At 71.8% G+C, this 56,042-nt stretch carries 53 protein-coding genes; 26 read left to right on the top strand and 27 right to left on the bottom strand.

Annotation, left to right across the window (positions count from 1 at the left end):
• Positions 1–37: 37 nt before the first annotated feature.
• Positions 38–1,060, bottom strand: coding sequence for a sugar ABC transporter substrate-binding protein (locus AB0898_RS21285; protein ID WP_366804511.1), 1,023 nt, complete (start codon positions 1,058–1,060; stop codon positions 38–40).
• Between the two features lie 531 nt (positions 1,061–1,591).
• Between AB0898_RS21285 and AB0898_RS21280 the strand changes: the two genes are divergently transcribed.
• Positions 1,592–2,539, top strand: coding sequence for a DUF1731 domain-containing protein (locus AB0898_RS21280; RefSeq protein ID WP_366804601.1), 948 nt, complete (start codon positions 1,592–1,594; stop codon positions 2,537–2,539).
• Here AB0898_RS21280 and AB0898_RS21275 read toward each other — a convergent pair.
• Positions 2,526–3,986, bottom strand: a complete 1,461-nt coding sequence (locus AB0898_RS21275) for a membrane-associated oxidoreductase (RefSeq protein WP_366804600.1) — start codon at positions 3,984–3,986, stop codon at positions 2,526–2,528. The genes AB0898_RS21280 and AB0898_RS21275 overlap by 14 nt on opposite strands.
• 81 nt (positions 3,987–4,067) lie before the next feature.
• Positions 4,068–4,442 carry an ArsR family transcriptional regulator gene (locus tag AB0898_RS21270; protein WP_366804510.1) on the bottom strand — a complete coding sequence of 125 codons (375 nt, stop codon included), beginning with the start codon at positions 4,440–4,442 and terminating at the stop codon, positions 4,068–4,070.
• Between the two features lie 125 nt (positions 4,443–4,567).
• On the opposite strand from AB0898_RS21270, the gene AB0898_RS21265 reads away from it, so the two are divergent.
• A complete protein-coding gene (locus AB0898_RS21265; protein ID WP_366804509.1) occupies positions 4,568–5,812 on the top strand; it encodes an MFS transporter in 1,245 nt (414 codons plus the stop codon).
• 4 nt (positions 5,813–5,816) lie between these two features.
• On the opposite strand, the gene AB0898_RS21260 is transcribed toward AB0898_RS21265, so the two are convergent.
• Together AB0898_RS21260 and AB0898_RS21255 are read right to left on the bottom strand one after the other, a co-directional pair.
• Complete coding sequence (locus AB0898_RS21260) at positions 5,817–6,302, bottom strand: GNAT family N-acetyltransferase (protein WP_366804508.1); 486 nt, start codon at positions 6,300–6,302, stop codon at positions 5,817–5,819.
• Positions 6,303–6,425: 123 nt separating this feature from the next.
• The gene (locus AB0898_RS21255) at positions 6,426–6,875 is read right to left on the bottom strand and encodes a hypothetical protein (RefSeq protein WP_366804507.1); all 450 of its coding nucleotides are present in this window, start codon (positions 6,873–6,875) and stop codon (positions 6,426–6,428) included.
• Positions 6,876–7,078: 203 nt separating this feature from the next.
• Between AB0898_RS21255 and AB0898_RS21250 the strand changes: the two genes are divergently transcribed.
• From AB0898_RS21250 to AB0898_RS21225, 6 genes are all read left to right on the top strand, one after another.
• Positions 7,079–8,065 carry a DUF4129 domain-containing protein gene (locus AB0898_RS21250; RefSeq protein WP_366804506.1) on the top strand — a complete coding sequence of 329 codons (987 nt, stop codon included), beginning with the start codon at positions 7,079–7,081 and terminating at the stop codon, positions 8,063–8,065.
• Positions 8,062–8,601 (top strand): hypothetical protein, encoded by a 540-nt coding sequence (locus tag AB0898_RS21245; protein WP_366804505.1) that lies wholly within the window; start codon positions 8,062–8,064, stop codon positions 8,599–8,601. Before AB0898_RS21250 ends, AB0898_RS21245 begins: the two co-directional genes overlap by 4 nt.
• 312 nt (positions 8,602–8,913) lie before the next feature.
• Positions 8,914–9,921, top strand: a complete 1,008-nt coding sequence (locus AB0898_RS21240) for a MoxR family ATPase (RefSeq protein ID WP_366804504.1) — start codon at positions 8,914–8,916, stop codon at positions 9,919–9,921.
• Positions 9,918–11,264 carry a DUF58 domain-containing protein gene (locus AB0898_RS21235; RefSeq protein ID WP_366804503.1) on the top strand — a complete coding sequence of 449 codons (1,347 nt, stop codon included), beginning with the start codon at positions 9,918–9,920 and terminating at the stop codon, positions 11,262–11,264. Before AB0898_RS21240 ends, AB0898_RS21235 begins: the two co-directional genes overlap by 4 nt.
• Complete coding sequence (locus AB0898_RS21230) at positions 11,261–11,863, top strand: hypothetical protein (RefSeq protein WP_366804502.1); 603 nt, start codon at positions 11,261–11,263, stop codon at positions 11,861–11,863. The genes AB0898_RS21235 and AB0898_RS21230 overlap by 4 nt, the downstream gene beginning before the upstream one ends.
• Positions 11,864–12,057: 194 nt before the next feature.
• On the top strand, positions 12,058–12,636 hold the full coding sequence (locus AB0898_RS21225; protein ID WP_366804501.1) for a hypothetical protein: 579 nt from the start codon (positions 12,058–12,060) through the stop codon (positions 12,634–12,636).
• 8 nt (positions 12,637–12,644) lie between these two features.
• Here AB0898_RS21225 and AB0898_RS21220 read toward each other — a convergent pair whose 3' ends face one another.
• The gene (locus AB0898_RS21220) at positions 12,645–13,427 is read right to left on the bottom strand and encodes an amidohydrolase family protein (RefSeq protein WP_366804500.1); all 783 of its coding nucleotides are present in this window, start codon (positions 13,425–13,427) and stop codon (positions 12,645–12,647) included.
• 93 nt (positions 13,428–13,520) lie between these two features.
• On the opposite strand from AB0898_RS21220, the gene AB0898_RS21215 reads away from it, so the two are divergent.
• A complete protein-coding gene (locus tag AB0898_RS21215) occupies positions 13,521–13,871 on the top strand; it encodes a MerR family transcriptional regulator (protein ID WP_366804499.1) in 351 nt (116 codons plus the stop codon).
• 93 nt (positions 13,872–13,964) lie between these two features.
• On the opposite strand, the gene AB0898_RS21210 is transcribed toward AB0898_RS21215, so the two are convergent.
• Positions 13,965–14,276 (bottom strand): SDR family NAD(P)-dependent oxidoreductase, encoded by a 312-nt coding sequence (locus tag AB0898_RS21210; RefSeq protein ID WP_366804498.1) that lies wholly within the window; start codon positions 14,274–14,276, stop codon positions 13,965–13,967.
• Between the two features lie 244 nt (positions 14,277–14,520).
• The gene (locus AB0898_RS21205) at positions 14,521–14,997 is read right to left on the bottom strand and encodes a nuclear transport factor 2 family protein (RefSeq protein ID WP_366804497.1); all 477 of its coding nucleotides are present in this window, start codon (positions 14,995–14,997) and stop codon (positions 14,521–14,523) included.
• Positions 14,998–15,730: 733 nt separating this feature from the next.
• Between AB0898_RS21205 and AB0898_RS21200 the strand changes: the two genes are divergently transcribed.
• The gene (locus AB0898_RS21200) at positions 15,731–16,780 is read left to right on the top strand and encodes an FAD-dependent monooxygenase (protein WP_366804496.1); all 1,050 of its coding nucleotides are present in this window, start codon (positions 15,731–15,733) and stop codon (positions 16,778–16,780) included.
• A 167-nt stretch (positions 16,781–16,947) separates the two neighbouring features.
• Here the strand turns inward: AB0898_RS21200 and AB0898_RS21195 are convergent, their stop codons facing one another.
• A complete protein-coding gene (locus AB0898_RS21195; RefSeq protein WP_366804495.1) occupies positions 16,948–17,421 on the bottom strand; it encodes a rhodanese-like domain-containing protein in 474 nt (157 codons plus the stop codon).
• Between the two features lie 93 nt (positions 17,422–17,514).
• On the opposite strand from AB0898_RS21195, the gene AB0898_RS21190 reads away from it, so the two are divergent.
• The 3 genes from AB0898_RS21190 (at position 17,515) to AB0898_RS21180 (ending at position 20,985) form a co-directional block, all read left to right on the top strand.
• The gene (locus tag AB0898_RS21190; protein ID WP_366804494.1) at positions 17,515–17,970 is read left to right on the top strand and encodes an Lrp/AsnC family transcriptional regulator; all 456 of its coding nucleotides are present in this window, start codon (positions 17,515–17,517) and stop codon (positions 17,968–17,970) included.
• Positions 17,971–18,375: 405 nt separating this feature from the next.
• Positions 18,376–19,656 carry a ricin-type beta-trefoil lectin domain protein gene (locus AB0898_RS21185; protein ID WP_366804493.1) on the top strand — a complete coding sequence of 427 codons (1,281 nt, stop codon included), beginning with the start codon at positions 18,376–18,378 and terminating at the stop codon, positions 19,654–19,656.
• Between the two features lie 132 nt (positions 19,657–19,788).
• Entirely contained in the window at positions 19,789–20,985 is a 1,197-nt protein-coding gene (locus AB0898_RS21180) for a beta-1,3-glucanase family protein (RefSeq protein ID WP_366804492.1), read from the top strand.
• A 63-nt stretch (positions 20,986–21,048) separates the two neighbouring features.
• Here the strand turns inward: AB0898_RS21180 and AB0898_RS21175 are convergent, their stop codons facing one another.
• A complete protein-coding gene (locus AB0898_RS21175; protein ID WP_366804491.1) occupies positions 21,049–21,651 on the bottom strand; it encodes a transcriptional regulator in 603 nt (200 codons plus the stop codon).
• A gap of 220 nt (positions 21,652–21,871) precedes the next feature.
• Here AB0898_RS21175 and AB0898_RS21170 point away from each other — a divergent pair, with 220 nt between their 5' ends.
• From AB0898_RS21170 to AB0898_RS21160, 3 genes are read left to right on the top strand one after another with little or no spacing between them, the layout of a single operon-like run.
• Positions 21,872–22,237: a helix-turn-helix transcriptional regulator gene (locus AB0898_RS21170; protein WP_366804490.1), complete on the top strand. Its 366-nt coding sequence runs from the start codon at positions 21,872–21,874 to the stop codon at positions 22,235–22,237.
• Positions 22,152–22,754 (top strand): sigma-70 family RNA polymerase sigma factor, encoded by a 603-nt coding sequence (locus AB0898_RS21165; RefSeq protein WP_366804489.1) that lies wholly within the window; start codon positions 22,152–22,154, stop codon positions 22,752–22,754. Before AB0898_RS21170 ends, AB0898_RS21165 begins: the two co-directional genes overlap by 86 nt.
• Positions 22,751–23,923, top strand: a complete 1,173-nt coding sequence (locus AB0898_RS21160) for a BN159_2729 family protein (RefSeq protein WP_366804488.1) — start codon at positions 22,751–22,753, stop codon at positions 23,921–23,923. Before AB0898_RS21165 ends, AB0898_RS21160 begins: the two co-directional genes overlap by 4 nt.
• A gap of 106 nt (positions 23,924–24,029) precedes the next feature.
• On the opposite strand, the gene AB0898_RS21155 is transcribed toward AB0898_RS21160, so the two are convergent.
• A complete protein-coding gene (locus AB0898_RS21155) occupies positions 24,030–24,545 on the bottom strand; it encodes a MarR family transcriptional regulator (RefSeq protein ID WP_366804487.1) in 516 nt (171 codons plus the stop codon).
• Positions 24,546–24,675: 130 nt separating this feature from the next.
• Here AB0898_RS21155 and AB0898_RS21150 point away from each other — a divergent pair, with 130 nt between their 5' ends.
• Together AB0898_RS21150 and AB0898_RS21145 are read left to right on the top strand one after the other, a co-directional pair.
• Entirely contained in the window at positions 24,676–25,872 is a 1,197-nt protein-coding gene (locus AB0898_RS21150) for an FAD-dependent monooxygenase (protein WP_366804486.1), read from the top strand.
• 104 nt (positions 25,873–25,976) lie between these two features.
• Entirely contained in the window at positions 25,977–26,945 is a 969-nt protein-coding gene (locus AB0898_RS21145) for an oxygenase MpaB family protein (protein WP_366804485.1), read from the top strand.
• Positions 26,946–27,007: 62 nt separating this feature from the next.
• On the opposite strand, the gene AB0898_RS21140 is transcribed toward AB0898_RS21145, so the two are convergent.
• Together AB0898_RS21140 and AB0898_RS21135 are read right to left on the bottom strand one after the other, a co-directional pair.
• Positions 27,008–27,457 (bottom strand): spore-associated protein, encoded by a 450-nt coding sequence (locus tag AB0898_RS21140; RefSeq protein WP_366804484.1) that lies wholly within the window; start codon positions 27,455–27,457, stop codon positions 27,008–27,010.
• A gap of 104 nt (positions 27,458–27,561) precedes the next feature.
• Entirely contained in the window at positions 27,562–28,464 is a 903-nt protein-coding gene (locus AB0898_RS21135; protein ID WP_366804483.1) for an NAD(P)-binding domain-containing protein, read from the bottom strand.
• 58 nt (positions 28,465–28,522) lie between these two features.
• On the opposite strand from AB0898_RS21135, the gene AB0898_RS21130 reads away from it, so the two are divergent.
• A complete protein-coding gene (locus AB0898_RS21130) occupies positions 28,523–28,897 on the top strand; it encodes a MerR family transcriptional regulator (protein ID WP_366804482.1) in 375 nt (124 codons plus the stop codon).
• Between the two features lie 73 nt (positions 28,898–28,970).
• On the opposite strand, the gene AB0898_RS21125 is transcribed toward AB0898_RS21130, so the two are convergent.
• Positions 28,971–30,881 carry a PE-PGRS family protein gene (locus AB0898_RS21125; protein ID WP_366804481.1) on the bottom strand — a complete coding sequence of 637 codons (1,911 nt, stop codon included), beginning with the start codon at positions 30,879–30,881 and terminating at the stop codon, positions 28,971–28,973.
• A 77-nt stretch (positions 30,882–30,958) separates the two neighbouring features.
• On the bottom strand, positions 30,959–31,549 hold the full coding sequence (locus tag AB0898_RS21120; RefSeq protein WP_366804480.1) for a hypothetical protein: 591 nt from the start codon (positions 31,547–31,549) through the stop codon (positions 30,959–30,961).
• Between the two features lie 341 nt (positions 31,550–31,890).
• Here AB0898_RS21120 and tap point away from each other — a divergent pair, with 341 nt between their 5' ends.
• Positions 31,891–34,113: a telomere-associated protein Tap gene (gene tap / locus AB0898_RS21115; protein ID WP_366804479.1), complete on the top strand. Its 2,223-nt coding sequence runs from the start codon at positions 31,891–31,893 to the stop codon at positions 34,111–34,113.
• Between the two features lie 12 nt (positions 34,114–34,125).
• Positions 34,126–34,683 (top strand): telomere-protecting terminal protein Tpg, encoded by a 558-nt coding sequence (gene tpg / locus AB0898_RS21110; protein WP_366804478.1) that lies wholly within the window; start codon positions 34,126–34,128, stop codon positions 34,681–34,683.
• 69 nt (positions 34,684–34,752) lie between these two features.
• On the opposite strand, the gene AB0898_RS21105 is transcribed toward tpg, so the two are convergent.
• Positions 34,753–35,619 carry a hypothetical protein gene (locus AB0898_RS21105; protein WP_366804477.1) on the bottom strand — a complete coding sequence of 289 codons (867 nt, stop codon included), beginning with the start codon at positions 35,617–35,619 and terminating at the stop codon, positions 34,753–34,755.
• Between the two features lie 714 nt (positions 35,620–36,333).
• On the opposite strand from AB0898_RS21105, the gene AB0898_RS21100 reads away from it, so the two are divergent.
• Entirely contained in the window at positions 36,334–37,059 is a 726-nt protein-coding gene (locus AB0898_RS21100; RefSeq protein WP_366804476.1) for a hypothetical protein, read from the top strand.
• 199 nt (positions 37,060–37,258) lie between these two features.
• Here the strand turns inward: AB0898_RS21100 and AB0898_RS21095 are convergent, their stop codons facing one another.
• The 4 genes from AB0898_RS21095 to AB0898_RS21080 form a co-directional block, all read right to left on the bottom strand.
• Positions 37,259–39,805: an FtsX-like permease family protein gene (locus AB0898_RS21095; protein WP_366804475.1), complete on the bottom strand. Its 2,547-nt coding sequence runs from the start codon at positions 39,803–39,805 to the stop codon at positions 37,259–37,261.
• Positions 39,802–40,575 (bottom strand): ABC transporter ATP-binding protein, encoded by a 774-nt coding sequence (locus AB0898_RS21090; RefSeq protein WP_366804474.1) that lies wholly within the window; start codon positions 40,573–40,575, stop codon positions 39,802–39,804. Before AB0898_RS21090 ends, AB0898_RS21095 begins: the two co-directional genes overlap by 4 nt.
• A gap of 2 nt (positions 40,576–40,577) precedes the next feature.
• Positions 40,578–41,243, bottom strand: coding sequence for a helix-turn-helix domain-containing protein (locus AB0898_RS21085; RefSeq protein ID WP_366804473.1), 666 nt, complete (start codon positions 41,241–41,243; stop codon positions 40,578–40,580).
• A gap of 1,033 nt (positions 41,244–42,276) precedes the next feature.
• Positions 42,277–43,134, bottom strand: coding sequence for an alpha/beta hydrolase (locus AB0898_RS21080; RefSeq protein ID WP_366804472.1), 858 nt, complete (start codon positions 43,132–43,134; stop codon positions 42,277–42,279).
• 61 nt (positions 43,135–43,195) lie between these two features.
• On the opposite strand from AB0898_RS21080, the gene AB0898_RS21075 reads away from it, so the two are divergent.
• Positions 43,196–43,786: a TetR/AcrR family transcriptional regulator gene (locus tag AB0898_RS21075; protein WP_366804471.1), complete on the top strand. Its 591-nt coding sequence runs from the start codon at positions 43,196–43,198 to the stop codon at positions 43,784–43,786.
• Between the two features lie 144 nt (positions 43,787–43,930).
• Here the strand turns inward: AB0898_RS21075 and AB0898_RS21070 are convergent, their stop codons facing one another.
• Positions 43,931–44,743, bottom strand: a complete 813-nt coding sequence (locus AB0898_RS21070) for a hypothetical protein (RefSeq protein ID WP_366804470.1) — start codon at positions 44,741–44,743, stop codon at positions 43,931–43,933.
• A gap of 361 nt (positions 44,744–45,104) precedes the next feature.
• Between AB0898_RS21070 and AB0898_RS21065 the strand changes: the two genes are divergently transcribed.
• The 3 genes from AB0898_RS21065 (at position 45,105) to AB0898_RS21055 (ending at position 50,341) form a co-directional block, all read left to right on the top strand.
• Entirely contained in the window at positions 45,105–45,551 is a 447-nt protein-coding gene (locus AB0898_RS21065; RefSeq protein WP_366804469.1) for a hypothetical protein, read from the top strand.
• A 183-nt stretch (positions 45,552–45,734) separates the two neighbouring features.
• Positions 45,735–48,983 carry a hypothetical protein gene (locus AB0898_RS21060; protein WP_366804468.1) on the top strand — a complete coding sequence of 1,083 codons (3,249 nt, stop codon included), beginning with the start codon at positions 45,735–45,737 and terminating at the stop codon, positions 48,981–48,983.
• 134 nt (positions 48,984–49,117) lie between these two features.
• Positions 49,118–50,341 carry a cytochrome P450 gene (locus AB0898_RS21055; RefSeq protein ID WP_366804467.1) on the top strand — a complete coding sequence of 408 codons (1,224 nt, stop codon included), beginning with the start codon at positions 49,118–49,120 and terminating at the stop codon, positions 50,339–50,341.
• 47 nt (positions 50,342–50,388) lie between these two features.
• Here AB0898_RS21055 and AB0898_RS21050 read toward each other — a convergent pair whose 3' ends face one another.
• From AB0898_RS21050 to AB0898_RS21025, 6 genes are all read right to left on the bottom strand, one after another.
• Positions 50,389–51,654, bottom strand: coding sequence for a cytochrome P450 (locus AB0898_RS21050; RefSeq protein WP_366804466.1), 1,266 nt, complete (start codon positions 51,652–51,654; stop codon positions 50,389–50,391).
• Positions 51,651–52,265, bottom strand: a complete 615-nt coding sequence (locus AB0898_RS21045; protein ID WP_366804465.1) for an ATP/GTP-binding protein — start codon at positions 52,263–52,265, stop codon at positions 51,651–51,653. The genes AB0898_RS21050 and AB0898_RS21045 overlap by 4 nt, the downstream gene beginning before the upstream one ends.
• Positions 52,246–52,593 (bottom strand): DUF742 domain-containing protein, encoded by a 348-nt coding sequence (locus tag AB0898_RS21040; protein WP_366804464.1) that lies wholly within the window; start codon positions 52,591–52,593, stop codon positions 52,246–52,248. The genes AB0898_RS21045 and AB0898_RS21040 overlap by 20 nt, the downstream gene beginning before the upstream one ends.
• Positions 52,590–53,009 (bottom strand): roadblock/LC7 domain-containing protein, encoded by a 420-nt coding sequence (locus AB0898_RS21035; RefSeq protein WP_366804463.1) that lies wholly within the window; start codon positions 53,007–53,009, stop codon positions 52,590–52,592. The genes AB0898_RS21040 and AB0898_RS21035 overlap by 4 nt, the downstream gene beginning before the upstream one ends.
• Positions 53,010–53,127: 118 nt before the next feature.
• A complete protein-coding gene (locus AB0898_RS21030) occupies positions 53,128–54,816 on the bottom strand; it encodes an ATP-binding protein (protein ID WP_366804462.1) in 1,689 nt (562 codons plus the stop codon).
• 387 nt (positions 54,817–55,203) lie between these two features.
• Positions 55,204–55,770: a hypothetical protein gene (locus AB0898_RS21025; RefSeq protein WP_366804461.1), complete on the bottom strand. Its 567-nt coding sequence runs from the start codon at positions 55,768–55,770 to the stop codon at positions 55,204–55,206.
• Positions 55,771–56,042: the final 272 nt, after the last annotated feature.

Below are 56,042 nucleotides of genomic sequence, written 5' to 3'. Positions count from 1 at the left end.
GGCCGCCCCGGTCGGTGGCGTACGGCCTCGGGGCGGCTCAGCCCCAGCAGTTGTCCAGGCCGTACGCGGTGTCCTTCGAAGTGACCCCGGACTGCGGCTTGTCGGTGATCAGGTTGACGCCGGTGTCGGTGTAACCGGACGCCTTCTTACCGCCCTTGGCGTACGAGACCACGGCCTTGACGCCCTCCGCCGCCATCTTCAGCGGGTACTGCTGCGCGGTGGCCGCGATCTGGCCGCTCTTGACGGCCTTGGTGCCGGTGCAGCCGCCGTCGACGGAGACGATCAGTACGTCCTTCTCGCGGCCCTTGGCCTTCAGCGCGGTGTAAGCACCCAGCGCGGCAGGCTCGTTGATGGTGTAGACGAGGTTGATGCCGGGCTCCTTCTGGAGGCAGTTCTCCATCGCGGTCTGCCCCTTGGCCTGGTCGCCCGCGGTGTCCTGGGAGCAGACCACCGACGGGTCCTTGGCGCCGACGCCGAAGCCCTTGAGGAAACCGTCGTGCCGCTGGACGCCGACCGAGACACCCGGCGCGAGGTCGAGCGTGGCGATCTTCGCCTTCTTGCCCTTCATCGCGGCCTTGGCGTACTGGCCGATCAGCTCGCCGGCCTTGAGGTTGTCGGTCGCGAACAGCGCGTCGACCGCGCTCTGCGGCTCGGTCGGCGTGTCCAGCGCGATGACCAGGACACCCTTGGCCTGGGCCTTCTGGATCGCGGGCACGATCGCCTTGGAGTCGCTCGGCGTGATCAGGATGCCCTTCACCCCGGAGGCCACCATGTTCTCGATGGCGGTGACCTGCCCGGCGTTGTCCCCGTCGAACTTGCCCGCGGCGGTGAGCAGTTTGGCGTGGTTCTGCTTGGCGGCCCGCTCCGCGCCCTCCTTCATCTTCACGAAGAACGGGTTGGTGTCGGTCTTGGTGATCAGACCCACCTTGACCCCACCCGAGCCGGAGCCCGAGGACCCCGAACCGGAGCCGGAACCACAGGCGGTGAGGGTGAGCGCCGCGACACCCAGACACGCGGCGGCTCTGAGGACGGTCGGACGCTGGCGGGTGATGCGAGACATGAACGACTCCTGCGGGATTGCGAGCGGCGCGGCCGGCATCGGTGCATGCCGTCCCGAGGTGTCATCGTTGACTTATGTCATCGTTGACACGGCATGGCGAGGATGATGGACGCCGTTTCCCGGCAACGTCAATGGCTTGTACTTGTCACAAATCGGCAACGCACCGGTTCGCCGTCACCCCGGCCGCATCCGCTCCCCGCGCCTCAAGAACCAGTCCCCGCCGAACCGTTGACGCCCCCGGGCCGGTGACGCATCATCGGTGCACCTGCCGCCCCCGGCGAGGCACCGACGCATGCCGCTGACGCATGTTGCCGACGCCGGGCCGCGTTCCGCCTGCCGTGCCGCCGACCGGCCGGAAGGGCGACGACGCCACCCGCCGCGCGGGCCCTCTCCCGACCCCACGGCTTCCCGTGCCTCCGACGCGATCCCCGAGCCCTTCATCGCGGCGCCCTGCCGCACATCCGCCTCCCGAGTTGAACGCGTTCAAAAATACGGGCTACGCTGATGCCGAGCGACACCGAGGGGGACGCGATGAAGGTAGTGCTGCCCGGGGGAACCGGACAGGTGGGCGCGATTCTCGACCGCGCGCTGACTGCGGCCGGCCACGAGGTCACGGTACTGACCCGGCGCCCCACCCGGGCGCACGAGATCGGCTGGGACGGCGCCACCCTCGGCCCCTGGGCGGCGGCGATCGACGGCTGCGACGTCGTGATCAACCTGGCCGGACGCAGCGTCTCCTGCCGCTACACCCCCGAGAACCTGCGCGCCATGATGGACTCCCGGGTGGACTCGGCCCGGGTGGTCGGCGAGGCGATCGCCGCCGCAGCACGGCCGCCGCGCGTCTGGCTGCAGATGAGCACGGCGACGGTCTACGCCCACCGCTTCGACGCGGCGAACGACGAGGCAACCGGAGTGATCGGCGGCGCCGAGCACGGCGTACCGGACTACTGGGCCTACAGCGTCGAGATCGCGAAGAACTGGGAGCGCGCCCAGGCCGAGGCGCCGACTCCCGCCACCCGCAAGGTCGCGCTGCGCTCGGCGATGGTCATGAGCCCGGACCGGGGCGGTGTGTTCGACGTCCTGTCACGACTGGTCCGGCTGGGACTGGGCGGCCCGGTGGCCGGCGGAGCGCAGTACGTCTCCTGGATCCAGGACGAGGACTTCGTACGAGCGGTGGAGTTCCTGATCGCCCGCGACGACCTCGACGGGCCGGTGAACCTCGCCTCGCCCGCCCCCCTTCCGCACCGCGACTTCATGCGAGCCCTGCGCACGGCCTGGGGTGTCCCGCTGGGGCTGCCCGCGACGCGCTGGATGGCCGAACTGGGCGCGTTCGCCCTGCGCTCGGACACGGAACTGCTGTTCAAGAGCCGGCGGGTGGTGCCGGGGCGGCTGAGCGCGGCGGGGTTCACCTTCGACCGGCCCGAGTGGGAGGGGGCGGCCGCTTCCCTCGTACGGCGGGCCAGGGCTACTGACGGCTGACTGTACGGGTCACGCCCGTGACGATCGTCGTCGCCAGGATCCAGCCGGTGATGATCAGGGCGTACGACAGCCACTGGTACCAGCCCCGAGGGGCGAACGCCGACTCCTGGCCGAAGTCGATGACCGGCAGGAGCAGATCGAGGGTGTAGAAGACCGGGTTGAAGTCGGGGGCCTCGCCCGCCTTGACGGGGTGCGGGTGGTGCAGGCCGTACGCGATCGAGCCCACCGCCAGGACGGACAGCAGCCACACGGCCGCGCGCAACGGACGGAAGCCGTAGCCGACGGTGGCATCCTGGACGTGCCCCCACAGCCGTCCGTACCAGACGAGCGTGGTGCGCCGGCGGCGCAGCTTGGCGAGCTGCACGAGGCGGGCCGCGTCGTCGTCGCCGACGTGGCGGTACGCCGCGATCAACTGCTCGTAGGAATGGGGTTCGTACGGGCCCTCGTCGTGCTCCAGCATCGGGAGGCGGCGCTCGGCGGGCTCGTGCGGAGCGAGGACCGTGTACCGGAGGTTGCTGAGCAGTACCCGCTCGGGCAGCATCTCGGGTTCGAGGGTCAGGATCTCGATGTGGGAGCGGCGCAGGTTCAGGGCGCCCTCGATGCGGTGACTGCCCCGTAGCCACAGCTCGCCGATGACGCAACTGCTCGCCCGCAGGGCCGTGTCGCCCGGATGCGACAGGCGGGCGTGGTGCAGATCGAGTTGGCCCGCTATGCGTGCGCCCCGTAACTCGACCCGCCCTCGGGCACGGAGGCACCGCGCCTGTATGTGCGCCTCCGCGGTGAGGTTCTGCATGTCCAGCGCGACGCCGCCCGGGTTGTCGAACTCGGCGTCCTGAATATTGATTCGCCCCGTGATGGAGGCTCCGGTGAGCCGTACTTGTCCGTGCGCGCGCATTTCCGGCGCCCACAGATCGTCCCCGATCGTTGCCTGGTTGAGCCACAGCACTGGCCCGGAGCCCTCCGCCGCCGTGAACTCCGCTCGTTCCATGACCAGCGCCCCGGAGATCCGTGCCCCGGCGAGCCGTACCGGCCCTCGCATGCGGCAGTCCGCCATCCGCAGCACTCCGTCAACCCGCAAGGTCCCGGCGTCCAGGCCCGGCAGAACGGAGTTGCTCAGATTGAGCTGGCGCAGCTGGGCGCCGTAAAGCTTGGGAACGCTGTCGAACCGGCAGTGGCTCAGCCGGATGGCGGCGTCGATCGAGGAGTACTTCAGATCCAGTACGCCGGTGATCCGCGCGCCGGTGATTTTGAGCGCGGCGATCTCGCCCTCTTCCTGCGCGGTCTTGAGCAACAGCGCCCGCAGCACACTCGCTCGTACGGTCCGCTCGGCGGCGTCTGTACCGTCGGGTGCCGTCTCCTCGTCCCCGGTGCGGAAATCCACGGACTCGCCTCGCGGAAAGGCCTGCCACACACGCGTCTCGGCCGGTGTCAGCTCGCTGGTGTCGATCACGCCGGGACTCTGTCGGGCCACTTCGAAGCTGTCAACTGCGGTGAGCCGGGCTCCACTTGTGGATGCATCGGCTCCGTGTCACGCCTGGGGTCGCCAAGCCGCCACCAGGTCCAGCAGGCCCGGGAAGCGGGAGTTGAGATCGTCGACGCGGACATGGCTGCGCCGTTCCAGCCCGTACTGCCGCTGCCGCGTGACGCCCGCCTCGCGCAGGGCCTTGAAGTGGTGCGTGAGCGACGACTTGGGCCGGTCGAGGCCGAACCATCCGCAGGGGTGGTCGAACTGCTCGGATTCCAGGAGCAGTTTGCGCACGATCGTCAGCCGCAGCGGATCGCTGAGCGCGGCGAGCACGGTCTCCAGGCGGAGGTCCTCCACCGAGGGCTCGGGCAGCGGCGCGGGCAGGCCGGGCGGCTCCGGCAGCGGGGGAGTGGCTGCGGTTCCTGCGGCGACGGACATGCGCGGCTCCTCGTGACGCGATGCGACCCGGCTTCCTCGGCCGGACCGAACTCCCTGTACGAGTTCCATCGTACTACCTGCTAAGTTCGACTCGACTCGTACAACGGATGTCGGGAGGACCAGTCATGCCCGGACAGCGAACGGCGCAGGTCAGCGCGGTTTCGAGCGAGAGGAGGCGGGGTGATGCGGTCCCGCTGTGGTGGGTGTGGCCGGCCGCGTGGCCGGTCACGGCCGTGTTCGTGCTCTCGAACGCGGCGACCCCGCTCTATGTGCTCTGGCAGCACGACATCGGCTTCTCCAAGGGCACGCTGACCGTGGTCTTCGCCTTCTACATCGTCGGACTGCTCGGCTCGCTCCTGGTGTGCGGCGTCGTCTCCGACCGGCTCGGCCGCAAACCCGTCCTGCTCCCCGCGCTGGCGCTCGCCCTCGCCGCGTGCCTGATCTTCGCCACCGCGACGAGCGTCGCCGCGCTGATCGTGGCCCGGCTGTTCACCGGCATCGCCGTGGGCGCCGTCGTCTCGGCCGGGATGGCCGCGGTGAGCGACATCGCCGGACCCGCCCGGAAGCGGACCGGCGCCCTGCTCGCCTCCTGCGCGATGGTCTTCGGCGCCGGTCTCGGCCCGCTGCTCGCCGGTGTCCTCTCCGAGACCCTGCCCGCGCCGACGGTGACCGTCTTCGCCGTGGAGGCCGCCCTCCTGCTCACCGCGGTGCTCGCCGTACTGCGCATGCCGCTGGCCCGCCCCACGTCACCCGCCCGGGGCGCCTGGATCCGGGTACCCGCCGTGCCGACGGGAAGCGGTCGTCAACTCGCCCGAGGAATCGCCGTGTTCGCCCCCGGCATCACCGCCACCTCGTTCGTGCTGTCCCTCGGCCCCTCACTCCTGACCGGCCTGCTCGACACCACCAGCCGTGTCGTCGCGGGCGCGCTGGCCTTCGTCATGTTCCTCGCCGCGACCGGTGTGCAGTTCGCGGTCCGGCGCCTGGAGCGGCGCACTGTACTGCTGTCGGGTGCCACGGCGACCGCGCTCGCGATGGCGGCGCTGATCACGGCCGTCGCCACGGCTTCGGTATCCGCGCTCGTCCTCGCGGCGCTGCTCGCGGGCGCGGGCCAGGGCCTGGGCCAGCTCGGCGGCCTCTCCCTGCTCAACTCCACCGTCCCGCCGGCCCGCCTGGCCGAGGCCAACGCCGCGCTGAACGTGGGCGGTTACCTCATGGCGGGCACCCTTCCGGTCCTGGCCGGCTATCTGAGCGACGCGGTCGGCCTGACGACGGGGACGACGGTGTTCGGCGCGGTCCTGCTCGGGCTGGCGGTCGTGGGCGGCGGGGTGGTCCTGGTGGCCGGAGACCCGGCGAGGAAGCCGGTCAACTGACCTGTCACTCAATCTGCTTGGCCAGGTACATCGACGACACGTGGTAGCCGTTGCGCTGATACAGGGCGATGGCTGCCTCGTTGTCCCCGACGACGTTCAGATGGAGCGACTTCTTCCCCTCGCGGGCGACGAGTTCCTCGGCGGCGACGAGGACGGCCGAGCCGTATCCCCGGCGCCGGTACGGTTCGTACACGTTGATGTCGTACAGCCAGGCCGAGTCGGCGGTACCGGCGGCCTGCCGCGGGTCCGGGCCGATCCACGCGTTCCCCACGACCTCACCGGCCCCGTTGACCGCCACCACGAGCCGATGCCCAGCCGTCTCGACCCCGTCCGGCAGGAACTGAGCGGTACCCGCCCGCGCCCGCTCCCGCGCCACCTCGTACGGCATGAACTTGCCGAGTTCCCGGGCCGATTCGGCCTCACGATGCGCGGTCGCCTCCTCGTACTCCGCCGGCGTCATCCTCCGCAAGGTCACCTTCTGCGCGTCCATGCCGGCATCCTCGGCCAGATGCTGACCCCGCGCCAGGGTGAGCGGCTCCCCGAGGGGATCGCGGCGGGCCGGCTTCCCTCTGCGGCGCAAGCGTGCCCTGGCGGCAGGCTGAACACAGCGTCACTACACACTGATCCAGCAGTACAACCGGTGACCGCGAGCGAGCGCCCTTTCCGCGAGAGCGGCGAGATCCTCCAAGAATCCCGTGAGTCCACTCAGGTCCGACTGGGCGCTGAAGACATTCGACGCGGACCAACCGCGGGTCACATCGCCCAACTGCCCCCGGTCGAAACGGGCGAGGGAGTCACGAAAGGAGTCCGTGAGCGACAGCGTGACGACTTCTCCGCCACCCGCCATCCCGGCCACATGCCCATGGCGCGGATCAGCCTCGACGGCATCGGCGGTTCGCCCGGTGACGAGCACCTCGGCGGGCAGCAACTCGACCACCGGATCGACACCCTTCACGACGAACGCGTCATAACCCGTTCCCGTCGGCTGCCCGTCCTCGCGGACCACAGCTCGAACGGCGTCGTCGTCATCAGCGGCGGCGTAGTAGCCGAAGAGCGCTCCCATGCGCACGATCATGGCACCCGGCCGACCGGGACGCGTTCCCGGCCGGGACGCCGATCTCGTGGAGCGAGGACCGCATGCCGTTTGACGGCCTGGTGCGACACGGACCGGAACACGGAACTCACCCTGGCCGCAGTCCCCTCACCAGCCCCTGCTGACACACCGTAGCCCCGTATGCGAAGCTGCCGATCACACGGGGGAGGGGCATGACGGTGAGGCGGGATCGTGCGGCGGGTGGTCGGGGGCGGCACAGCGCGATAACTCCCGCGCAGGCGGCGCTGGTGGTGCTGGTGGTGGGCGGAGTGGCTCTGGGGGCGCTGTTGCTGCGCACCGAGACCGGGCTGTGGGCCAAGGGCCGGGGGCCGCTCGGCGGCAACCCCGTCCTTGTGCTGGGCCTCGCCCTGCTGGGAGCCCTTGGCGTCTCGGCGCTGCGCGGGAAGTACCGGGAGCGGGTCGACGGCGCGGGGGAACTCACCCCGGTGGAAGAGCGGTTGGCGGACGGAGTGACCCGCGTTCTGCTGGCCGCGTCACTGGTCGTGCCGGTACTCGTGCTGGTCCTGCACCGGTTCGGTATGTCCGGCAGCGGTGACGAGTCCGGCGGCAGGGCGTCGCAGCCGCCTCCCAGCCCGCCGGCCGACCTCGGATCCAGTGTGCCGCCTGGCCGGCATGCCGAACACCCGGGCCACGTCATGCACTTCGGGCTGAAGCGCGTCCTGCTCGGTCTCGTCATCGCCCTGCTCGTCGTGGCCGTCGTGATCGCCGGGCTGCGCCTGTGGCGGTATCTGACCCGGCCGTCGGCGCCGCAGGGCACGGCGACGTACGCGACGCTCGACGACGAGCGGCAACGCCTGGCCCGAGCCGTCGACTCCGGCCGCCGCGCCCTGCGGGACGGAACCGACGCCCGCGCGGCCGTCATCGCGTGCTACGCCGCCATGGAGCAGTCGCTCGCCGCTTCCGGCGTGACCCGGCACGCCTCGGACAGCCCACAGGACCTGCTGGAACGGGCCGTCGCCGGGGGCCTGTCCACAGGGGCGGCCGCCGCCACGCTCACCGCCCTGTTCCGCGAAGCCCGTTACTCCACCCACCCGATGGACGGCGGTCACCGCGACCGGGCCGCCGCCGCGCTGGCCGAGATCGCCGACGGCCTGCGTTCGCGGACGCCCGGTCCCGACGCCGTGGAAGGTGTCTCGTGAAGGCGGCCGCCCGGATACGGGCCCTCGTCAACTCCGCGCAGGGGAAGCCCGGTTCGGTGCGCCACTCGCTGGCCGTACTGGGCACCGCGGCGGCCGGGACCGAAGTACTGCTCGTCCTCACCGACGGCATCACCGCGGCCGCCGCCGGTCTCGCCCTCATCACCGCGGGCGGCCTGGTCCTGGGCCGCTATGCCGCGGGCGCCGCCGCCCAGGACAGCGGCTATCGCGCGCCGGTACGCCTGCTGGACAGCCGGGCCCCGGTGCTCGGCGGGTGGCAGTCCATCGTGGCCAAGGCCCTCGCGGACGACGGCGAAACGGACCTCGACACCGTCATGCGGCCGCAGTTGCAACGGCTGTTCGCCGCCCGGCTGGCCGAACGGCACGGCGTGGCGATGTACCGGAACCCGCAGCGGGCCCGGGCGCTGACCGGAGCCGGGCTGTGGCCGTGGATCGACCCCGGGGCGGCGACCGCTCCGCAGCCGACCCTTTCCGAGCCCGTCCTGCGCTCCCTGCTCGACCGCTTGGAAGCCCTGTGACGGCCGGAAGCCCTCCGGCCGGGGGTGCGGCGGCCGACCCCGCTGCCCAGCCGCTCGGCCCGCCCCCGGCCCATGCCACCCGGCCCGACCCCGCACCCACGCCTCCCTGCGCCGGCCCCGCAGCCCGCGCCTCCCGGCCCCCCCGCCACGCCTCCCTGCGCCGGCCCCCCCCGCCACGCCTCCCTGCGCCGGCCCCGCAGTCCGCGCCTCCCGGCCTGGCCCCGCAGCCCGCGCCACCCGGCCCGCCCCGCAGCCCACGCACCCCAGCCCCCCAGCCCCCGCCCCTTCGACCCGCCCCGTGAGGAACCGACCGTGACCAGCCCCCACCCCACCCCGGACCACGAACCCCTCACCCCCCGACAGGCGGGCGAAAGGGCCGCGGCCGTACTCGCCGAGATCCGCACCGCCGTGGCCGGCAAGGCGGAACCACTGGAGCTGGTGATGCTCGGCATCCTCGCCGGCGGCCACGTCCTCATCGAGGACCTGCCCGGACTGGGGAAGACGCTGCTGGCACGCTCCTTCGCCACCACGCTCGGCCTGGACTTCCGCCGTATCCAGTTCACCCCCGACCTGCTGCCCTCCGACGTCACCGGAGCCCCGTTCTACGACCAGCGCACCGCCGACATGGTCTTCCGGCCCGGCCCGGTCTTCACCCATCTGCTGCTCGCCGACGAGATCAACCGCACCCCGCCCAAGACCCAGGCCGCGCTCCTCGAGGCGATGGCCGAGTCCCAGGTGTCCATCGACGGCAGCACCCGGCCGCTGCCGGAGCCCTTCGTGGTCGTCGCCACCGCCAACCCCATCGAGTACGAGGGCACGTACACCCTGCCCGAGGCCCAGCTCGACCGGTTCCTGCTGCGGGTCCGCATGGGCTATCTGGAGGCGTCCGAGGAGGCGGGCATGCTGCGCGCGCGGGTCGACCGTGCGGCGCCCGAGGCCGTGCTGCGCACACTCAGCGGGCCCGGCGAGGTGCAGGCCATGCGGGCCGCCGTCGAACGCGTCGAGGTGGACGACGACCTGCTGGAGTACGCCGTCGCGCTGGTCCGCGCCACCCGGGACCACCCGCACATCCAGGTCGGCGCCTCCCCGCGCGGCGGCCTGGCCCTGGTGCAGCTCGCCCGCGCCCGTGCCGTCCTGGACCTGCGGGACTACGTGACCCCGGAGGACGTCAAGTCCGTGGCCGTGCCCGCCCTCGCGCACCGCGTCACCCTCAAGCCCGAGCTGTGGGTCCGGCAGATCGACGGCGACGACGTGATGCGCGAGATCGTGCAGTCCGTGCCCGCCCCGCAGACCCTGCCGCGCACACCGATCGCGTCATGACGGCGCGCGTGCCGGCCCGCCGGGCGGCCGCCGCCGTCCAACGGGCCCTGGACGGACGCCACGACGTCACCGCCCAGCCACCACCGTCACCTCCGCCCGGCTGGCGTGCTGGTGAACGCGCTCTGCGGCTGGGCACGTTGGCCGTCGTCGCGCTGGCCGCCGCACTGATCACCGGGCGCCCGTGGGTACTTGCCCTCGCCGTCGCGCCCCTGGCGCTGCTCGCCCTCGCCCTGCCGAGCGGGCCGCGCCCGCAGACGGTGACGGCCGAGGCCGAGGTGGAGTCGCGGCGCTGCTTCGAGGGCGAGCGGGTGACGGTGCGGATCACGGTGTCCTACGACGGCGAGACCGGCCGGCTGGACCCCGGTGTCACCCTCGGACACGGGGTCCGGCTCGACCACCTCGCGGTCGGCCCGCACCGCGTGGACCTCGTCATGACCGCACGGCGCTGGGGCCGCTGGACGCTCGGCACGGTCGACGTCGACCTCTACGACCGGGGCGGGCTGGCCCGGCGCTCCGTCCGCGTCGAACTCGGCGAGATCGACGTCTTCCCGCTCCCCGGACACGCGAGCCTCACGCCCATCCCGGTCCGGCTGCCCCAACGGCTCGGCGAACACACGGCACAGCAGCGCGGCGAGGGCGTCGAGGTCACCGGCGTGCACCCGTACGTACGGGGCGAACGGCAGCGGCGGATCCACTGGCCGGCCACCACCCGCCGGGGCACCCTCCAGGTCCACCAGTTCGCCGCGGAGCGCGCCGCCGACACCGTGGTGCTGCTGGACGTGCTCACCGACGTGGTCGACCCGGTCACCGGCACGTCCTCGCTGGACGAGACCTTCCGGGCCGCCGCCGGACTGGTCCGCGCCTATCTGCGTACCCACGACCGGGTCGGCGTCGTATCGGTCGGCGGCGCGACCCGCTGGCTGCAACCGGGCAGCGGACAGGGGTACTTCTACCGCATCGTGGAGAGCGTGCTGGAGGTCCGCAAGGACCGCGCGTTCCGCACCGAGGGACTCAGCCCGCTCCCACCGCCCGCGCTGCCCGCAGGGGCGCTGGTGTACGTCATCACGCCGCTGATCGACCAGCGGATCTTCGACATCCTGCGCCAAGTGCGCGGACGGGCCAACCCGATGGTCGTCATCGAGATGCCCGTCGGCGAGCCGGTCCTCGAACCCGGCGACACCGAGGCCGAACTCGCGCTGCGGCTGTGGCGGGCCGACCGCGACGCCATGCGGTTCGCCCTGGTGGAACGCGGCACCGCGGTCGTCGCCCACCGGCCCGGCGAAACCCTCGACCTCGCCGTCGCGCCACTGCTGCGCACCCGCATCCACGGGGGAACCCGATGACCGCCGCCCCGGCCCCGGCCACCCCGCCGGGCCCCCGCCCGGCCGACAGCCGAGCCACCCTGCTCCTCGCACGCCTCACCTCCCGCCTCACCGACCGCCTGCTCGGAACAGCCCTGATCGTCGCCGCCTGCGACCCCCCGGCCGTCCTGCACGGTCCCCAGCTGGGCAAGATCCTGGTCCTGGGGGCCGCGGCAGCCGCGTGGTGGGCGGCTCCGATGGTCGACGCACGCCCCGTCCTGACCTCCATGCGCCGGCGCACCATCCTGGCCCGCCGCAGGACGACCGTGCTGCCCGCGGCGGCGATCGCCGTCGCCGCCGCCACCAACCCCCCGGTCTGGCTGACGTTTTGCATCGCCGCCCTGCTGCTCGCCTACCTGCTCGTCACCGACGCCTGGACAGCCGGAGCCACAGCCCCGCCCGGCCGGCCCCGGACGACACCGGCCCTGGCGGCCGCCGCCGCGACCACGGTGGTACTCCTCGCCGCCCAGGCCCCGGTGGCGAGTACGTCATGGTCCCGCCTGCCCGCCTCACTCGCCATCGCCGCGACCGTGGTCTGCCTGGCACTGGCCCTGCACAGCCGCCACAGACCGCCGACCTGACGCCGCGACCTGCACACCTGAACATCAGGGCAGTCGGTCACCGCCCGCTCGGAGGGGCACGAGTTCGGCGTGCCGGCAGCGCCCTGAACCACGCTCCGGCAGCGGCTCGTACGGCGATTGAGGGCGGCATCCGACGGGAAATGGCTGGATGAGGTCCACCCGCCCGGTGGAACGCCGAGACCCCCGAGGTGGGCATGGCCCGTTCGCGTACCGCGCAGGACCCGGAGCCGGAAGGCTTTCTGGAGCGCTGGGACCAGCGGGGGCTGGCCATCGCCCGTCTCGTCGCCGTCTGCGGATCGGTGACGGCCACGCTCTTCGGGCTGTCCGCCGCCTGGCAGATGCCGTTCCTGTTCGCCGCCGTCTACGGGATCCTGCGCACCCTCGTCCCGCTCGCCTCGACGCGCGACGAACTGACCGTGCTCCGAGCCGAAGTCGCCGCCCCGCGCCGGGACTTCGACCAGGTGAACGCGTCGCGCATCGAGCACTGCCCGGACGCGGCGGCCTTCTACAAGGCGGAGATCGACCACCTCGCCAACCGCCGCCCCAGCCACATGGACGCCTGGTACATGCGACTGGAGACGCCGGACGACTTCGGCGCGTCGTCCGCCGCCTTCGCGGGCCACTTCCAGGCCGTGCTCGACTGGGCGCGCGACGGCGGATCGGTACGGCGCCTGCTCTGCCTCGGCTCGTCCCGGGGGTACGCGGGCTGGACCGCACGGCACCGCGAACAGACCCGCCACCTGCGCAGCTACACCATCCGCGAGGTCACCTGACTCAACGGTCAGCGCAGTCCCAGCAGTTCGGCCAGGTTCCCCCCGAGGACCCGGTCCCGTACCTCCCCGGGCGGCGTCACCCGTTCCACCGTCGTACGCGCGACCACGGGATCGCCGTAGGGCGCGTCCGAGCCGAAGAGCGTGCGGGTCGGGAGCTCCTGGATCGCCAGCCGGACGGCGAAAATCAGGGTGGCGGTGGAGAGTTCGAGAAAGAGGTTGGGGGTGTCGCGGGCCAGCTCGATCGCTTCTAGCCAGTTCGCACCGGCCAACTGGCTGATGATCAAGGGGACTTGGGGGTAGCGGGACGCCAGTGCGGCCAGGGTGCGTACGTCCGCCGCCGTCGTGGGGGCGTACCCGTGGACGACCACCGGCAGGGCGCCGTGTTCGTGGGACGCCTGGAGGACCGGCTCGATGAGGTCCGCCCGGTCCGGAGGAGGCGTCAACTCCCCGATGCCGTACAGCCCGCGCCCGACCACGTCACGTTCCACGGCGGCCATGGTCTCCTCGGCCGGGCGCCCCAGCCGGACGGAACCGAAACCGAGGAAGCGGCCGGGGTGCGCGGCGAGGGCCGCGTCGAACTCCCGCCAGGCCCGGGCGTATCCGTCGTCCGCCCCACCCTTCAGCGCGTCCTCCAGCACGCTCATCTCCCGGCGCAGCGAGGCCACATCCGTCGCCCGCTCGGGGTGCGGGCGGGTCAGGAAGAGGACGGCACGGTCCACGCCCGCGTCGTCCAGCGCGGACAGCTGTGGGTCGAGCGGGTCGTGCACGTGGCTGTGGGCATCGAGGATCATGGGCACCTTCCTGGGGGGACCGCCGGAATGCGGGGCTGCCGGACCAGTGTTGGACCCTGACACCGTTGGAAGGTCAAACGAGAGGAACCTCCCGTGCTCATCGGGGAGCTGGCCAAGCACACCGGCACAAGCGAACGCCTGCTGCGCCACTACGAGCGCGCGGGTCTGCTCCACCCCGGCCGGCTGCCCAACGGCTACCGCTCCTACGGCCCCGAGGCCGCCGCCGACGTGCTCCGTATCCGCGCCCTCCTCGCCGCAGGGCTGCCGACACGCGTCATCCGCCAGGTGCTGCCCTGCACCACCGGCACGGCCGCCGTACGCCCCTGCCCCGGCATCCTCGACGCCCTCCGCGAGCAGCTGCACACGCTGGACCGGCGCGCCGAGGAACTGACGGCGGCCCGCAGGGTGCTCCGGGAGACCATCGCGGACGCGGAGAGCCGATAGCGCGGACGCGGAAACCGGCATGGGGCCCCGGCGGCAGCCGCAGTGATCACCCTGTTCGCCACACCTGTTCCGTCGGCAGGACCAGCAGCTCGTTCACGGCCATGTGGCGCGGGCGGGTGACCATGTAGGTGACGCTGTCGGCCACGTCCTCGGGGGCGAGGGTCTCCATGTCGTGGAAGGGGTCGATACGTCGGCCACCCGGCGGGGCGCGGTGTCCGCGGCGGCCAGGAGATGGGGCAGGGCGGCGTCGGTGGTGTAGAGCAGCCCCTGGACGTTGACGGCGATCATCCGGTCCCAGGCGTCGGCGCCGACGCCTGGGCCGAGCAGCATCAGCCCGGCGTTGTTGACCAGGATGCCGAGCCGGCCGTAGGCGTCGGCGGTCTCCTGGACCCGCGCGTGTGGCATGCTCCCGTGCGGTGATGTCGGCCTCGACGGCCAGTGCGGTGCCGCCGGCCCGCTCGATGCCGGTGACGAGGTCGTCGAGGCGGTCCCTGCGGCGGGCGGCGACGGCCACCTGGGCGCCCCTGGGGAGGGGAATGTTCGGGGAGTTCCGTCGCCGGCTCAGCGGAACGCGGGTACGTCCGAGAAGGGAGCGCAGCGGGGTCACGCGCATGGTGACCGGTGTTTCTCTCATCGTCTTCGCCCGTCGTCAGATCCTGGTCTGCTCCGCCTTGCTGCCGGCCGTGGCAACCCAGCCCTTGAGCGGGGCCCAGAGCTGGAGGTCGAACGCGCGGTGCTTGAACTTCCAGACACCGCCGACGCGCTCGAACCGGTCGCTGTACACGCCGATCACCTGCGTAGGACCGTCCTCGCGGGAGACCACGAAGCAGTCCAGTTCGGTCTTCGCCGTGGCCGTGTCACCATCGACGTCGATCACCGCGTCGGCCATCCAGTGGTACATCACCGGCACCGCGGCCCACAGTTCCTCGGCCTTGGCCATGATCCCGTCGATGCCCTGGGCGGGTGCGCCGAAGGCGGGGCCCAGGTCGAATACGGCGTCCTCGGCCCACAGAGTGCGCAGCAGCTCGCGGTCGGGGCCGTCGAATCCGTGGCAGTACTTGTTCAGCAGCTCCTCGACCGCGATACGGCTTTCGATCTTGTCCAGGCGTGCTTCGATGCTGCTCATGTGAATACCTTTTGCTTGGTTCTTCGTGCGAACGCACCCGGGGGTGGGAAAGGAATGGAACAACCCTAAGGGGCCTGATCGACCAGGCCGGTGTTTTCACGGCCACCCTTTTTCGTGTTTACCCTGCGGTGCGGAGACCGTGTTCAACGGCCACAGAATCAGGGTCGCACGTCACCCGGTAAGCGAAAAGGGGCCAGATCTGTCCTACGAAGGACACCACCCGGCCGGAACCTCAGCGGCGCGCGTCGCGGCCCCCGTCCGGGCGGCTTCGGCGGTCCAGGAGGCGAGGATGCGCAGGCCGTCGCGGGAGGGGGTGCCGAGCGGGGCTGCCCAGACCGTCGGCGCCGGTCAGGCCCACGGCGGACAGGCTGACCTCCGCCCATCGCGGTGCGCATGGGTGTTCATGAGGGGCGATTGCCGCAATGAGCGCGCCGTATGTGAGGGGGACGAAAATGTCCCCGGACAACTCTGTCGGGGGCTGTATACGGCCCCTTTTCACGGGCGCGCGGCTGTGCGAGCCTCGATGACAGCGGGCCGTTCTGCGCGCCCGCGAAATTCCTCTCCCCACTCCGGAAAGCGGCGAATGCCTTGACGGCGAACGCCGCTTTCCCCAGCGATGGCCTTGCCGGTCTTCGACCTCGCTCACCATGGCCCATTCCGCTGTCCGCCCCAGGAGGCACCCATTTCCCCGCACCCGCCCCACCATGAACCCAAGCCGGTCGAGACGCTCATCGTGGGCGGCTCGCTCGGCGGTCTGACGACAGCGCTCGCCCTCGCCTCGAAGGGCCTGGCGTCCACCGTGCTGGAGCGGACCGCCGGGCGGACGCAGCGCGGTGTCGCGATCCTCGTGGCCGGCGCCCGCCTGCACGCGGCGGTCGGAGCGACGGCGCGGGACGCCGTCGCCGAGGCCCTGGGCCCGTCGTCGATGAGCCGGCACTCCCTCCCGCACGCCTGGTGGGACGTCTACTCCGCCCTGCGGAGCGCCGCGGACGCCGAGCCGCTCGTCACGATCGTCGAGGGCGCGCACGTGGTGGAAGCCGGCCAGAGCGACACCTCGGCGTCGGCACGCACCCGGGACGGCGTGACCTGGACCGCCGACGTGCTCCTCGGCGCGGACGGCTACCGCAGCGTGGTCCGCCGCCACGTCGACGCCCTGCGCCCGGCCGCCGAGTACGCCGGATACGTGGTGTGGCTGGGGGAGTCCGAACTGCCGCCCCGCTACCGGGGACGGGCCGGCGGCCCGGACTTCTTCGACGGCGGCGGCGACATGCTGGCGGTGTATCCCCTCATCGACCGCGCCGAGCGGGTCACCCGGTTCGGCTGGGGCTGGTTCGATCCGCACCACGACGCACTTCTGCGCGGGATCGGCGCCGTCGACGGCACCGAGGTGACACGGACCCCGAGGACCTCGGACATCCCGGACGAGACGCTCGCGGCGATGGCCGAGGCCGGCGGACGCAAGTGGGCCGAGCCCTGGCGTACGGCGGTCGTCCGGGCCTTCCGCGACCACGAGGTGATCGCGACACCGATCACCGAGTATCTGCCGGACCGGGTCGTGAACGGCCGCATCGCCCTCCTCGGCGACGCCGCCCATGCGCAGACCCCCATGACCGGCGCCGGCTTCCAGGAGGCGGTGGCCGACGCCGAGGCCCTGGCGGAAGCCCTCGACGGCACGGACTCGCCCGAAAAGGCCCTGCAGCAGTACGAGTTGACACGACTGGCCGGCATGCGCAGCCGCGTCTCCGGCGGGCAGTCGTTCAGCCGGTCCTTCGCCGGACGGTGAGGGCGTCGGTGAGGAGACCGGTGCTGTCCTGCGATGCCGGTGTCCGGCGCTGATCCCCGCCAAGGAGCAGAACGCCCGCAGCCACGACGACGCGCCCGGCCCCCTTCGAGGCCGGGGGCACCGTCGAGGACCGGCGCCGGTTCACGGCCCGGACCGGTCCGGCCCCCTCAGCACGCGCACGTCACCGCCCCGACCGGCGCCGTCAGCCGGTCGGCCGGGTGCCGTTCGACCCCGGCCGCCGTCTCCACCGGGAACCCCTCCCGGATCCAGTACTCGATGCCCCCGATCATCTCCTTGACCTGGTAACCGAGCCGGGCGAGCGCGAGTGCCGCGCGGGTGGCTCCGTCGCAGCCGGGGCCCCAGCAGTAGGTGATGACCGGGACCGAAGGATCCAGCAGCCCGCCGGCCCGCGACGGAATCTCCGCCCCGGGCAGATGCACCGCGCCCGGTATCCGCCCCTGCTCCCAGCCCTCCACGCCACGCGAGTCGACCAGGACGAACCCCGGGGCGCCGGATTCGAGTGAGGCGTGCACATCGGAGACGTCCGCCTGGAAGGTCAGACGCGCGGTGAAGAAGGCGGCGGCGTCGGCGGCGGACGCGGGCGGTACCCGGAGAGCCGGGCTCGTGTCGATGTCGTTCATGGAGAGGACCCTACGGAGCCTCGCACCGGGCCGGAACCGAAGTTCCACGGTGTGACAGCCCCTCACTCGGGAATCCCGTGGGGATAATCGTCCATGACCGTTGAATCCCTCGACGACACCGACCTGCGCATCCTGGCGGCCCTCCAGCGCGACGGACGCGCCAGCTACGCCGAGCTGGCACGGGCCGTCTCGATGTCCCCCAGCGCCGTCACCGAACGCGTCCGCAGGCTCGAAGAGACAGGCGTGATCCGCGGCTACTCCGCCGTGGTCGACCCCGAGCGCCTCGGCCTCAACATCCTGGCCTTCGTACGACTGCGCTATCCGACCTCCAACTACAAGCCCTTCGAGGACCTCCTCGCCTCAACCCCCGAGATCCTGGAGGCCCATCACGTCACCGGCGAGGACTGCTTCGTCCTGAAGGTCGCCGCCCGTTCCATGCGCGACCTGGAACGGACCAGCGGCCGCATCGCGGGGCTCGGTTCCGTCACCACCAGCGTCGTCTACTCCAGCCCTCTGCCGAACCGCCCCGTCACGGCGGCGCGTTCGTAGCGACCGCGAAGTTCCGTCACCCGCCCACCTGGTCCGGTCCTTCTTAAGCGCGGGTTAATCGGCCCTTAAACGTTCTTGGACGCGGCACGCAATTGCCCAGGTAACCGCAGCTCAAGGGGATTTGGTCCCCGCACTCCGGTTGGCCGGGGCATGGGAACGTGCGTATGGTCAGGGCCCACCGGCGGGCGCCCCCGCACCCAAGAGAGCGCTCTCAGGCCCCGGTTGGGCCACGCGCCCGGTGCGCACCGGTACGACGCCCGAAGCCGCGAGCACCCCCAGGGGAGCCCGGACAGGCTTCCCGCGCCCGACCCCCGACAGACAACGTCCGACGACAACGTCCGGCAATCAACCCCCGTACACAGTCCCCACCCACAACTCCCCCCACAGACAAGGTGTTTCCCCGCCATGGCCGCTCATCGCGCACGCCGATGGTCGTTCGCAGGGCTGGTGTGTCTGATCACCGCAGCTCTCGCCTCGGCCGTCCTCTACACCACCACCGGCCCCGCCGCGCACAGAGCCGACGCCGCCTCCGCCCTGACCTGGTCCGACGACTTCGACGGCCCCGCGGGCAAGGCGCCCGACTCGTCCAAGTGGACGCTGGAGACCGGCGGCAACGGCAACGGCAACCACGAGCTGCAGTACTACACGAAGAGCACGGACAACGCGGCGCTGGACGGCAAGGGCAACCTCGTCATCACCGCCCGCAAGAACACCGACTCGGGCCTGCAGTGCTGGAACGGCCCCTGCCAGTTCACCTCGGCCCGGCTCAACACCGCGCAGACCTTCACCCAGAAGTACGGCCACTTCGAGTCCCGCATCAAGATCCCGCGCGGCAAGGGCATGTGGCCCGCCTTCTGGATGCTGGGCGACAACCTCGGCAGCGCCGGCTGGCCCAACAGCGGTGAGATCGACATCATGGAGAACGTCGGCAACGAGCCGAGCACGGTGCACGGCACCATCCACGGCCCCGGCTACTCCGGCGCGGGCGGCATCGGCGCCCCGTACAACGCCCCCGACGGCAAGGCGTTCGCCGACGACTTCCACGTCTTCGCGGTCGACTGGAGCCCCAACTCCATCACCTGGTCCGTCGACGGCCACGCCTACGAGACCCGCACCCCGGCCGACGTGAACGGCAACAAGTGGGTCTACGACCACCCGTTCTTCATGATCCTCAACCTCGCGGTCGGCGGTGACTGGCCCGGCGGCCCCGACGGCGGCACCTCCTTCCCGCAGACGATGACCGTCGACTACGTCCACGTCTCCGCCTCGGACCAGCCCGCCTCCGGTGGCGGCGGCGGCACCGCCCGCACCGGCGCCATCAAGGGCATCGGCGGCATGTGCGTGGACGTCGCGGGCGCCTCCGACGCCGACGAGACCCCGATCCAGCTGCACAACTGCAACGGCGCCGACGCCCAGAAGTGGACCCTCGGCACCGACGGCACCGTCCGCGCCCTGGGCAAGTGCCTTGACGTGAAGGGCGGTTCGACCGACAACGGCGCCGCCGTCCAGCTCTACCGCTGCAACGGCAGCAAGGCCCAGCAGTGGGGCTACAGCTCCGCCGGCGACCTGACCAACGTCGGCGCGGACAAGTGCCTGGACGCCAAGGACGGTTCCTCGGCCGACGGCACCCGCCTGCAGATCTGGACCTGCGGCGGCAACGCCAACCAGAAGTGGACCATCGGCTGAACCGAGCCGGCCCGACGGGACGTATCCCGTACTGATCCGGCCCTCAACCCGCCCAAGCGGCAAGCGACTTCACCTTCCCCCCACCGAGCACCCGGCCGCCGAACCGGCCCCCCACCGCAAGGAGCTCCTCGTATGACTGCCCGTCACCAGCGCAACCTCACCCGCCGCAAGCTGATGATCGGCCTCGGCGGTGCCGCCGTCGCCATCCCGGCCGCGGCCGCCATCGCCCCCTTCGCGCTCGCCGACCAGCCGGCCGACAAGACCAAGGCGGCCTCCGGCGCGCTCCCGGTGACCGTCGTCAACAACACCGGCTCGTTCGACAACGCCAACATCCACGTCTACGTGGTCGGCAACCAGGACGGCAAGCAGGTCCGCCTCACCCCGGACGGCACCCTCGCCCCCATCGCCGTCTCCGACAACGGCGCCGACGGCTTCACCGACTACGCGATCTCGCTCTCGGGCACCGAGACCAAGCTGTCGCTGCCGTTCATGTCCGGCCGCATCTACGTCTCGCTCGGCGAGAAGCTCAAGTTCAAGGCCGTCACCGACGGCAACGGCAACGCCGCGCTCCAGTTCCCGGCCGGCTGGGTCAAGTCCGACCCCAACTTCGGCATCCTGCACGACTGCGCCGAGTTCACGTACAACGCGAGCGGCATGTTCTGCAACACCACCATGGTCGACATGTTCAGCGTGCCGATGAACATCCGCCTCACCGGTGACAAGGACCAGACCACGGGCGCCATCCGCGACGGCGGCCGCGCCGCCGCCTTCGCCGCCGTCAAGCAGGTCGAGGACTTCGCGGGCCTGATCGTGGACGACAAGCGCATCATCGCCCCCGGCCACGGCCTGGACGCCGGCATCTTCGCCAAGGACTACTTCGCGCCGTACATCGACGAGGTGTGGAGCACCTTCACCGGCAAGGACCTCAAGATCACCACCAACGCCGGTATGTTCACCGGCCGGGTGCGCGGCGAGAAGTTCACCTTCGACGGACCGGCCTCGGTGTCCTTCGACAAGCCCTCCACCCGTGACGTCCTCTTCTGCGACGGCAAGCTCGCCGCCCCGAACGACGGCACCACCGGCCCCGTCGCCGCCGTCCTCGGCGCCGGGTTCAACCGCTCCACGCTGCTCACCGACACCGCGCAGCCCAGCACCGACGCGGCCGCCTTCTACAAGGCCGAGCTGACCAACCACTACTCCAAGGCCATCCACGAGGCCACCAAGGACGGCAAGGCCTACGGCTTCGCCTTCGACGACGTCGCCGACTTCGCGTCCTTCATCCAGGACACCTCCCCGTCGGGCTTCACCCTCACCCTGACGGCCTTCTGACAGGTCCCCGCGCCACACCGGACGGCCGGAACACCGCACCTGGTGTTCCGGCCGCTTCGCGTGTCACTCGCCCTCGTGCCACAGCCCCCGGGCGAGCGCCGCGTCCAGTTCCCGCTGCAACTGGACCGCCTGCACGATGCTCCCGGTCAGCGTCCTGCGCAGGACCGGGTCGGTGAGCCCCCAGGCGTTCATCGCCTCGTCGGGGGAGAGGGACGCCAGAGCGGAGAACACGGCGGGCGAGAACGGGTCGATGCAGGGCCCCTCGTGGACGTGCGCCGACTGGACGGGGGAGGTCTGCACAGGGGGTGCCTGCACGCGCGAAGGCTGCACATGGGATGCCGCCTGCCGCTCCCCGCGCTCCGCGTCACGCGGCCCCCGCTGAGCCGGAATGATGCCGCTCTCCATCAGCATCCGGCCATGATCCAGGTTGAGTACGGCCGCCCAGGTCGCCAACTGCGCGGGCAGCGGCAGGGTCTTGCCGTCCAGCGTCCGGCTGATCGTCGTCAGGCTCAGCCCCGTCACGGCCGCCAACTGCGCCCGCCCGCCCTGCCGTCGGCGTACGTCGTACCCGGCCGCCGTCGCGACCGCCGTGAGGTACGCGCCGACCCGCCGCGCCTGGGCCTGCCGCCCGCCCCGGCTTCCGTGGAGATCCTCCGTGCTCCGCATGTCGGGAGGGTAGCGCGCGGGCGTGCCGTGCCCTGCGAGTTGCATGCGTGCACTTTCGCAGGTCAAGCACCTAGATCGACATTTCCGCAGGCCACACGGTCAATCTCGCATCTGTGTGCGAATCAGAATGCCCTTGCGTCACGTGAGTTGGGCAACTTGCATACGTTGCGTGCGCGGGGGCCAGCCGCGCGGCGCACGTCCCTGAGGGGGTCGTTTGACCATGCTCCGTCTCCATATGACCAGACTCCTCGACAAAGCGGGGGAGTTCGGTGACGCGAGTGTCGCCGACGTGGCACGGCGCACCGGCATCAGCAGGTCGACGCTCCACCGCCTCGCGGCCGGCACCAAGCAGCCGAGCCTGCCGACGCTGTGGACGCTGCGCGGCGTCTACGGCGTCTGCATGGACACCCTCGTCTACGACGACCCGCACCCGTCGCAGGAGCCCCCCGGCGCACCCCCGGCCGCGATGGCCGCCCAACTGACAGATCCGGGAGCAGACTTTGACCACTTCCCCCCAGACCGGCCCCGCCCCCGCCTCCCTCACCCCCAAGGAACCGGCGCTCATCACCCGCGCCCGGCACGGTGACCCGGAGGCGTTCGGCGAGCTGTACCGATCGCACCGCGGTGTCGTCGCCGCGTTCATCGGCCGCCGGGTCAGATCCAACCCCGCCCTGGCCGAGGACCTGACCTCCGACGTCTTCGTGAAGGCCTGGTCCAAGATCTCCACGTTCCGCTGGACGGGCACCCCGATCCGCGCCTGGCTGTGCACCATCGCCCACCATGTGGTCGCCGACCACTTCAAGGTGGCCGCGACACGCCGGCTGACCTTCGTGGACCAGATCACGCACATCGGCGACACGTGGGCGGTCCCGGTGAGCACGGCCGAGGAGACGGTCCTGTCCACCCTGGACGTCGACGGCCTCCTCGACGCCCTCGCGGGCATCACCCCCCGCCAACAGGCGGTGATCCGGCTGCGGTTCCTGGACGAGATGTCGATCAGCGAGACGGCCCGCACGCTGGGTACGACCGACGGCGCGGTCAAGACGTTGCAGTGGCGCGCCCTGGGCTCGCTGCGCAAGGCTTACACGGGGGCGGCGGCATGACGGACGACTTCGGCTTCGTCGACAGGGCCGGCATCGAGGACGAACTCGCGGACCGGCTGGCCCGGGTGGCCCGCGCGTTCGTGGCCGAACTCCGCGCGCAGGGACGGCTGGTGGAGCCCGGAACCGCGGCGCGGGGTGAGGACCGCCGTCCGGAGCGGCCGCCCGAGCGAGTGGTCCACCTGACACCTCGTCAGGGTCCGGCCCACCTTCAACCGGTCGTGGACGCGGCGGACTTGGCGGCTCCGGCGCAGGCCGTGACGCCGGTGGTGTCCCCGGTGCCCGAACCGGAGGCCCAGCCTGTTCCCGCGCCTGCCGCGCCGGTCATGCCCGCCGCCCGCGAGACCGTGTTCGTACCGGATCCGGCCGCGCCGCCGGCCTCCGGGGCGTCGGACCCCGAGTTCGTTCCGGCCCGGGAGATGCCCGTACCGGCGATGTCCCCGGCGCTCGCCGCCGAGGCCCCGCCCGATCCCGCCGCGAGGCTGGAACCGGTTCCGGCGCCCCCCGCCGGGATGCTGCGCGGTGCGATCACGCTTCCCCACACGCGCCGCCACCTGTCCGCCCCGCCGCCCGAGGACCCGGCCCCCGTGCCCGGGCCCGTGTCAGGGTCCGCGCCCGGACCGGTGGCGGAGCGGCCGGAGCAGCCGCCGTCCGAGCCGGCCGACGACATCGCGCCCCCGGTCCTGGACGCGGGGGAGGAGGCCGGCGGCCCGCTGCTGCTGGCGGACCGGCTCAAGGTGGAGAGCGCGGGCCGGCTGGAGGTCACGCACATCACGGCGGACGCGCAGCGGGTGGGGGTGCACATCCACGCGCTGGGGCTGGCCGACTGGGAGTACTGGCTGACGGTGATCGGCGTGCCGCCGGACGCGCGGACCCTGCGGGTGGGCGACGCCGAGGTGGTGACGGGCCGTATCGAGGGCACCGAGGTCCGCCTGACCGCGCACGAGGTGCCCCGCCTGCTGGACGAGGCGTCCCGCACGCTGGTGACCCCGTACCGCCTCGGCGGCCGTGTCTACGATCTGGCCCGCGCCCTGGCCGACCGCCACGGCCGGTCGTGGCGGTACCTGGGCCGCGACGGCGAGGACGGTACGCCCCTGCTGGCCCTGTCGGGCACGGACGGCCCGCCGATGCCGCTGGGCACGCTGGCGGCGACGCACGGCCCGCTGACCTGAGGCGGCGGCACGAGGCCCGGCTGCCCGAGGGGTCTCGGGGAGCCGGGCCCGGACGACGGGACGTAGCGCGGACGGGGTATGACGGGGTGAGCCCGCGGCCGCGAGGTCAGCCGGCCGCCGGGGATTCCCCTCCGGTCTCGGTGTCGAGCCGGTTCATGCGGGCGGTGACGTCGTCCACGAGCCGTCCGAGGAGCCGTCCGAGGTCGTCGCGGTCCTGGTCGGACCAGTCGGCGATGGCCTGGGAGAACCAGCCGACGAGCGAGGCGGCGTAGCGGTTGGCGGCCTCCGTGCCCTCGGGGGTGGGCTCGATGAGGCTGGCGCGCCGGTCGTGGGGGTCGCCGATGCGCCGTACGAGGCTCCGTCGTTCGAGTTCCTGCACCTGGCGGGTGACGTGCGGGCCGACGACCTGCATCCGCTCGGCGATCTCGCCGACGCGCAGCGGCCGGTCCGCCATGCGCAGGGTGACGAGCACGCCCACGGCGGGCCGGTCCAGGGAGAGCCCGGTGGCCGCCGTCGCGCGTTCGGCCAGGCGCCCGCGGTTGAGGGCGTTGGTCAACTGGGCGAGCCGGGGCAGGACGGCGAGGACGTCCACCGACGGCTTGTCCGAGGATTCGGCGTTCACATTCACTCCACTTGCATACCTAAGTTAGGTATCTATATGCTCGGTCCGGAAGGTGTCCCGGGGATACCCGCACTCCCCAAAAGGATACCTAAAGTACGTATCTTTTGCCTGTTCCGGAAGGACCCCCGCAGTGAACCACTCCGAGAACCGCACCGTCCTCGTCTCCGGCGCCAGCATCGCCGGCCCCGCCCTCGCCTACTGGCTCGACCGGTACGGCTTCGACGTCACCGTCGTCGAGAAGGCCGCCGCCGTACGGGGCGGCGGCTACGCCATCGACATCCGCGGCACGGCCCGCGAGGTCGTCGACCGCATGGGCCTGCTCCCGCGCCTGCGCGAGGCCCACGTCGACACCCGCACGCTGTCCTTCGTCGGCCCCGACGGCGCCCCGATCGCCTCCCTGCGCCCCGAGTCCCTGACCGGCGGCGCGGAGGGTCTGGACCTGGAGGTGCGCCGGGGCGACCTGGCCGACGCGCTCTACACCCCGATACGCGACCGGGTCGAGTTCCTGTTCAGCGACTCCATCGCGACCCTGGACGACCGGGGCGACCGGGTGGACGTGGTCTTCGACAGCGGCACCCGCCGCACGTTCGACCTGGTCATCGGCGCCGACGGCCTGCACTCCCACACCCGCGGCCTGGTCTTCGGCCCCGAGGAGCGGTTCCATCACTACCTCGGTTACACCTTCGCCGGCTTCACCCTGGACAACGACTTCGGCCTGGCCCACGAGGGCGTCATCTGGAACACCCCGGGCCGGGCGGCGGTGCTGTACGCCCACGAGCCGTCGGACCGTCTGCACGGTTTCCTGACGTTCACGCAGGCGGAGCCGCCCTACGAGGCGTTCCGCAACCCCGGCGCCCAGCGGGAACTGGTGGCCAAGACGTTCCCCGAGCACGTCTGGCACATCCCCCGGCTGGTGGAGGCGATGGGCGAGGCCGACGACCTCTTCTTCGACATCGTGAGCCAGATCCACATGCCGGTGTGGTCGCGCGGACGGGTGGCCCTGGCGGGCGACGCCGCGCACGCGACCTCGTTCCTCTCCGGCCAGGGCTCAAGCGTCTCCCTGGTCGGCGCGTACGTCCTGGCGGGCGAGCTGGCCCGGCACGCCCGTCACGAGGAGGCGTTCGCCGCGTACGAGCGGCTCACGCGCGGCTTCGTCGAGCAGAACCAGGCCCTGGCCACCATGGGCGGCTCCTTCGTCGCCCCGAGCACCCCCGAACTCCTCGCCGCCCGCAACGAGGCCCTGCGCGACACGGCCTCCCTGACCGGCGCCGAGGGCCGCGCGGCGAGCACGGCGCTGCGGCTGCCGGACTACGCGGCGGCGGGCTGACGCCGGGGGAGTGGGCGGTCCACGCCGTCCCGGGCCCTGCTCGGGGCGTAAGGTCGATGGGGCACCCGCGTTTCCTCATCCGCGCACCTGGGACGGTGAGACCGATGAGCGTGCCGCACCGGAACCCGGCCCCGGATCCGCCCGCGACGGCGGCGCCCGCCCCTGTCGGTGAGGCGACCGCCCGGTCCCGGCCTGAAGCGGCCGTCCCGGTCGCGCGCCGGGGGCTGCGCGGCCGGCTGGGGGAGGCACTGTTCCGCGGTGTGGCGGGCCCGGACGGTCCGGAGAGCCGTCGCCGCGTGCACGGCACACCCGGCCCGCGCTGGTTCGGCGCGGACCGTCCGATCCGGGTGGTGCACGGGGACGCCTCGATGTTCGCGGGCGGCCTGGCCGCACTGCTCCTGCAGTCCCTGCACCCGCTGGCGATGACGGCGGTGGCGACGCACTCCGGCTACCGCGGTGACCCCTGGGGCCGCCTGGCCCGCACCAGCACGTTCCTCGCGTACACCACGTACGGCGCGGCGGACGACGCCCAGCGGGCGGTGGACGGGGTCCGGGCGGTCCACGAGCGCGTCCGGGGCACCACCGCCGGGGGCGAGGCGTACCACGCGTCGGACCCGCACCTGCTGACCTGGGTGCATGTCGCGGAGGCGTACTGCTTCCTGACGGCCCATCAGCGATACGGTGCCCGCCCGCTGGACGCGGCGGCCCGTGACGGGTACGTGGCGGACATGGCGAGGGTCGCCGGTGCGCTGGGAGTTGAGGAACCACCGCTGTCCTGGCAGGAGTTGACGGAACGCATCGCGGCCTACCGTCCCGAGCTGCGCGCGACGGACGAGGCCCGGGAGGCGGTGCGGTACATCCTGTTCCGGCCGCCGCTGCCCGCACCGGTCCTGCCCGTGTACTTCGTGCTGGGCGCGGCGGCGGTGTCCCTGCTTCCGGGCTGGGCGCGGGAGGAGCTGCGCCTGCCGGTGCTGCCGGGGGTGGAGCGCCGGTGCGTGGCTCCGGCCGGTTCGGCGGTCACGGGCCTGATCAGATGGCTGCTCCCTCCCCGGCCTCCCGCGTCCCGGCCCTGAGGGAGGGAGCGGCGCGCGGCCCCGGCGGGAACGGTGTGACGTCCCGCCGGGGCCCCGTGGGTTCAGCGGACGGTGGTGACGCGCTGTTCCTTCAGGGAGGCGCAGTTGGAGCCGGTGATCTGCACGTAGACGTTACGGATCTGGCCGCCCCAGTCGACGCAGTGGCCCTTGCCGTAGACGTAGGTGGGCCCCGCGTACGAGGTGTACTTGCCGTAGTCCTGGTCGTAGACGTCGGTGTCCGGGACGTAGATCCAGGCGGCCATGTCGGTCGCCGTGCCGGGCGTGCTGCGGATGGTGACGACGCAGTTCTTGCCGTTGGCGGAGTTGTAGGTCAGGTAGACGGTCCCGAGGGAGCCGACGGGCGCGGAGTTGACGGTCTTGTACGCGCTGCCACAGACCTTCTGCGGCGTGGTGTTGGGCGCGGCGGACGCCGGGGAGGCCAGGGCGGTGGTGGCTCCCGCGGCCAGGGCCACGGCACCGACGGCGGCCAGCACGGAACGGCTGAATCGCATATTTCCCCCTTGTGTTGGTTGGAGTTCGTTGCTCCTGCCTGGTGTGACTCACGGCACATCGGGATGGTTGTACCGGCGGGGGAAGTCCATCCCGGCTTGGGAGTTCAGACGCGTCCGGTCTTGTGCAGGACGGTCGCCAGACGGGCCAGTCCGTCCGGCCCACAGCCGTCCGCGATGGCCTGGTCGGTGATGCTCTTCGCCGCCGCGAGCACCCCCACGTCGATTCCGTGGCCGGCGGCGGTGCTGATGACGTGGGCGATCCCGGACGCGGCGGAGGCGATGGTGGACCGGTCTCCCGGGAAGCGGCCCGACTGGAGCTGCTGGGCGAAACGCGTGATCAGCTCCGGCAGGAGTCCGCCGATGCCGGTGGCGAAGGCGGCGAACCGTTCCGGCTCGATTCCCTCGGCGGAGGCGAGGGCGAAGGCGTGCACGATCCCGCTCACCGAGGTGGCGAAGACGTCCAGCAGCGCGATCTCGTAGGCGGACGCCCGGCCGGGATCGTCGCCGAGGTACAGCGGGGCGGCGCCCACGGCGGCCATGGTCCCCTGAACGCTCTCGTAGACGTCGCGGGCGCCGCTGAGCAGGACGGCGGCGGCCGGTGTGCCCATCGCCGGGGTCGGGGTGAGGATCGCGCCGTCGAGATAGTCGATCCCGCGCGCGGCGGCCGACTGGGACATCCGGCGGGCCTGGGCAGGTTCGCCGCTGGTGAGATTGATCAGTCGCCGGTTCGCCCAGTCGGCAGGCGCGTGTTCGAGGGTGGCGCGTACCGCGTCGTAGTCGAGGAGACAGACGATGATCACCTGTCCGGCGAGCACGGCGTCGTGGACCGAGCCGGCCTCGGCGGCTCCCCGGCCGGGGAGGTCCCCGGCTCGTCCCGGCGTACGGTTCCACACCGTCACCGGGTGGCGGGCGTCGAGGAAGGCCGAGGCGATGGCGCGGCCCATCGGGCCAAGTCCGAGGACAGTCACGGGAGTCGGCCGAGTGTTCTCGGCGGAGGTCGTGGTCATGCACAGCACGCTAAACCTTCACATTGACGTGAAGGTCAAGCGCTGCTGGACTCTCCCCATGAGAATCGGCGAACTCTCCCGGCGCACCGGCGTGAGCCCGCGCTCACTGCGCTACTACGAGGAGCAGGGCCTGCTCGTCCCGACCCGCCTGCCGAACGGCTACCGCGACTACGACGAACGCGCTATCACCACCGTGCGGCGCGTCCAGATCCTGCTCTCCGCCGGTCTCGGCACCTCCGTCGTCGCGGAGATCCTTCCCGGCGCCGTCGACGACACCGTCGTCCTGGCCGGGACATGCCCGGAACTCGTCGACGGCCTCGCGCGCGAGCGCCGCCGGATCAGCGCGGCGATCGACGACCTGATCGCCGCGCGCGACATCCTCGACTCTCTTGTCGGCCGCCCGCTTCAGCCCCGGGGCGCCGCTTCGCGCTGACGACGGTGAGCGGGAAGCGACGCTGCCGGGCCGAACGCGGGCCGTGGACGGGGAAGTTGCCGGTTGACCCGGTTTATGGCTCCGGCGTGGTGGTGCGGTCCGGGCGCCGGATCCACTGGAGCATCTGTTCCATCACGGGGACGGGCAACGCCGGGTGGGCGGCCGCGACTTGTGCGGTTCCGGTGTCCCGGAGCAGCCGGATCAGCACGCGAGCCGGCAGGAGGGGGTGGCAGGCGGCCGCGTGGCGTACGGAGCGATCCGGGTCGTCGAGCAGCCGTACGGCCGACGCGGGCGTCAGCCGGGGGTCCTTCGCGGCCCGGTACCGCACTTCGTCATCGGTGTCCCGGCTGAACTCCTCCACCAGCTCGGCCGTCGATTCCGGGTCGTCCAGGGCGAGTTGGCGCATCCGGGGGTTCGGGTCGGCAGCGTGGCGGAGCAGGCCGCGACGGGGGAAGTTGGGGTGGCCGTGCGGCCGGTCGGGGGCGCTGAGACTGCCGGTCCACCACTGCCAGACGCGCAGCAGCATGTCGGCGGGGGCGTCGTCGCAGGACTCGGCGAGGAAGAGCTGTACGACACGGTCCTCGTCCCGCGCGAGGAGCGCGACGACGTCCGGCGGGAGTCGTCTGGCGCGGGCGACGCTCCGTCGTACGAGGGGGTGGGAGGAGGCGGCCAGGCGGCGCATGGCGCGGTGATCGTCGTGCAGGGCCATGACCCAGTCGAGAGTGCGGTAGTAGGTGTCGGGGTCGAAGTCGTAGCGGATACCGGCTCGTTGTTCCTCGGTGAGATCGGGGCGTCTGGCGATCGTGTAGCGGACGCCGGCGTCGGGGTCCTCGGCGAGGAGGGCGACCAGGTCGGGGTCGAGACACGGGTTGCCCGCGAGGGCGCGGCGCAGGTCCACATCGGTGTGGCGGGCCAGGTGTTCGGCGAGGCCGCGCTCCAGGAGGCAGGACTCCGCCGCGTGCTTTCTCAGCCCCTCGGCCTCGTAGACGGACAGGGACAGCGGATGGTCCCGGTGGTGCTCGAGGAGCGCTCTGACACGGACCTCGCGGTCGGGGTCGGCGAGGAGTGCGAGCCGGGTCGCGCCGTCCAGACGCGACCACGCCGACCAGCAGGCCCGTACCCGTACGGACGGCTCGGCGTCGGCGGCCAGAGCGGAGAGCAGCGTCGCGGGAAGGCCGGGGAAGCGGACGGTCTCCTCGCGGACCGGCACGTGGGTGTCGGCGGCGAGCTGCTCGTAGACGGTGCCGGGGAGTTCGGCGCGCCGGTTCGCCGCGAGCAGGGTGATGACCCACCGGTCCCGGGGTTCCTTTTCGCCCAGGAGCAGCCGGCCCCACTGCTCGGCCGTGATGTTCGACTGCCTCTCGGCCAGTTCCTCCCGCAGCCGCCGGTCCGGGTGAGCGATGGCCGCCTCGACGACCGCCGACGGCAGATCGCGCACGAGCAGACAGGGCGACCAGCCGAGCAGCCCGTGGCGCAGCTCGTCGGGCGTGGCCGGATTGAGGACCAGCCCGTCCGCCCACGCCCTGCGCACCTCCTCCGCGGGCTCCGGCCCGTCGAACAACCCCGCCCAGGCGGCCTCCCGCTCCGAGGCCGTCTCCCGCACCGCCTCCCGAGCGGCCGCCTCCCGCCGTTCCGCGAGACGGTCGAGCAGGGTGAGCCGCACCTCGTCCTCCCCGGCGGTCACCCTGACCAGGGCGCCACCGTCCACCGCGAGGGTGAGGAACTCCCCCTGCCCCCCGCCGAGAACCGCGAGGAGGTCCCACCGACCGGTGAGCCGAACTCGCGTCCAGCGTTCGCCCGCCGGGTTCCCGGCGACACTGATGAGGAAGACACCGTCCTCGTTGAGAATCCCGCTTCCGGCAGCCAACTCGCGCCACTGCTCATGGAGTTGGGCTGCCAGATCGGGCGCGTCCCGCCGTACGGCCACGGCCTCCTCGACGCCGTCGAGGAGGCCCGGCCGCCAGGCGCCCCGGGGCGGCAGCACGTCTTCGCCCCGCCGGTCTTTTACGACCTCCAACCCCGCCTGTCGCAACAGCTCTTGGAACTTGTCTCTTCCACAGGTCATGAGAAGTCATCCTGCCGGATGCGCCGTTGCGCCGGCCGCTGACCGGCGGGGTGCGGAAGACGACTGTCAACCAGCTTCGCCGACGAGGGAGTTGAAAGTCTCCCGCATGAGCAGGTCGGTGGCGCCGGGCTGTTCGGCGAGGTGGTCGAAGAGGTCGGCGAGCAGCCAGAGCGCGAAGGTGTGGCCAGGGCCTCCGCCGGTGGGATCGGCCCGAACCGGTCGCGCCAGGCCACGGTGTCCATGCCCATGGCCGCGGCCATGAGGACACCGGTGACCATCGGCACTTGGGCGGGGTCGGCCAGTTCGAAGCCGGGGAGCTTGCGGACCACCGCCGGGATCAGATCGCCGAGCGGGTCGATCCGGTCCTCCTCGCCGTCCTCCTCAAGGCCGACGATGTGCGCGGTGAGCACGCCGGCCAGGAAGACCGAGCCCCGGGAGACCTCGTCCCGGCCGTAGGTGTCCATCGCGGCCCGCAGGCGCCGTTGTGCCTGCCGGCGTTCCTCGTCCGGCGTGCGGTTCTCCAGGATCCGGTACGAGTCCCATGCCGCGCGGACAGCCCCGCCGGCGACAATCGCGTCACTGGTCATGGACCGACCGTAGTGAGCCGACGGATTCCACGAGCGGAACTCCCACAAGCCGCCGCCCCACCCCGTACATGTCCCGCCGCGTTCCGGCCACCGTGCCGGCCGGAGAGGCGGGGACCTTCCCGGCGGGTCCCGCACCCCGGCGCCGGTCGGTATCGTGCCGGTCACTGTTGTGCCGGGCGAGGTGGGGGAGCGCATGAGGTTCCCGCCGACCGACCCTCGGCCGGCTGCGCGAAGCGCTGTCGGTACCGGCAGCCGGCTACACGCACACCGTACGCGCTTCGTACGGTGAAAGTCCGCCATGCGTACGGTCATTCGGGTAGACTCTCGGCGGGAGGTAGTCCATGTCCGAGTTGTTCGACGCGGTCGACGCGCTGGTCGCGTCCCGGTCTTCGCTGCCGTCGGCGGGGGAGCGCAAGCGGCTGCGTACCGCGCACGGTCTGACGCTGGACGAAGTCGCCGCCGCCCTGAAGGTGCGCCGGGCGACGGTGTCGGGGTGGGAGTCGGTGAAGAAGCCGACCGAGCCGCGCGGCCCGGAGCGGGAGGCGTACGCCCGGCTGCTGCGACAACTCGCGGAGCTCTACCCCGCACCGGAGGAGCCGGCCGCACCGGCCACCGGCGCACCCGACCCGGCGCAGACGCGGACTCCGGCCACAGATCCGGCCCCGGCCCCGGCCCCGGAGGCCGCGACCGCGACCGCGAGCACCCCGACTCCCGCCCCGACGCCGGCCTCGGCTCCCACCCCTCCTGCCGCAGCGACCCGCCCGGCACCCGCCACCACCCCGTCGTCGACGCCACGCCGCCCCAGCGCGCGGACGGCGCCCCTGGCGGGCACCGACCCCCGGTTCGAGAACGGCCCCCTCGCCGTCGTGGACGTCGACACCGACGGCAACGCACTGGCGTACTGCACCGGCGGCCTGGTCCTCGACGTACCCGCCAAAAGCATCCCGGCGCTCGTGGAGTGGACGCTGCGGGAGGCGAAGCTCGGGCAGCCGAGGCTCGCCGGCTCCGGCAAGGACGCCGACCCGCTGCTCGTCCTCACCGAGGCCGCCCTGGAGCGCTACGGCCTCCCCGCGAGACTCACCGAGGAGGAGCGGCTCGCCGGGCGCCTGCCGGAAGGCCACAAGGTCATCAGGCAACTGACGCGCGCCGACTGGCGGTTGACGAAACGCGGGTTCGGGCCGTGGGCGCGGATCTACCGCCCCGCGCAGGGCTCGGAGCGGGCCTGCGTGCAGCTGTGCGTCCCCTCCTGGCACGCGCTCGACACGCGGCACTGGGGTGACGCCGGGCAGCTCCCGCCGGCCGAACTCGCCCGCGTCCTGGGCGTGTACGCCGCGCGGGTGATGACGCCGCGCGGCTCGACCGCCGTGACCGGCCTGGAGCTGATGACCGCGCTGCACCCGCCGACCCGCGCCTCCGCGCCGGACGCCGACGGCAAGCGGCACTCCGAGTACAACCCCGGCAGCCTGGGCAAGGACCCGGTCGACCCGGCACCGTGCGAGGCCCCCGACGGCCATCCCGTCCTCAAGGACCTGCCCCGCTTCCACGTACGCGGCCCGGCGGAGAAGCTGTTCGAGGAGGCGTACGACTGGGCGCGCCCGATGACCGACGCCGAATGCACCCTGCGCCACCTGGTCGGCATCGACGTGAACATGGCCTTCGCGGCCGGCGCCAACGGCCTGATCGTCGGCCTCGGCGCCCCCACGCACCTCAAGGCACCGGTGTTCGACCCGAAGCTGCCCGGCAGCTGGCTGGTGGACCTCTCCCACGTCGACCTGTCCCGCGTGAAGGCCGGCAAGGAGTGGGTGGAGCTGGACGCCGGCCTGCTGCCCAGCCCGTTCACGCCGAAGGGCGACCGCCCGGCCGGTCCGGCCTGGTACGCCACGCCGACCGTGGCGTACGCGGTGGAACTCGGCTACGAGGTACGCCCGTTGGAGGCCTGGGTACGGCACGAGAACGGCCGCTACCTGGACGGCTGGTACAACCGGCTCCGCGACGCCTACCTCGCCACCATGGCCGACCTCGGAGTCCACGCCGACCTGCCGCCGGCCGACTTCCTGACGGCGATGGACGGCTACAAGGGCCGCGACCCGGAACTGGCGATCGTCGTCTCGGCGATCAAGGCCACGGTCAAGGGCGGCCTGGGCAAGCTGCGCGAGCGCCCGCGCGGCGAGGGCTGGCGGCCCGGCGAGCCGTGGCGCGCCCTGGCCCGCCCCACCTGGCGGCCGGACATCCGCGCCGCGGTCATCGCCCGCACCCGGATCAACCTCCACCGTAAGATCGTCAGGCACGCGGCGTTCACCGGTCAGTACCCGGTCGCGGTCCTCTCCGACTGCGTCGTCTACGCGGCGGCCGGAGAGAGCCCGCTGGACTTCCTGCCCTACCGGGACGGCAAGCCGTTGCCCGGCGGCTTCAAGCTCGGCGTCAACCCGGGCCTGGTCAAGCACGAGGGCACGCAGAGCGCCCTGTGGGGCGAGGAGGTCCGCGAGCGGTTCAACGCCCCGGAACTCAACCTCGCCCGCTACATCAAGGACGGCACCGTCACCGACACCGACAACGGCGAGTAGGAGAAGGCGACGATGACCCAGTTCGGGGACGGCCTGGACGCGGCCGTACAGAAGGCGTTCACCCGCCCGGCCCCCAAGACCGCGGGCCCGCAGATGCGGTACCTGGTCAAGCAGCTCAAGGGCACGAAGGCGGCCGCCGAACTGCTCGGCATGTCCCAGCGGCAGGTGGAGCGGTACGTGGCGGGCCAGGCCAGGACGCCGCGCCCCGACCTCGCCGCCCGCCTGGAACGCGAGGTCAAGAAGCGGTGGCAGCCCCAGATCCGGGCCAAGGCCCGCCAGAAGGCGGCGTCCACGGATGGCATCGTCATCGACACCCGCGCCCGCATGGGCTACACCGCACCGATCGGATCGACCGACCAGGACCGCGTCCGCCACCTCACCGTCGCCCTGCCCCCGCAGTACGCCGCCCGCCTCTTCGCCGCCCAGGAAGCCGGCGCCGACGACCGCGAACTCAAGCAGATCACGGCCGAAGCGCTCAAGGAGGTCTACTTCCAGGACGGCGGCCGCCGCGCCGGCAGCCTGGAGGAAGTGCGGTTCACGGACGTGGAGCACCTGGAGTTCGAGCTGTAGATACGGCACTTGGTGAGGAGACCTGGAGGAAAGTGTCACTGAGCGGAAAGGTCTCTCCAGCGCTGGATGTCAGCTGCTGAGGTCGAACACGCCCCACGTGGTGAATGGCTCGGCCTGGACATAGATCCGGCTTCCTCGGCCGACGACCCGCCGGTGGCGGGGAACAGGGCCACTGGGCAGGGTGAGCAGGCCGGCCTCCGTCGGCTCGACGGAGGTTTCGGTGAGTTCTCCGTGAGCGAGCCGGTCCCGCTCCTCGCCGTAGCCGCCGCAGAAGGTGACCTGCTCGCCGTGGACGGCCACCGCTGTGGCGCCCCGTATGTGGTTCGACCACACCCTCACGGGCTTGTCGGTGCGGTCGGGGCGTATCTCGACGAGCGGGAAGTCCGGGTAGGGGCACGCCCAGGCGGTGGTGCCCGACACGTTCAGCGCGTAGCAGTCGAAGAGACCGGGGATGCGGGCACCGTCCGACGTCCAGGTGAGGCGGCCCGTGGCGCTCCAGCGGCGGATTCCGGCCGGGTTCTCGTCGAAATGACCGACCCAGACATGGTCGGCCTCGTCAACAAGCAGGTGCTCGATGGCGTCCCCGACGGAGAAGGACGAGGTCTCGCGCCCGAGCGCGTCGAAGACCTGGACCTGGTTCGCGTCCTCGTGCCGACGGGCGCGCGACGCGGCGACGACGAACCCACCGGCCGACAGGCGGTCCAGGTGCGGCCAGCGGGCTCGCACGGCGCTCAGCTCGGTGAGTTCGGCGTTGCCGCCCGGATGGACGGAGACGACCAGCGCGTCGAAGGGCACGACATCGCCGCCGCGCTGCGGAGCGCGCTCGGCCAGCAGCCAGTGGGCGGCTCCGAAGACGTCGACGGTACTGGTCAGGACGTGGCGGTTGTGGTGCGCTCGGGGGAGGTGGGCGTAGGGAATGAGGGAAGTCTTCCGCACGGGCGGGCTCTCCTTGTTGGCGGGCGGTCACGGCCATCGGTCGCTGCGGTGAGTGCGGTCGGCGGCGCGCGAGCGGTGGAGAGCGGAGCGGGGCGCCTAGACGGCATGTCCCTTTCCGGTCGTCACGAGGGGATCATCGTCGACGTCCGTCCTCACGACAAACCTTTTCGGCGCACCGCCCTCATCGACCGACGAAACCCTCCGGGCCGGCCTCAACGAGGGCCGTCCTGCCCGTCGACCCGGATGCGCGGCACGACAAGTCCAGTGCTCATGGAACAGATCTGCTGCTCAGTCACAGGAAAAGCAGATGCGGACCCACAGCCCGTGCGGGCAGCATCCCCGCACGGCCACCGAAGTCAGCGGGATGATCGAGTGCCGACCGGGTGCCCGTCTCCGGGGTCCCGACGACGAGGACTCCGTGTGGCACGCCGCCATCTACCTCTTCCTGCTCAACAGCGCAACGCCTACGACGCCCTCGCTGACCTCGGCCGACTGGCGGGACACGGGCGGCTCCGGTGCGCGAAGCCGGGAATCGGCCGCCGGGGACGACAGCTCCTGGGGGCCGGTCTGGAGCGTGATGCGGACACTCGGCGAATCCATGGTGCGGACCAGGTGCGACTCGTCGCCTGGTTCTGCTGACGTCGGCTCCGCGGCGAACAGTCCAGGGCCCTGCTGCCCCCGCGCCCTCACTACGCGGCCTGAGGGGATCCGCGTATGACGAATTGGTCGACGCTCAGCGACGTGTGCGGTGCCGCGGACCATGTTCCAGCCCTGCTGGACCGGTTCGAGGGCGATGCGAGCGGTGTCTGGTCGGAGCTGATGGATCACCTGTGTCCCCAGCTGGACACCGCGTTCTCAGCGAGCTTCGCGGCTCTGCCGCGGTTGGCCGGCCTCGCGTCGAGGTGTGACGGCGAGGACCGTCAGGCAGCGCTGTCGGCGGCTGGAGCGATCATGGCCTGCGCCCCCGGCGGCAGCGACGTGTTCGAGGCCTACTCGGCGCCGATCGCGGCCCTGCACCGGCTGACGGACCAGTGCCTACGCGCGGACGATGACCCGGAGAACTACATACCGCTGCTCCAGCGCCTGCTCTCCTTCGAGGGCGTCGAGATCTGGGACCGCTGCCTCGAAGGTCTGCAGACCGGTGAGTACGAGGTCGACTGTCCCTGCTGCGGTGTCGACCTGTTCATCGTGATCGGCGAGAACGGCTGCTTCTCCGCCAGTGACGACTACTCCCTGCGCGAGGTGGAGAAGGTGCCCCTTCGTCCGGCGAAGCCGGCCGAGCTGGAGGGCCTGGCGAAGCGCCTGTACGACCGTACTCTCGCCGACGGGCACCAGTTCATGGCGCGCGGTCTGCCGTATCTGTTCGGCCGAGCCACCTGCCCGGACTGCGGGACCGCCTGCGAGGTGGCGGACCGGGTCGCCGCGCGCTGGCGGCCGTGATGATCCGATCGTCAGCCCGTCAGCCCGTCAGCCCGTCAGCGCCCAAAGCCGGAATCCGGACCCGGAACGAACCAATCGTGAACCAGCCGGAGCATCCGCGCCCGCATCCGCGCCCGTGGCGAACCCGCGCTGCCCCTCCTGTCCCTGGCCGGCCCGGCCAGGGACAGAGCCAGGGACAGAACACGCCGGCCGACCGGACCTACTCCCTGGCCCCGATCACGTCCGCCGGCTTGCCGGCGAGAGCGACGCGGGCCGAGATCATCGTCGCGGCCAGGGCCAGACAGGCGGCGACCGCCACGATGCCCCCGTAGGTGAGCGTGGAGAGACAGGGAGCCGCGCTGCCCGTCATGCCGACGGCGAAGGCGGTGAGCGTGGCCACGGCGATCACCGTGCCGACGACCACCGCGAGCAGCACGATCGCGAGCGACTCCAGGCGCAGCATCCGCAGGACCTGCCGCCGAGTGGTGCCGACGAGCCGTAGCAGCGCGAACTCGCGGGAGCGGCCGGTGGTGGACATGGCGAGGGCGTTGACCACCGCGATGGCCGTGAAGGCGACGATCAGTCCCATCGCCACGAAGTTGACCGCGGCGTTGGACTGTTGCCGGTCCGCCCGGAGCGAGTCGACCTCATCGCCGTCGAGGACACGTACCCCGGGATAGCCGCTCACCGCGGAGGCCAGTTCCTCCTTCGTCCGGTCGGTCCTGACGAGCACCGCCGAGCCGAGCGGGTTGTCGACATGCGCGGCCACCAGGTCATGGGCCATGGTGAGGTCGCCGAAGCCCAGGCCGCGGTCGTACACCGCGACCACCGTGAGCGGCACCCGGGTGCCGTCCCCCATGGTCACCTCCGCCTTGCTGCCGACGCCGCCGACGATGCCCTCGGCGACCTCGCTGACGGCCATGCTTCCGTTGCCCAGGTCCTTCAGCGAGCCCGACACGACTCCGGGATCCATGGTCCTGTCCAGGCCCTCGGGTGTGACGCCCTGGATCTGGAACTTGTCCAGGCCCACCCGGACCGTGCTGCGTACGACCTCGGTGACAGCGGTCACTCCGGACAGATGCCGCACCTTGTCCGCCGCCGGGCCGGGCACCCCCGGCCCGGACGAGGCGAGGGTGTAGTCCGCCCGGCTGCCGTCCTGGGCCTGGCTCAGGGCGGCGTGGCCCAGCGTCGACTGGACGAAGACGATGGTGCAGGTCATGCCCACCAGCAGGGTGAGCGGAGTGAGGGCGGCGGAGACCCGCCGCAGACTGGTCCGGCTGTTGGCCGCCGCGAGGTACCCGCTGATCCGGGAAACCCTGAGCGGCGTACCGAGCGCGGCGATGCCGGCCCGGGCGATGACCGGTCCCAGCAGCGCCACGGCCGCCGAAAGCATGATCACGCACAGATAGGTGACGGGCGCCGAGGCCGGCTCCGTGTGCAGGATGCTCAGCACGAACAGCAGCACCACGCCGACGACGAGGAAGATCACTCCGGGGATCAGCCGTCCGGCCGCGAACGGCCGGGTCTCCAGCGCGGCCTCGGACAGCGCCTCGGCCGGGCGGATCCGCGCCACCCGCCGTGCCGACACCCGGGCCGCCGCCCATGCGCCCAGCACGGTGACCAGCACCGCGGCGAGCAGGGGATACGGTCCGAGGGTCAGCCCCAGCGCGTCGGGAATGGTGCCGAAGTGCACGAATTCGCCGTACAGCCACACGGCGAGCGGCAGTCCGGCGACCGCGCCGGCACCGCCCGCGACCAGGCCGATGACGGCGGCCTCCCGGCCGATCAGCCCGCGGATCTGCCGGGGTGTCGCCGCCACGGCACGCAGGAGGGCCAGTTCCCGGTACCGCTGCTGGATGGAGAGCGAGAAGGTGCCGACCACCACCAGGACCGCCACCAGCAGGGAGACCGCCGCGATGGCGCCGCCCATGCTGATCAGCTGCACCCGGGCCCTGCTCGCCCCGAGGAACTCCACGGCTCCCCGGTCGCCGGCGCTCTGCACCTGGGCGGTGGTGCCGTTCAGCGCACCGGCGACGGCACTCCGCAGCTTCGCCGGGTCGGCTCCCTGATCGGGGATCACCCCGATGACGGCCACCCGGCCCGGACGCCCGCTCAGCCGCTCGGCCTCCCGCGCGGAGAAGAACAGCGACGACTGTTCCCGCAGATCGCCGCCCTGAGCGGCCGCGACGCCGGACACGCGGTAGACGGCCGGCGCGCCCGTCGCCTGTACGGTCACCCGGTCACCGACCTTGAGGCCGGCCCGCGCCGCCAGTTCCCGGTCGAGCACGACCTGATCCGCCGCCCCGGGGGCGTGACCGTCCGTCAGTCTGAAGGGCGTCAGAGCCGCCGACTCCCAGGAATGCCCCAGCGACACCTTGCCGTCCGGCCCCGGGACGATCCGTCCCTGACGGGTGACGACATAGGCGGGGAACTCCCGTTCCGGTACGGCCGCCTTGACGCCGGGGACGGCGGCGACCTTCGCCGTGAGGCCGGCCGGCAGCCAGACCCGCTCGTCCAGGGGCTTGGCCTTGCGCTTGACCTTCCGCTTGCCGTGTTTCTCCGTCACTTTCACCGAGTGGACGTTCTGGTCCCCGGCGACGATGACCGGGGCCGCCGCGTAGCGTTCCGTCTCGATCGTCCCGGTGAGTCCCGTCATCAGCAGGGTGCCGCAGGCGGTGACGAGGGCCGCGGCGCACAGCAGCGCGAAGAAGGCCCCGATGAAGCCCCCCTTGCGGAACCGCAGCGTACTGAAGGCGTAGCCGATCATCGGGACCACGCCCCTAAGCGCGTCATGCGCTCGGCGATCCGATCGGCCGTGGGCCGGTCCGTGTCGTCGACGATGCGCCCGTCGGCGAGAAACAGCACGCGCTGCGCGTACGAGGCCGCCACCGGGTCGTGCGTCACCAGTACGACGGTCTGCCCGGACTCGTCGACACACGCCCGCAGCAGCGTGAGGATCTCCTTGGCCGTGACGGTGTCCAGCGCGCCGGTCGGTTCGTCGCCGAAGATGACGTCGGGCCGCGTGATGAGGGCCCGGGCGATGGCGACCCGCTGCTGCTGGCCACCGGACAGCTGCGACGGCCGGTGGCCGACGCGCCCGGCCAGACCGACCCGTTCGACGATCTCGTCCAGCCAGCCCCGGTCGGAGCGCTGTCCGGCCAGCCGCAGCGGCAGGGTGATGTTCTGGCGGACCGTGAGGGCGGGTACGAGATTGAACGCCTGGAACACGAAGCCCACCCGGCGCCGGCGCACATGCGTCAGCGCGGTCTCGTCCATGCCCGTGAGGTCCTCGCCGGCGATCCTGACGGAACCGGAAGTGGGCTGGTCCAGCCCCGCGGCGCAGTGCAGAAAGGTGCTCTTGCCGGAACCGGACGGACCCATGACCGCGGTGAAGGTCCCGCGCGGAATCCCGACGGACACGTCGTCGAGCGCGGTGACGGTCTGGCCGCCCCGGCCGTAGGTCTTGGTGACCCCCTCCAGCAGTACGGCCCGGCTGCTCACGTTCTCCCGCTCGTCCGACCTGCCCCTGGCTCTCATCCTCACGGGCTCTCGTTCCTCTCTGACGCGGGCTCGCACGCGGCCCCCGGCCGGTCGACGGACTCCGCGTTCTCGGCCACGCCCTGCTCGGGGTCGGAGTCGGGTGCCGGAAACGCGAAGAAACGGGTCAGCACGGTCCGCGCCCCGTCCGGGGCCTCGTCGTCCGCCCGCTTGTAGCGGTTGATCAGGGCGATGTACTCCTCGAAGAAGGAACGCAGTTCGTCGAGGGTCAGCCGCATCGAGCCCCGCGAGTAGAGGAAGGCGTCGGCCCACTCCGCGAGATCGTCGCTCTGCTGCCGCAGCTGCTCGAACAGCTCGACGTCCGCCGCGTAGGCACGGCGGTTCATCTCGTCGATGACGGGCCGGATCTCCGCACTCTGCCGGCTCCGCTCGGGAAACCGCAGATCGGCGGGTACGACCCGCCACCACCGCTCCCGCCCATGCGCCTGCCCGTCCTTGGGCACCTCCTCGATGAACCCGTGCCTCGCCAGCTCACGCAGGTGATAACTGGTCGCACCGGTGTTGAGACCGAGCTCCCGCGCAAGCGTCGCCGACGTGGCCGAGCCGAGCAGCGAGAGCTGCTGGAAGATCTGATACCGCCGGGGATGGCTGAGCGCCTTCAACGTCGCCAGATCGGCGATCTCCCTCAGCCCGGGTTCTTCTGACACACATGCACAATTCCATGTGCACAGCATTTTGTGCAAGCAGTTCAGAGGTGTGGGCGGGGGAGCCCCCATGGCTTCGGCCAAGGAGCTACGGGCAGAAACAGGCAAGCCCGTACCAGCCGCCCTCGACGAGTCAGGCGCCGGCGAAGCCTTCCTGAGCTGAGCTTGTTGAACACATCTGCTACGGCCAGGACGTTGTGGTCAACCCAGACCGTCCAGCTCCGTCAGTACGAGTCCGTGCGCGACGAGGTAGACCGCGACCGCCTTGGTGCGGCTGACCGTCTCGACCCGGCCGCCGCGCCAGAACCTCGCGCAAGGGGATGCCGATGTCCCACTGGGCCGGCGGGACCCGTACCGGCACCGAGTCGGCATCCTGGCGGTCCGCGATCAGGCCGAGCGGCAGTTGCGGGGTGCCTGCCCCCGGGGCGCCGGTGACGACCGGCCGGGCCGGGCGGGTGGCTCGGTAGCAGGCCGAGACGTCCGGCAGACCCACTCCCGGGTCCGCGATCCCCGAACCCGCCGCCAGCGCGCTCACCCGCCCGTACCGGATTCGGCGCCAGGCCGTTACGCAGGTTGATCCGCGCGGTGTCCCGGCCCAGCAGCTGCGTCAGGACCCGGCCCTCACTCCCGGCCGCCAGCCGTGTCGGCGACCGTGCCTGTCCCAGCGCCAGATCCGCCTCCGTGCCCACCTGGGACTTACGGAACCCGGCCGGCATCCTCACCACCCCCGGCCACGGCGAGCGGGAACCCCAGCACCGTCACCAAATCCGCCGGCCCCCCCCGTGCCACGCCTGCCCGACCGCGTGCACCACCGAAGCGGCCAACGGCACCGTGCATGCGGCCCCCACCGGCGCCGCCCCCCACCAGAGTCCACGCCCCTGCTACGTGCCACCCCTCCCGGGCACCCCGCCCGGTCGGGCGCGCTGGGCCCGGACTGTGACAGCTCAGGCCCGGCCGCCCTGGACGCCGGGCGCGACAGTGCGTACCTGGGCGGGAGGCCGGTAGCGGCTGTCGGACCCGCCAGCCACCCCCACGCTCAGGAGACGTGTCGGATCGGCTCCGCCCCCGTTTGGATCAGGAAGTCGGTAAGTACCCGGGCGAGTTGTTCGGGCTGGTCCTCGGGAATGAGGGTGGACGAGTCGGAGATCTCGATCAGCCGGCCCTGCGGGTACAGCTCGGCCAGCCGGGGGCCGTGCTCACGCGGCATCAAGCGGTCTTCGGTCGCCCAGACGACCAGTACCGGGCGGTCGAAATCACGCAGCCGCTCGCTCCAGGCGAGCAAGGTCTCGCGATCGGGCGCCCCGGTGGCGAACTTGGCGAAGTCCCGGCGGACGGCCCTGCTGCGGGTGGCGGGAGCGAACCAGTCGTCCATGATCTCGTCGGGGATCCCGCGCAGGCTCATCCCGCCGTAGCCGCCCCGGCTGCGGCGGAAGGCGGGAACGCGCATGAGCCGCGTCACGAGCCGGACGCCGCCGGGAATCCCGCACACCCGCGCCAGCGCCTTGGCCGGCCCCGGCGGGAAGTTGTCGAAGGCCTCGCAGGCCACCAGCACCATGCGCGCGAGGTGCTGGTCGTGTCCGTCCAGCACCAGGAACTGGCCCCCGCCCCAGTCATTGAGGACGAGGGTCACCCGGCCCAGACCGAGCCTCTCGATGAACTCGCCCAGGAGCCGGGCGACACCGCGCTGGGACAGATCCGCATCCGGGTGCATCGGCTGACGGTGACCCCCCAGGGGCAGTGTGGGCAGGACGCAGCGGTATCCGTCCAGGAGCGGGACCACCTTGCGCCACTGGGTCTCGTTCATCGGCAGACCGTGGCCGAACACCAGCACCGGCCCCGCACCGCCGGTGTCCTGGTAGTCGATCGGTCCGGACGACAACTCGATTCTCGGCATCTCGACCCCCGCTTGATAGATCGTTCTACTGTAATCTTGGCGGGGAAAGGGGTGGAGGGCAATGGGACAGTCGGACACACGAGCCAGGATCGAGGGTGCCGCCGCGATGCTGTTCCGCCGGCACGGCTACTCGGCCACCGGCCTGAAGCGGATCGCGGGGGAGGCGGACGCACCGTTCGGCTCGATCTACCACTTCTTCCCCGGCGGCAAGCAGCAACTGGCCGAGGACATGATCCGCACGTCCGGAACCGAGTACGGCCGCATGGTCCTGGCCCTGCTGGACAGCGTGCCGGACCCGGCGGAGTCCCTCGTGCACGCCTTCGACGCGGCCGCGGCCGACCTCGCGGCGGCCGGCTATGCCGACGCGTGCCCGATCGGGACGGTGGCCCTGGAAGTCGCGAGCAGCAACGAGGTGCTGCGGGTCGCGACGGCAGAGGTCTTCGAGGAATGGGTCGGGGCGGCGGCGCGGTGGTTCGGCCGTTGGGTGGCCGACCCGAAGACGGCACAGTCCCTCGCGTACTCGATGGTCATGATGCTGGAGGGGGCCTTCATGCTCAGCCGGGCCGCCCGCGACCCGGAACCCCTGCGGGTGGCCGGCCGATCGATGGCCAAGCTGTTGAATACCGCCATCACTCGGGCCGACGAGGACTGATCCCGAACAGCGCGACGGAGAACCGCGCGTGAGCGGTGCACAGGTTCACGACCGGCTCCACGCGCTTGCGGGCCGCTGCGCTGCCGCGAGGCCCCGGGCACGCCGGCTCCAGCGCAGTCGGGCACCGGCCACCGGCCGCCGACGTCAGCCGGACAAGCTCCAAGTCGTGGTGAACAGAGCGCATTCCAACAGATCGGCGCCCGCGTCCGCCGGCCAGCCGTCGGCGGTCCTCAACTTTTCGGCCGCCGCCCGCATGAACGACAGGTAGACCGCGTAGCGGTGAGGCGACCAGCCTCCGTCCGCCCACACCCAGGCCGCGACCGACCCGTCGGGGTCGTAGCCCGTGTCCCGGCCGACCCGGGCCGCCACCGTACGCAGCCGCCGGGCCAGGACACGGTCGAGGATGAGCGGCCGCGGCCCGTGCCCGGGAGGGACCGCCTGCCCGGCGAAGTACAGGAACTTCGTGAAGAACGACGGCCCCAGCCCGTTGGACGGCTTCAGCAGGACCTCGTAGGCACGCCGCGCACCGTCCTCACGCAGCGCGGTGACCGCCTCGGCGAGCGCCTCCTCCAGACCATGGGCGGCAAGGATCTTCTCCAGCGCGGCCGGACCGCTCCCGCCCGGGGTGCCGCGCTTGCCCTTGCCCCACACATAGGTGGCGACCAGTGCCTCGGCGAACGCCTCGCGCCCGAGCGCGTCCGCGACGGCCGACGCCACCTGCGCCCGGTCGACCCCGGCGTCGCCCGCGCCGGAACGGGCTGCCAGCGCGGCGGGCCAGGGGGCGACCCGCTCCCACCGGGCGGGGGTGTAGCGGACGGTGTGCGCGCCCGGTGTCGCGTCCGGATACCGGCCGGCGTTCTCGCTCCACCACCCCACCAGAGCCGAGACGGCCTCCTCGGGCAGTCCCCGCGCGACCATCTCCCGGTCCACCGCGTCCGCCCTGCCCTGCCTGTCCAACGTCCCTCCCTGTCAAGGGAGTTAACGATACGTCGCCCCCACCCTGCCCCTGAAGACGGGAAGCCTTGGCGTTTGGCAGATCGGTGCCGACGAGCGCCGCGGTGCCGAGCGGGCCCGCGATCGGCTCATCGGCGTCACACAGGACCGCCTGCGGGGCGGGGGCGGGCTGTGCCATAACCGGGTCCGGGCCGCAGCCGGCATCACCGGGCAGCAACAGCGCGGTCAGCAGCCGGAGTTCGTCCGAGCCGGCCCACGGCCGAGAGCCCCTCTTCCCCGCCCAGCGGGCCAGGGCGCGCGCAACCGGCCACAGGCGGCAGCAACACCGGGGTTGAAGACCGCTCCCAGCGCGCATGTACTGCGCATGGCTGACATCGTGTCCGCGGCGACGGGAATCGGCGGCGCCCTTCTGGGTACCGCCGTCGGTGCTTTCGTGACCCATCTGCTGCAGCGGCGCAACGCCTCGCTGGCCCGCCTGCATGAGGAGCGCATCTCGGCCTACGTGGCTTTCGCCGAGGCGGTCATGGAGCTGCGCAGGGAACTCATGGACCGCTGGTTCGCCGAACACAACGGCATCACCCATGACTCCTCCCCGGTCTACGCGTCCCGCAGCACCATGTGGACCGCCTACTACCGGGTCGTTCTGCTCGCCGGGAACGAGGACATACGACTGGCCGCCACAGCCGCGCGGGAGACCGTCTCCCTGATCAAGAAGGCACAGGGCCTGGATCTCATGAAGGAGCGCTCCGACACCACACGTGACGCCGTGCGCCGCTTCGTCGACACCGCCCGCGCCGAGGTGTCGCGATAGCGACAGCACCTTCCCCGTCCACGGTCCAGACCGATTGCCCCCTCCCAACACGCCTGCCAGGATGGCCGGGTGACGGGCAGCGACCGGCCATCACGCCGGACACACCAGGCATCTCCCCTCGACGAGAGCGTCAAGACGCTGCGTGCGCACGGCGTCGACCTACCGGGAGACCTCCACCGGGCCATGCGCCACTGCGTACGTCCCGTCCGGCTGGACGCGGTGAAGGTGGACCCGGCACCCGATGAACTGGTCCGGGCCTGGAGGGCCACCAAGGAACACTGGAAGGCGGAGCGGCGCGAAGCCGTGTGGATCCCGCTGCTGCACATGTTCCGCGAGCATTTCGCGCGGCGCGGTCCAGGCCTGGACGCGGCTGTGCGCGCCGCCGGCTGGAATCCGACGAGTACGCGACGCGAAGTGACCCTGCAGTTCGGCAGCCGCTGCTTCCACCTCGGACAGAAGCTCTTCATGGGCGGCCGGCGCGAACCAGGCCGTTTTCTGCTCAACGAGGCCGTCCAGGCGCTCACTTGGGCCGACCGGACCGGACGGCCCATGCCGCTCGACAGGCGCTGTCACTGCAACGGCCAGCTGGCCGTCGCGCACGTGATGCTGGCCCGGGATCTGGACGAGACCGATCCCGAGGCCGTCGATCTGCTGACGCGGGCCGAGGAACACTCGGCCTTCGCGGAACAATGCGACACCAGCGAGGAACACTTCGCCTACCGGGCGGAGATCCACCTGCGCTTGTTCCGCGCCGAACGCGTTCCGGCTCACTTGGAGAAGGCGCAGAGCATCCTGCGGACACTCAAGCGCCCGCCGGTCACCCGGAAGCTGCGCACGGCACGGGCGGACGTCCTGGCCGGACTGGGCCTGGTCCGGCTGCGCGGCGGACAGCTTGAGGAGGGCCTCCAGCTGCTGAGCGACGCCGAAGCCGCCTACACCCAGGCGCGGGAGACCGCCGGGCAGCCGAACGCCGAAGGTGCCGATCCCGGATACCTCGTGGCCCGACGCGGGCATGTACGCCACCAGCTCTACCGCTTCGGCACCGACATCCACGGCCGGCGCAGCACCGCGCGGCTGCAGGCCGCACTCGACGACCTCCTCGCCCCCGAGGCCGCCGACCACATCGGCGGCCTCGTGATCGCAGCCGCCCTGCTGGACTGCTCCCGAGTTCTGCTGCGAGGCCACGACCGGGACGGGGCCGCCGCCGATCTCGCCCGCGCACGCGGCATGCTGGACCTGCTGCCGCAGTCCGCCCGGCTTGCCGCCACGGCGCGCGTCCGGGAACTCGACGACGCGGTCGCCCGCGCGGTGGAGGCCAAAGCCACCGACGAACTGCGCCGACTGGCCCAGGAGATCATCCGGCTGCCGGCCGACGAGCCGATTCCGGGCGCTGCCCTGTCCCGTGCCTGCCGGAGCGTGGTTGCCGCCGAAGGCGCCGGGCAATGCCGCCTCCTGCTGGAGGACGCCCTGGACCGCCTCGAAATCGACCTCGCGCACCCGGAGTTGACACAGCCGGCCCGCCGTCACGTAGCCGGCCACGCCGCGCTCCTCGCCCGCCTCCTCGCCCGTAGCGACGAAGAGACCGCCCCCGCCTTCCTCGACCGCGCCCTGGCGCTGTACCGGGTCAGCTTCGGCGCGGTGGACGAGCCTGCCGGCGCCGACGCGTACGCCGACGCCGGCGCCGGCGCTCTCGCGCTGGCGAAAATACTGGCCGCCGGCGACGAGGCCGACGCCGAGGAGGCGGCCGGCCTGCTCCACGAAGCGGTCGACTGGCTCGAAAAGGCACTGGCCCGAGCCCAGACCGTCGCTTCCTCCCCGCGCCGCGACTTCGACCCCGTCATCATCCACAGCCGGCTGGGCGAGGCCGCACTGCGCTCCTACGCCTTGAACCCCACCGACGGCATGCTCGACACGGCCATCAGGAATCTGGACGCGTCACTGGCCCTCGAGGCGTCCACCGCAACGGAGGCAGCGGAGCCGGCCCGGCCGGAGCGGGACCGAACCGCGGTCCTCGGCCACCTGGGAGACGCCTACTACCGGCGGGGCACCAGAAACCTCGACGCCGAGGATCTCGAACATGCCCTCGCCCTCAAAGAGGAGACCTACACCCACGCCAACCGGGCCCGCGAGAACCGCAGTCTCGCCGCCGCTGCCGCCGGCCGCCTGCACCACATCACCGCTGACGACGCCCAGCTCACCCGCAGCGCCGGATACGCCCTGCAGGCGTGTACCTGTGATCCCGCATGGCCCTGGCCGGTTCTTCAGCTGGCCGATCTCGCCGAGCGCCACGCGGCCCTCGACCCGTCCGAGCTGACCGGGCAGCCACCTACCCCCCTGTCCGCGCTCCTCCTCGCAGGCGACCGGCCCGCCCTCCTGGAGCGTGCCGCGCACCTGGCCGTCCGCAACCGCGAGTTCGCCGCCACCGTCCTCGGCGGTCAGCGCAGGACAGGGGAGCAGGGCGTCTTCATCCTCAACGACGCCCATCGTCTGATCGAGCAGACCATCGTCCTCAAGCGGCTGGACGCCACGGCGGCCGCCCGGGAGTGGCGATGGACGCAGCGCTTCCGCCGGTGGCTCACCGACCGGCACGCTCCCCGGGACTGGCTGCTGCCCGAGCCCCTCGGTCTGGTCCGCCTCCAAGCACCGCACGACCAGGACGCGGTGTACGTCATGCGCCGTATGCAGGGACGGCTCCTGGGCGCCACCGTCAACGACTGGGTCACGGGCCGGGGAGACAACCCGCTGCCCCACTTCGCCGATGTCCTGCGCTACCTGGCCGCATTCCAGGCCTGGCGCGCCCTGGACGACTCCGGCACCCCCCGCACGGCCACCCCCCGGCACGCCGACGACTGGGCCCGCCAGGTCACCAAGGCCTGCGACAAGCTCGACGCCCCACCCGAGGTCCGGAACGCGCTGACGCACCTGCTCCAGCCGATGGCCGCACCGGGCAGCCCCGTCGTGGCCAAGAAGGACCCCCACGCGGGCAACTGGATCCTCACCAGGCACGGCGGCCTCGTACTGATCGACGTCGAATCCCAGACCACCCTCCCGCTGCTCCAAGAGGCCGTCACCGTCATGGACGACCTCCCCCTGCTGCCCCTGGACCACGAGGGCTGGACACAGCGGGAAAAACTGCGCGACCACTACCTCGACGCTCTCGACGAGTTCGGCCTGCCCACACCCCGCGCCCAGGACATCCCCGCCCACACCCTGGAGGCCCTCACCGCCTTCCACGCGGTGAAGGGGATCGGCCGCATCCGCCGCTGGAACAACGACGTCTCGTCGTTCACCCTGTCCCTGCGCAACGTGCAGTACGAGCACTACTGGAGCATTCTCGACCACCTCGCCGCCAGTGGCCGCGACCAGGCCACACGCGCCTTCTGCCGCCTCTTCCTCACGCACTACGAGCACGCTCGCACCACCATGGGGTGAGCCGCGCACCGGAGACGACCGGCATCCGGCGAAGACGAGCAGCGTGCCCCACTCGATGCCCTGGGGGACTGTCGTAGCTGACGACTGATCAATAACCTTACGGAACACGCGATTCCCGGTTCCGACGGAGCATCATGACCACTGCGGCACAGATACCCGACATCCTCTCGCCCGAGTTCGCGGCGGACCCCTACCCGGCCTACCGGCTGATGCGGGAGTCCGCGCCCCTCATCTGGCACGAGGCGACGCAGAGTTACATCATCTCGCGCTACGAGGACGTCGAGCGCGTCTTCAAGGACAAAGACGCCGAGTTCACCACCGACAACTACGACTGGCAGATTGAGCCGGTCCACGGCAAGACGATCCTCCAGCTCAGCGGCCGTGAGCACGCCGTGCGCCGGGCGCTGGTCGCCCCCGCCTTCCGCGGCCGGGACCTCCAGGAGAAATTCCTGCCCGTCATCGAGCGCAACTCGCGCGAACTGATCGACGCCTTCCGGAACTCCGGCTCCGCCGACCTCGTCGCGGACTACGCGACCCGCTTCCCGGTCAACGTGATCGCGGACATGCTGGGCCTCGACAAGGCCGACCACGCCCGCTTCCACCGCTGGTACACCACCGTCATCGCCTTCCTCGGCAACCTGTCCGGCGACCAGGAGGTGGCCGCGGCCGGCGAGCGCACCCGCGTGGAGTTCGCGGAGTACATGCTGCCGATCATCCGCGAGCGCCGGGAGAACCTCGGCGACGACCTGCTGTCGGTGCTGTGCGCCGCCGAGGTAGACGGGGTACGGATGAGCGACGAGGACATCAAGGCGTTCTGCAGCCTGCTGCTCGCCGCCGGCGGTGAGACCACGGACAAGGCGATCGCCAGCATCTTCGCCAACCTGCTGAGCCACCCCGACCAGCTCGCCGCCGTACGGGCCGACCACAGCCTGATCCCGCGGGCGTTCGCGGAGACCCTGCGCTTCACCCCGCCGGTGCACATGATCATGCGGCAGTCCGCGACCGAGGTGAAGCTCAGCGGCGGCACCATCCCGGCCGGGGTCACCGTCACCTGCCTGATCGGCTCCGCCAACCGCGACGAGAACCGCTACCGCGAGCCCGGCCGCTTCGACATCTTCCGCGAGGACCTCACCGCCACCAACGCCTTCTCCGCGGCCGCCGACCACCTGGCGTTCGCGCTGGGCCGGCACTTCTGCGTCGGCGCGCTGCTCGCCAAGGCGGAGGTCGAGATCGGCGTCGCCCAACTGCTGGACGCCATGCCCGACTTGCGCTTCGCCGACGGCTTCGACCCGGTCGAGCAGGGCGTGTTCACCCGCGGCCCCCAGTCCCTCCCGGTCCGCTTCACCCCCACCGCCTGACCCGCGCCGCTGGGCCCCTCCCCGCAGGGGCCCAGCGGGCCGGCGGGCTATCCGTCGACCGGCGTGAACCGCACCGGCAGGGTGGTCAGCCCCCGCATCCAGACGGACGACCGCCAGGTCAGCGTGTGCGGGTCCACCGCGAGCACCAGGTCGGGCAGCCGCTCCAGCAGCGTCTCCACGGCGGTACGCGCCATGACGTCCGCGAGCAGCGGGGCCGGGTACGGGCACCGGTGCTCGCCGTTGCTGAACGACAGGTGCGCGGCGTTCTCCGCGCCCACATGGCCCTCGGGCCACAGACTCGGGTCGGTGTTGGCGGCGGCCAGCCCGAGGACCAGACAGTCGCCGGCCCGGATCTGCCGGCCGCCGAGCTGGGTGTCCCGTACCGCCCAGCGGCCGATGAAGTTCTGGGTGGGCGTGTCCAGCCAGAGCACCTCGTTCAGCGCCTCGCCCACGCTCACCCGGCCGCCGGACACGCTGAGTTCGAAGCGCTCGTCGGTGAGCAGCAGACGCAGCGCGTTGCAGATCCAGTTGGCGGTGGGCTGCTGCGCGGCCGCGATGACCGAGATCAGGTCCTGGACGATCTCCTCGTCGCCGAGCCCCGCCGGGTGCAGCACCATCCGCGAGGTGACGTCCTTGCCGGGGTCGGCCCGCTTGTCCTGGACCAGCCGCGCCAGCCGCTCGCCCACGCGCCCGTAGGCCGCCACCGGGTCGTCGCCCTCGGCCGCGTCCAGGGAGATCCGCAGGTCGTCGACGAGCTGCTGGGTGTCCGCGCCGGAGAGCGGCATACCGCACATCTGCACCACGGCCCGCATCGGCAGCGCGTGGACGTAGGAGGCCATCAGCTCGGCGTGGCCGCTGCCGGCGAACCCGGCGATCAGCTCGTCGGCGATCAGCTCGCAGTCGCGGGCCAGCTCGAACTGGTCCACCCCGGACAGCGCCTCGGTGATCACCCCGGCCCGGCGGCGGTGTTCCTCCCCCTCGGTGAACAGCACCGAGGGCTGGTAGCCGACGAAGGGCATCAGCGGCCAGTCCGGCGGGATGTTGTCCCACTGGTTCCAGCGCCGTGAGTCCCGCGCGAACAGCTCGTCGTGGCTGGTGACTTGAGCGACCTCGTGGTAGCCGAGCACCAGCCAGGCCGGAATGTCGCCGTCCAGCAGGATGGGCGCGACAGCGCCGTGCTCGCGGCGCAGCGCCCGGTACATCTGCGACGGCGTCTGCTGGTACTCCAGGCCCGCCAGGCGCACCGCGTCGGCGTGGGCGGGGCAGCCGGGCGGCGGTGCCGGCTGCGCGGAGAAGGGGCCGGGGTCGGTCACGGGGTCGCCTCCTGGGCGGTGGCCAGCGTGTACACATGGTCCACGAGAGTGATCAGCACGTCCTTGCCCGACTGCCGGTCCCGTGCGTCGCAGTCGACCATCGGCACGCGCTCCGGCAGCGCGAGGGCCTGCCGGATCTCGGCCAGGGAGTAGTGGGCCGCGTCGTCGAACCGGTTGACGGCCACCACGAAGGGCGTGCCGTGGTGTTCGAGGCGGTCTATCGCGTACCAGGAGTCGTCCATCCGGCGGGTGTCCACGAGGACGACGGCGCCGAGGGTGCCGGAGAAGAGCCGGTCCCACAGGAACCAGAAGCGCTGCTGGCCCGGCGCGCCGAACAGGTACAGCACCATGGTGTCGTTGAGGCTGATCCGGCCGAAGTCGAAGGCGACGGTGGTGGTCGACTTCGCGGCGACGCCGCTGGTCTCGTCGATGCCGACGCCGGCCTCCGTCATCACCTCCTCGGTGTTCAGCGGCCGGATCTCGCTCACGGAGCGGACCAGCGTGGTTTTGCCGACGCCGAAGCCGCCCACGACGACGATCTTCAGCCCGGTTTCCGCCGCGTCGGCCAGTGGCGTGCGGTGGGCGGGCAGCTCAGAGATTGCGGAGCCCATGGAGCACTTCCTTGAGAAGGGCGGGATCGGGGAGCGAGAGGTTCACGGGTGGGTGGCGTGCGGTGATCCGGCCGGTGTCGAGCAGGTCGGCCAGCAGGATGCGGACGACCATGATCGGCAGCTCCAGCTCGGCGGAGATCTCGACGACCGAGGTCGGGTGCCGGCAGAGGGTCAGGATGCGCGTGTGCTCCGACTGCATGCCCGTGGCCGGCTGGCACTCCGCGACGATGAGCGTGACCAGGTCCAGGGTGTCGTCGACGCTGCTGCGCCCGCCGGTGACCGTGTAGAGCCGGTCGGGGGCACCGGTGTCCACCGGCTTGCGGGTCACGACGGGGTGCTCCCCTGGAGCGGCTGCCGGGGCGCGGCCCGCAGATGCTCGCCGATCTTGTCGACCAGCCCGGACATCTCCTCGCCCAGGAGGCCGGGGTCGGCGTCCTCGGCGGCGACGACCGCGAGGTGCGCGCCCTCACCGGCACCGACGATGCACAGCAGGCCGCCGTGGAAGGCGGTCATGGAGTGGAGCACTCCGCCGGTGCCGTCCCCGAACTCCACGGACGCGCCGTGGGACAGGGCCTGGAGGCCGGAACAGATCGCGGCGAGCTGGTCGGCCTGATCCTCGGCCAGGTCGGGGGTCCAGCACAGCTTGAGGCCGTCGCGGGAGAGGACCAGGGCGTGCCGGGCACCGGGCGTCTGCTCCAGCAGGTTCTGCAGCAGCCAGACGAGGCTGTTGTCGGTGGTCTGCATGATGGGTGATGGGACGGTGGCGTCCGGCTGAGCGGCCACCGGCCCGTACCTCCAATCTCATGGGCACGAGGGGGGTTGTGACTGCCGGGCGCGGGCCCGGCGGGGCTTGGGGTGGGGGCTACCCGGCGGCCGGCGGCTCGGGGTCGGGGCGGCCGCCGCCCTGGGCGCCGCCGGAGGGCCTGCGCGAGCGGTGGAAGGCGCCGAAGCGGGAGCCGACGTCGTGCACGGGCCGCTTGCGGGGCGGGGTGGGCTCGCTCGCGGGGCGCTGGGCGCGCTCGGCCTCGCTCATGGTGCGGCCGGGCTTGCGGACGGGGAGTCCGTTCGGGGTGGCGTCGGTGGGCGTGGCCGCGGGCGGCTCGTGCCGGGTCTGCTCGGGGACTTCCCGCAGGATCACGGGGGGATCGGGGCGTACGTGCGCCTCCATGACGGGCGCCTCGACGACGGGGGCCTCCTTGACGGGGGCCGGCGCTTCGGGCGCCGGGACCGGCCGGACGGTGGCCGCCCGGGCCGCCTCCCGCTGCGCGGGCCACGGGTCGCGCTGCTGCGCGACGAGGTGCCGGGGCAGCAGGACGACCACGCCGGTGCCGCCGCGGGATGAGGGGCGGTAGTTGACGTTGATCCGGTACTTGAGGGCGAGCAGTCCGACCACGGCGAGGCCCAGCCGGGTGCCCTGGAGGGAGGCGAGGTCGGCCATGCTGCCGGTGACCGCGCCCTCGGCGTGCTTCATCGCCGCCTCGGACATGGTCAGCCCGCTGTCCTCGACGGTGACGACGATCCCGGCCCGGTGTTCCTCGACGTAGACGTGGACCTCGTCGGTGGGCGGGGAGAAGTTGGCCGCGTTGTCGATCAGTTCGGCGAGGAGGTGCATCACGCCTTCGGCGGCGAACCCGGAGATCGCCGCCTGGGAAGTGAAGTGCAGCCGGACCCGCTGATAGGCGGCGATACGGCCGATGGCGCCCCGGAGGATGCTCTCCATCCGGATCGGCTTGTTCCAGGTACGGCTGGTCTTGCCGCCCATGAGCAGCGCCAGCCGGTCGGCGATCAGCACGAGCTGGGAGGTCTTGTGGTCCAGCCGCATCAGGTCGCCGAGCATCGTGCCGTCGTGCTCGTCCTGCATCGCCCGCAGGTCGGCGAGCATGCTGACGGCCTTGGCCTGGACCCGGCTGAGCGCCTTGGTGGAGGCGATCCGGGCACCGCCCGCGCGCCGCTCGCTGCGCGCCAGTTCGCGGACGAACCGCTCGCCCAGGTCGTGCATCAACGGCGTGCGGGGAAGCGTGAGTTCGCCCAGCACGGTGTCGGCCGAGCGGCCCTCGGCGAGCCGGGCGACGGCGGCGGGCAGCGTCTCCCGCGTGAGCCGGTCGGCTTCGGCCAGGATCTCGTCCAGCGCCTCCTGGGTCTGCCGGGATTCCCTGTCCGCGGCGGCCGCGCGCCCCACGGCCTCTTCCAGGGCGCCGGCGGAGAGATGGGCGAGCCGGCGCAGGTTCTGGTCGTTGGGCATCGACACGCCCGCGAGCGCGTCGGCGGCGGCGCTGCCGGTGAGCACCAGCTTGTGCAGGGAGGGCAGCGTCACGTTGGCCAAGTGGCCCGTCTGCGCGGCGGTTTGCTGCGCCTGCGCGCGGAGCCGGTCGTTCTCGGCGGCCTGGGTGGCGGCGGCGAGCCTGGCCCGGCGGACGAGGAGATGTCCGACGAGCACCGCGACGGCGACACACGCCCAGCCCGCGCCCGCCACGACGAGCGTCCACCCGCGGCTGCCGGACGGGGCCACCCCTGCCGCGACGGCGGCCGCGACGCCGGTCACCGCCACCACGGCCGCGGGTACCGCCCACGAGCTGCGCCGAACGGCCGTCGAGCGGTGTTGAACGGACGGTGCAGGAACTGACATTCCGCGGTCCCTCGGTCTGCGAGCAGAAGAATCGGCGTCCGAACGCCTCGATCGCGGTCCGGAAACGGCCACCTCGGAGGAAGGCGATCTTCCAGTCCGGTTACGCCACATGCTAGTCACACCGGAGTGCCCCACGTTCCGAATGACCCCTTCAGGCCCCCCGGACCTGAAGTCGTCGTGAACCAGCCATCACACCGCCGGCCCGTGATAAAGAGCCGGCCCCACCACACCGCCGGCACCAGGACCAGAGATACCCGATACGCCCCCACTGTCCCACCCCCGGAACAGCCACCGCGCACCTTCCCCGAGGCGTCAACTCCCTCTGAAGAGGCCCCTTTTCAGCCAACCGAACGCGACCACCGCAGGAGAGCGACGACACCGATCACCCAGATAGCGAGGAATGCGAGGACCTACCGGACAACGGGCGCCCACCAAGAAGCCCTTGGAGTCGGCGTGGCCGGCCGGTTGGGCGTGCAGCCCGCGCCGGGCCGCTTCCTGTCGCAGCCGCAGTTCCTCGTCCGCCGCTTCCGGCTGGGCGCGGGCGGCGGCGACCGCCGTCGTGGTCTTGTCCGTGCCGGCGCCGCCGCTGACCACCAGCACCCGCGCACCGCTCTCGATCACCGTGCTTTGGCCGCCGCGTGCCTGATAGGCCATCAGGCCGCCCGGCCGGGACATGGTCGGCACCTCGATCAGCGCTTGCCCGCGGTAGGAAGGTTCGGCGGCCATCGCCAGGAGTCCCAGCGCGATGCAGATCACCGGGGGCTCATGTGCTGTGGGCTCGGCCGCGTAGAGAGCTTCCAGGAACTGCTCGTGCATGCCCTGCCTATGGATCACCTTGCACAGGTTGGTCGCCGCGGCCTCGGTGAGCTGGCCGCCCATGGGGTCGGGAATGCCGTACTTGGTGAGGGTGGCGGTGGGGGTGGGGGTGCTTGTCGTGGTGGGTGGTGGTGCCGTGTCATTGTCTGTGGTGGTGGGGGTTGTTGGGTGGTCAGGGTGTCTGGGGGCTCTGGGGGCTCTGGGGGCTTTGGGGGCTCTGGTTGTTCTGGTTGTGTTGGGTGTTTTGGTTGTCGGGTAGGGGGAGGCGGGCCCAGACGGATTTGCCGTTGGTGGGGGTCGTGGTCCAGCCCCAGGTGGTGCTGAGGGCTCTGACG

Origin of the sequence: Streptomyces sp. NPDC005435 (assembly GCF_040703155.1) — a bacterium.
Classification (GTDB): domain Bacteria; phylum Actinomycetota; class Actinomycetes; order Streptomycetales; family Streptomycetaceae; genus Streptomyces.
Note: the sequence above shows the minus strand (reverse complement) of the source record. Positions and strands in the feature narration are given on the sequence as shown.

Coding starts and splice junctions, on each gene's coding strand:
- AB0898_RS21175 (WP_366804491.1), bottom strand. CDS start 21,651: ATGCGGAGCACGGAGGATCTCCACGGAAGCCGGGGCGGGCGGCAGGCC.
- AB0898_RS21130 (WP_366804482.1), top strand. CDS start 28,523: ATGAGAATCGGCGAACTCTCCCGGCGCACCGGCGTGAGCCCGCGCTCA.
- AB0898_RS21265 (WP_366804509.1), top strand. CDS start 4,568: ATGCCCGGACAGCGAACGGCGCAGGTCAGCGCGGTTTCGAGCGAGAGG.
- AB0898_RS21170 (WP_366804490.1), top strand. CDS start 21,872: ATGCTCCGTCTCCATATGACCAGACTCCTCGACAAAGCGGGGGAGTTC.
- AB0898_RS21065 (WP_366804469.1), top strand. CDS start 45,105: ATGGCTGACATCGTGTCCGCGGCGACGGGAATCGGCGGCGCCCTTCTG.
- AB0898_RS21260 (WP_366804508.1), bottom strand. CDS start 6,302: ATGGACGCGCAGAAGGTGACCTTGCGGAGGATGACGCCGGCGGAGTAC.
- AB0898_RS21280 (WP_366804601.1), top strand. CDS start 1,592: ATGAAGGTAGTGCTGCCCGGGGGAACCGGACAGGTGGGCGCGATTCTC.
- AB0898_RS21250 (WP_366804506.1), top strand. CDS start 7,079: ATGACGGTGAGGCGGGATCGTGCGGCGGGTGGTCGGGGGCGGCACAGC.
- AB0898_RS21255 (WP_366804507.1), bottom strand. CDS start 6,875: ATGGGAGCGCTCTTCGGCTACTACGCCGCCGCTGATGACGACGACGCC.
- AB0898_RS21055 (WP_366804467.1), top strand. CDS start 49,118: ATGACCACTGCGGCACAGATACCCGACATCCTCTCGCCCGAGTTCGCG.
- AB0898_RS21075 (WP_366804471.1), top strand. CDS start 43,196: ATGGGACAGTCGGACACACGAGCCAGGATCGAGGGTGCCGCCGCGATG.
- AB0898_RS21100 (WP_366804476.1), top strand. CDS start 36,334: ATGACGAATTGGTCGACGCTCAGCGACGTGTGCGGTGCCGCGGACCAT.
- AB0898_RS21235 (WP_366804503.1), top strand. CDS start 9,918: ATGACGGCGCGCGTGCCGGCCCGCCGGGCGGCCGCCGCCGTCCAACGG.
- tpg (WP_366804478.1), top strand. CDS start 34,126: ATGACCCAGTTCGGGGACGGCCTGGACGCGGCCGTACAGAAGGCGTTC.
- AB0898_RS21060 (WP_366804468.1), top strand. CDS start 45,735: ATGCGCCACTGCGTACGTCCCGTCCGGCTGGACGCGGTGAAGGTGGAC.
- AB0898_RS21145 (WP_366804485.1), top strand. CDS start 25,977: ATGAGCGTGCCGCACCGGAACCCGGCCCCGGATCCGCCCGCGACGGCG.
- AB0898_RS21140 (WP_366804484.1), bottom strand. CDS start 27,457: ATGCGATTCAGCCGTTCCGTGCTGGCCGCCGTCGGTGCCGTGGCCCTG.
- AB0898_RS21230 (WP_366804502.1), top strand. CDS start 11,261: ATGACCGCCGCCCCGGCCCCGGCCACCCCGCCGGGCCCCCGCCCGGCC.
- AB0898_RS21195 (WP_366804495.1), bottom strand. CDS start 17,421: ATGAACGACATCGACACGAGCCCGGCTCTCCGGGTACCGCCCGCGTCC.
- AB0898_RS21090 (WP_366804474.1), bottom strand. CDS start 40,575: ATGAGAGCCAGGGGCAGGTCGGACGAGCGGGAGAACGTGAGCAGCCGG.
- AB0898_RS21225 (WP_366804501.1), top strand. CDS start 12,058: ATGGCCCGTTCGCGTACCGCGCAGGACCCGGAGCCGGAAGGCTTTCTG.
- AB0898_RS21025 (WP_366804461.1), bottom strand. CDS start 55,770: ATGGGCGGCCAGCTCACCGAGGCCGCGGCGACCAACCTGTGCAAGGTG.
- tap (WP_366804479.1), top strand. CDS start 31,891: ATGTCCGAGTTGTTCGACGCGGTCGACGCGCTGGTCGCGTCCCGGTCT.
- AB0898_RS21190 (WP_366804494.1), top strand. CDS start 17,515: ATGACCGTTGAATCCCTCGACGACACCGACCTGCGCATCCTGGCGGCC.
- AB0898_RS21285 (WP_366804511.1), bottom strand. CDS start 1,060: ATGTCTCGCATCACCCGCCAGCGTCCGACCGTCCTCAGAGCCGCCGCG.
- AB0898_RS21210 (WP_366804498.1), bottom strand. CDS start 14,276: ATGCCACACGCGCGGGTCCAGGAGACCGCCGACGCCTACGGCCGGCTC.
- AB0898_RS21045 (WP_366804465.1), bottom strand. CDS start 52,265: ATGGGCTCCGCAATCTCTGAGCTGCCCGCCCACCGCACGCCACTGGCC.
- AB0898_RS21185 (WP_366804493.1), top strand. CDS start 18,376: ATGGCCGCTCATCGCGCACGCCGATGGTCGTTCGCAGGGCTGGTGTGT.
- AB0898_RS21035 (WP_366804463.1), bottom strand. CDS start 53,009: ATGCAGACCACCGACAACAGCCTCGTCTGGCTGCTGCAGAACCTGCTG.
- AB0898_RS21205 (WP_366804497.1), bottom strand. CDS start 14,997: ATGAGCAGCATCGAAGCACGCCTGGACAAGATCGAAAGCCGTATCGCG.
- AB0898_RS21080 (WP_366804472.1), bottom strand. CDS start 43,134: ATGCCGAGAATCGAGTTGTCGTCCGGACCGATCGACTACCAGGACACC.
- AB0898_RS21095 (WP_366804475.1), bottom strand. CDS start 39,805: ATGATCGGCTACGCCTTCAGTACGCTGCGGTTCCGCAAGGGGGGCTTC.
- AB0898_RS21120 (WP_366804480.1), bottom strand. CDS start 31,549: ATGACCAGTGACGCGATTGTCGCCGGCGGGGCTGTCCGCGCGGCATGG.
- AB0898_RS21220 (WP_366804500.1), bottom strand. CDS start 13,427: ATGATCCTCGATGCCCACAGCCACGTGCACGACCCGCTCGACCCACAG.
- AB0898_RS21135 (WP_366804483.1), bottom strand. CDS start 28,464: ATGACCACGACCTCCGCCGAGAACACTCGGCCGACTCCCGTGACTGTC.
- AB0898_RS21270 (WP_366804510.1), bottom strand. CDS start 4,442: ATGTCCGTCGCCGCAGGAACCGCAGCCACTCCCCCGCTGCCGGAGCCG.
- AB0898_RS21180 (WP_366804492.1), top strand. CDS start 19,789: ATGACTGCCCGTCACCAGCGCAACCTCACCCGCCGCAAGCTGATGATC.
- AB0898_RS21160 (WP_366804488.1), top strand. CDS start 22,751: ATGACGGACGACTTCGGCTTCGTCGACAGGGCCGGCATCGAGGACGAA.